The sequence below is a fragment of the Amycolatopsis samaneae genome (assembly GCF_039541975.1).
Classification (GTDB): domain Bacteria; phylum Actinomycetota; class Actinomycetes; order Mycobacteriales; family Pseudonocardiaceae; genus Amycolatopsis; species Amycolatopsis samaneae.
Genome location: NZ_BAABHG010000007.1, coordinates 1 through 57,671, shown reverse-complemented (window position 1 = coordinate 57,671; position 57,671 = coordinate 1). Strand labels below are relative to the sequence as shown.

Below are 57,671 nucleotides of genomic sequence, written 5' to 3'. Positions count from 1 at the left end.
GCGTCTCGACCGCGTTGCCCCGGCCCTCGACGCGCTCGAGGACCCACTTCAGCACGCGCGAGTTCTCGCCGAAGCCCGGCCACAGGAAACGGCCGTCGTCGCCACGGCGGAACCAGTTGACGTAGAAGATCTTCGGCAGCTTGGAGGCGTCGGCCTCCTTGCCGAGGGTCAGCCAGTGCTGGAAGTAGTCCGCGGCGTGGTAGCCGAGGAACGGCAGCATCGCCATCGGGTCGCGGCGGACCTCGCCGACCTTGCCCGCGGCGGCCGCGGTCTTCTCCGAGGACATGGTGGCGCCCATGAACACGCCGTGCTGCCAGTCGCGGGCCTCGTTCACCAGCGGCACCGTGGTCTTGCGGCGGCCGCCGAACAGGATCGCCGAGATCGGCACGCCCTTCGGGTCGTCCCACTCCGGCGCCAGGATCGGGCACTGCGACATCGGCGTGCAGTAGCGCGAGTTCGGGTGCGCGGCCTTCTCCTCGGACTCCGGCGTCCACTCCTGCTTCTTCCAGGAGGTGGCGTGGGCGGGCGTGTTCTCCATGCCCTCCCACCAGATGTCGCCGTCGTCGGTGAGCGCGACGTTGGTGAAGACCGTGTTGCCCTTTTCGATGGTGCGCATCGCGTTCGGGTTGGTGTGGTAGTCGGTGCCCGGCGCGACGCCGAAGAAGCCGAACTCGGGGTTCACCGCGTACAGGCGGCCGTCCTCGCCGAACCGCATCCACGCGATGTCGTCGCCGAGGGTCTCCGCGCGCCAGCCGGGGATGGTCGGCTGGAGCATCGCGAGGTTGGTCTTGCCGCAGGCGCTCGGGAACGCGGCCGCGACGTAGTGGACCTTGTCCTCCGGCGAGATGAGCTTGAGGATCAGCATGTGCTCGGCCAGCCAGCCCTCGTCACGGGCGAGCACCGAGCCGATGCGCAGCGAGTAGCACTTCTTGCCCAGCAAGGAGTTCCCGCCGTAGCCGGAGCCGTAGCTCCAGATCAGCCGCTCCTCGGGGAAGTGCGAGATGTACTTGATCGGGTTGCACGGCCACGGCACGTCCTGCTGGCCGGGCTCCAGCGGCGCGCCGACCGAGTGCAGCGCGGGGACGAACTCGCGCTCGGTGCCCTCGGGCGTGACGAACTTGTCCAGCGCGGCCTTGCCCGCGCGCGTCATCACGCGCATCGAGGCGACGACGTAGGCGAAGTCGGTGATTTCGATGCCCAGTTTGGGGTTTTCGTCCCCGAGCGGGCCCATGCAGAACGGGATGACGTACATCGTCCGGCCCCGCATCGAGCCGCGGAACAGCTCGGTCATCGTGGCCTTCATTTCGGCGGGCGCCATCCAGTTGTTGGTCGGCCCGGCGTCTTCCTCACGCTCGGAACAGATGAACGTGCGCTCCTCGACGCGGGCGACGTCCTCCGGGTCGGAGGCGGCCCAGAAGGAGTTCGGCTTCGCGTCCAGCTGCACGAAAGTGCCCGCTTCGACCAGTTCCGCGTTGATCCTGGCGGCTTCTTCGTCGGAACCGTCCACCCACACCACTCGGTCGGGGGTGGTCAGCTCGGCGACCTCCCTGACCCAGGACAGCACGCCACTGTGCGTCGTCGGCGCGGTGTCCAGCCCGGGGATGGCGACTGCGGTCATCTCTACTCCTGACTTCCGACGACAAAAGAGCCCACACCGGAACGACGCTGTTCAGGTGCGGGCCTCATTGCCGGCGACCGAATGGCTTCGCACACCGGCTGCGGACCGGTGTGCGGGTTTTGGGATTCCCCGAGAGTAGCCGGATGACCGGCAGGTAACCGAGAGCCGACCTGTCGGTTCTCTCACAAGAACGATAAGGGAATCGATTCAGTCGTCACCGGAACGGTCCATCCGCCGGAAAATCTTCGGTGAGCGGAGCCACATCGCCTCGGCACTGCCACCCTTTCGATACCGAATCGCACCCCGCCGGGTAAGCCAAAGGCCCGGCACGCGAACGCGCCGGGCCTGGAACGAATACCGGGAATGTGACCTGGATTACAGGAATTTGCCGTTAGTTGGGGCTGATCCACTGCCCGGTGCCGGAGTCGATCTTGGCGACGCCCTCCAGCGTTTCGGTGCCGGGGTGCCCCCACGCGGCGTCGCCCGCCGGGTCGCCGCCGGACATCGCCGCGGACGGCGTGGCCTCCGAGTCCATCAGCCCGCTGCCCGCCTGGGTCCACTGGCCCTTGCCGGTGTGCTCGAACGTGGTGGTGTGCCCGCTCGAATCGGTTTGCACCGCGATGTCCGCCTGGCCGTCGCCGTCCTTGTCGGTGAAGGCGATCGTGCCGCCGTCCTTCGTCTGCACCACGGCGGTGTCGTTGTGGCCGTCGTGGTTGGTGTCGATGGTGGCGACCCCGGCGTCGACGTCGCCGCTGGGCATGTCGGCGTGGATGTGCCCGCCGGCGCCGGCGTCCCGGCCGGAGTCGTCACCGCCGGTGTGGTGCCCGCCCGAGTGGACCCACTGGCCGCTGCGCTCGTCGTACACCGCCTGGTCGACGGCGTGGCCGGTGGAGTCGATGACAACGTACTGGTCGGCGACGCCGTCGTGGTTGGTGTCGACGAAGGCCTGCGCGGTGCCGTCGTCGTGCTGGATCAGCGCCGTGTCGTTGCTGCCGTCCTCGTTGGCGTCGTAGTTGACCTCGGCCTGGTAGTCCTGGCCGTCGACGTGGACGGTCATCGCCTCCGAACCACTGGCGTGCGGGTCGGTGCCGCCACTCTCGTCAACCCACATGGGAGATCCCCCTTATCGACCGGGTGCTTGCCCGATGTCGCTGACCTGTTTGTCGAGGATATGACTCACCGTATGCCGGTTCGGTTCCGGTCCACAACAGGGTGGGCCAAGACCCGACCGGGTGATCACGCTCCGGAACGAGGTCAGCTCTTGTCGCGCAGCGAGCGGATGCGGGCGAGCAGCGTTTCGGCGCGGTCGCGGCCGTCGCTGACGTCCTTGAGCCGCTTCGAGACGATGGCGATCTTCTTCGACCGCTCCTGCGCGCCCATCTTGATCGTCTTGTCGACTTCCTTCAGTTCCGCCTCGATCGCGTCGATCCGGCGGCCGAGCGCCTCGTCGAGCGCCATCGACAGCTGCTGTTCGGCCTCGATGAGCTGCTCGGCGACGAGCTGGTCGAGCGTGGACCGCGCGTCGGCGATGGCCTCGACGAGCCACTGCTTCATGTGCTGTTTGTCCGACGCGTGCTTGCGGGTGCGCGCCATCCACCAGCCGGCACCGAGGCCGATGACGATTGTCGCGGGCAGCACCACCGGGTTGAGGATGGCGACCCCGGCCAGCGGCAGCGCGGCGATCTTGCCCGCGCCGACCCCGCCGGAGATGCCCATGAAGACGAGCAGTTTGTCCTCGGCGGTCGGCGGCTTCTTGTCCGGCGGGCGCAGCACCACCGGCGGTCCGCCCGCCCGCAGGAACTGCGCGCGGATGACGTCCAGCTCCTCGGCCGAGAACAGCTCGGCCAGCGAGACGTTGGTGACCTGGTTCAGCCGCTGGGAAAGCTGCATCGAGATCCGCTGTGACGTCGTCTGCAGCGCGATGTCCACCTGCTGCGGGAGCGCGGCCAGCTCGTCGCGTTTGGCGCCGTCGATCAGCTGCCGGAAGTGCGACTGGGCGTCGCGCATCTCGCGGCTGCTCTCGTGCCCGATCTCGACGCGGGTGCGCTGGACCTCCGCGCGCAGTTTGAGCTGCCAGCCCCGCGTCGAGGTGCGGCGGTCGGCGGTCAGCTGGTCCCGGCGTTCCCGCAGCTGTTCGGCTTCGGCCTCACCGGAGGACAGCGCCCTGCTCTCGGCCTGCAGCTTCGCCTTCAGCTCGCCGAGCGCGCTGGACAGCGCGCGCAGCGTGTTGGCCTCGCCGAGCATCGCGGAGCGGCCCACCAGCAGTTCCTGCAGCGCGACCTGGAGCGGCGCGATGCCGGACTTCTCCCGCAGCATCGCGGCCATCTGCTCGTTCGGCGCCTTCGCCGCGGTCTCGAACATCCGCGCCGAGACGGGGTGGAACACCGCGTCGGCGAAGCGGGGGGCGTGCTCGGCGAGCAGCTGGCGATCGGCCTCCATGACCTCGCGCCAGCCGCGGAAGGCGTCGACTTTGGACAGTGCGAACACGACGGTCTCGACGCGGTCGCCGACGTCGCGCAGGAACTGGAGCTCGGTCGAGGTGAACGGCGCCGAGGCGTCCACGACGAACAGCAGCGCCGTCGCGCCGGCGGCGGCCTCCTTGGCGAGCTCGCCGTGCATCGAGTCGAGCCCGCCGACGCCGGGGGTGTCGACGATGGTGATCCGCTCCAGCAGCGGCACCGGACCGCTGACCTCGACGTACCGCGGCGGGATCTGGCCGGGCGGCAGCTCGTGCGCGGCGGACACCCAGTTGATCAGCTGGCCGAGGTCGATCGGCACCGGCGCGAGCTGACCGGGGTAGCACGCCTGGGCGCCCCACTGCGGCGCGTGCTCGAAGACCAGGTACGTCGCGGTCGCGACATCGGCGTCCACAGGGGACAGTCCCGGCATCGAGATCATGGCGTTGACCAGGGAGCTCTTTCCGCGGTTGGTCTCCCCGACGACCACCACCGACGGGTGCCCCTGCCGTGCGCCGCGAATGCCCTCGACCCACTTCGCGACCTGCGGATCGGCCTCACGGACGACGCCGAGCAGCTGTTCCTGTGCGGCCTTGACCTGCGCGGGCAGGGTCGGCGCGCCGACCGGAGCGCTCACTGGGGCTTCTTCGCGTAGACGGTGACGATCGGCGCGCGCAGCAGCTTGCCGTGGTCGGCGAACCCGGCGATCTCCGTCTCGGCGACGACGCCGTCGAGCGCGGCGTCCTCGGTCGCGACGGCTCCGCCCGCCTCGTGCAGTGCCGGATCGAACCGCTCGCCGTCCGGGCGCAGCGCCTCGACACCGATACCGGCGAGGCCGTGTTCGAGCCGCTCGACCACGCCGCCGCTACGGGCGCGGTCCAGCGCGTAGAGGCAGAGCTGGATCAGCGTCTGGCGGTCGGCGAGTGCGCGCTCCAGGTCGGCGGGACCGACGTGCGCGGCTACGGATACGGCGTCCACGTCGGGCTTCGACGTGTCATCGGCGTCCTCGGTTCCCGCCCGATCGGCGGCTTCGATGACGGCCGAGGAGATCTGTCCCGTCGGCTCGTCGGCGTCCGCGCCGCCGCCCTTGCGAAACCACGCCATCGCGCCCCCTGTCCGGAACCCCCGTCAGCTGGGGGAGATTCCACCAGTCTGGGGCATTCCACCGCCACCGGGGGCGGAAACCGCGGAATCCGGGCACAGGAACCGCGTCAGGATCAGCCTGAGCATGTCCCGCTCGGCGACGACGTCGAACTCCGGATCGAAGTTCGCCCGGCCGAGCAGCGCGTCGATCAGCACGGTGATCCAGTTCGCGGCGCCGCGGGGCGGGATCGACGCGTCGATCAGCCCCGCCCCGGCCGCCCGCCGGACGAGCACCTCGATCCCGTCGCGCAGCACGGTCTCGTTGTGCCGGATCAGCGCGGCGAACTCCTCGTCGCGCGCGGTCTGCGCGGCGACTTCGAGCAGGAGCCGGACCACGGCCGGTTCGGCGACGCCGGCGGCGAAGTGGTCAACGACGTCGAACAACGCGGTCAGCGGGTCGGGCGCCTTCACCGCCTCGGCGAGGTACTCGGCGGTCTGTTCCCCCTCGTCCGCGAAGATCGCGACGAACACCGCGCGTTTGGTGGGGAAGTAGTGGAAGAGGCTGCCCGAGGAGATCCCGGCGACGCGGCAGATGTGCGCGGTCGTCGTCTTCTCGAAACCCTTTTCGGCGAAGCATCCGGCGGCCGCGTCGAGGATCGCCCGGCGCTTCGCCGCGTGCTTGGCCGGATCGACCTTTCTCATCGCTCCGCGGGTGGCTCGTCCTGCCAGGGGAAGCCGTGTTCGGTGAAGCCCTTCGCCAGGTCGGCCTCGGCAAGATCGGCCTTCTCGCGCACCAGCTCCCTGCCTTCGACACCCAGCAGCACGAGCTCCTTGTCGTCCTTGAACACCGCGGTCACCTCGGCCTCGATGCGCCGCTTCTTCTTGCCCCGCTGGAGCCGGACGCTCCCGGGCGCGACCGTCACGATCAGCCGCTGCTCCGCCCAGACCGCGGCGAACAGCCAGCCCGCGACCAGGCCGACGGCGATCAGGCCGAGCAGCCCCCACGGCCGCGGGATCTGCACGATCAGCTTGAACGGCCCCTGCATGGGGAACCAGGCGAGCGAAACCACCCAGCCCGCGACGGCGTAGAGCCCGGCGCCGAGCAGCGCGCCGCCCAGCGGGCACCCGAACCACGAACCGCGGCGGACCCAGCGTGGTTCGTCGATGATCGTTTCCATGTCACTCATTATCAGAGTGACTGCTCGGTTTATCAAAACCGGGTCAGGCCAGGTCGTCGATCACCTCGCACAGCGCGGCCTCCAGCAGCGGCCCGTTCTCGGCGAACCGGGAGGACACCAGTACCTGGTCCTCGGCCACCCGCAGCCACACCGGCCCGGCGACGGAGATCTCGATGACCGAGAGCCGGAACGGGTAGGCGCGCCTGCCCAGCCGGACCTCCGCCTCCCGGACCAGCTGGCCGAGCCGTTCCCCGGCGACGATCTGGCGCCGGTAGAAGCCGGGCGCCCACGGGGTGCCGCCCTCGCCGGACCGATCACCGGCGCCGCGCAGCGCCGGACCGCGCGAGGAGGCGAAATGCCGGGACGCCGACGCGGTGAAGTACTCGATCGCGTGCCGCGTCGCGGTGTCCGCCTCCAGCCCGGCCCGCCGGTGGCGGCCGCGCGGGTCGGGATCGTCGCGGGCCCGCAGGGACGCGAGCAGCTCGTCCCACCAGGCGGCCCACTCACGCTGGACGGCGGCGCGGTCGAGCCCCGGTGGGATGTGCACCGGAACGTCCGGCTCCACCGGGGGCAGCACCGGGCCGTCCTCGACGGACAACGCGAGGGCGTCGCGGACATACAGCGCGACGTCGACCACGGACTCGCTGGTCCAGCCGACCCGCCAGGAAGTCGTGTTCTCTAGGCGCACGAATTCCAATGTACGCGGTGAAACCCCGGATCCCGACGGGTTCGCACCCGCTGGGCAACCGAGAACAAGGCCGGGTGCCGGTTCAGCCCTGCGGTTCGCGGATCTGTTGCCAGATCAGGAAGTACGCCCGGTGCACGACATGCGCGACGCGGCTTTGCGCCGGTGTCGCGCCGAAGGACGCGAACGAACGCCACCAGCCCGCGCGTTCCAGCGCGTGCGCGGTGAGCTCGGCGCGGCCGGCGCCGGGCATCCCGAGCTGCGCGCCGATGTCGGCGTTGCTGCCGACGCGCAGGACCTCCTCGGTCAGGTCCTCCGGCATGTCCACCGCACCCGAGGCGACCAGCGTCAGCGCCTCCAGCAGCCGCAGCTGGTGGGCCTCCGGCTTGGCGAGCAGGACCTCGATCGCGTCGTGCACACGCTGGCGTTCCGCCGGGTCGCCGGAAGCGTGCGCGAGCGCGGTGACCGAGGCGAGCGCGGCCGCCGCCTTGATCCCGTCGGCGCGGGCGGCGAACACGATCGACAGCCGCTGCCGGACGGCTTCGAGCCCGGACGCGTCGAGCAGGACGCGGCGCAGCGCGCCCGCGGTGATGGCCGGTTCCGCGCGGATCGACTCCACCGCGCGCCGGACGCCGAACAGGTCGAGCTTCTCCAGCAGCCGCAGCCGGGTCCCGGCGGCGACCTCGCAGTCCCAGCTGGTGAAGATGTCCGCCGAGATCAGCATGGTCTCGAGGATGTCGTCGTCCATCTCGGCGAGCTGCCGCAACGCCTCGGCGTCGGCGGAGGTGAAACCGCCGGACTCGGCCGACTCGGCGATCAGTCCGATCACCGGCAGGACGTCGGCGACCCGCGGTTTCAACGTGCTCGCCTGCTTTTCGGCGAGCATCGTCGCGGCCTTCCACACGTCGCCGTCCGCGCCCTCGACCGACTCGGGCGCGATGGTGTCGGCCTTGTTGAGCACCGCGATCGCGTTCACCGGGCCCGCCTCGCGGCTCGCGGTGGCCGCGGTGAACGCGGCGAGGGCCTGCTGGTCGTCGGCCCGCACGCCCTGGGTGACGACGTAGAGCACGGCCTCGGCGCCCGCGACGGCGTTGCGCGAGGTGTCGTCGAGGTCGTCCGAACCCTCTTCTTCCTCGTCGTCGTCCTTACGGTGCTTGGCCGCGCCCAGTAGTTGTTCGGTGCGGGACACCGACGCGGCGTCGAGCGAACCGAGGCCGGGTGTGTCGATCACCGTCATGCCCTGCAGGACGGCGTTGGTCAGGTAGGCCTCGATGTGCGAGACCTGCTCGATGTCGACACCGAGCTCGGCGGGGATCATGCCGTCCGCGGCGAAGGGCAGCACCTGCTTGCGCCCGTCGGTGAACACGATCTCGACGCGGTCGACCGTGCCGTACTGGAACCGGGTCACCAGCCGGGTGCACTCGCCGATGTCGGTCGGGGCGACGCGACGCCCGATCAGCGCGTTGACCAGCGTCGACTTCCCGGACTTGATCCGGCCGGCGACCGCGACCTGCAACGGCCCGCCGAGCCTGCGCAGCACCTCGGCGAACCCCGCCGCGGTGCGTGGCGAGACCTGCGCCTGGAGCCGGTGGCAGAGATTCGCCACCGACATCGACAGCGGGCCCGCGAGACGCCCCTGATCCGCCGCTGACGTCACGACCGCATCCCCCTCCAGAGTCTTGCGGGACACCCGCACCCGGTCGGCAGCGCGAGCGTGCTTCGCGATTGTGTGCTCACGCTGCCTCCGAAAGCCCTCCCGACGAATCGTGCCATGTCCCTCATCCTCGGGTCGCACCGAAGGTGCTACCGCCGACCGACGCGCCGGGCGCCGGAGTGGACCTACGGTGTCGAGGTGCGACGGTTGAGTCTCTGGCTACGTGCCCATCCGATGGTGGGCGACACGATGCTGGCCGTGATCGTCGGGCTCGTCGATCTCCTGATCCTCGTGCTGGACGAGATCGTCAACGACTTCTCCAGCCTGCCGCCGTGGTACGTGGCGCTCCCGATCGAGGCCGCGATCATCCTGGCGCTGGTCTACCGCCGACGAGCGCCGCTCTGGTCGGCGTACGTGCTGCTGGTGATCGGCATCATCCACAACACGCTCGCGCTCGGCACCGCCGGCGTGATCGGCCTGGCGATCAGCGTCTACTCGGTGGTCGTCTACGTCGGCCGCCGCCAGGGCCTGATCTACGTCCTGGTGCTGGCGCTGGCCAGCGGCGCCCTGCTGACCACCCAGCCGCTGGAGAACCGGCTCTCCTCGATGGTGTTCACGCTGTTCGGCATCGCGCTGTGCTGGGTGCTCGGGGAGTTCGTCGGCGCCCGCCGCGCCTACGACGAGGAGGTGCAGGCCCGGCTGCACCTGCTGGAGACCGAGCGCGACCAGGCCACCCGGATCGCGGTCGCCGAGGAACGCGGCCGGATCGCCCGCGAACTGCACGACGTCGTCGCGCACGCGGTGAGCGTGATGGTGGTGCAGGCCGACGGCGCCTCGTACGCGCTGAAGTCGGATCCGGAGCTGGCGGAACGGGCGCTGCGGACGATCTCCGAGACCGGCCGGGGCGCGCTGGGTGAACTGCGGCGGCTGCTGGACGTGCTGCGCAACGAGCACGGGGACGACGAGCCGAGGGTGCCGCAGCCGGACGCGCACGCGCTCGCCGACCTCGCCGAGCGGATGCGGGACGCCGGGGTCGCGGTGTCCCTCGACGTCGAAGAGGATCTGGGCGATCTGCCGGCCGGAGTGTCGCTCGGGGTGTACCGGATCGTGCAGGAGTCGCTGACCAACACGCTCAAGCACGCGGGCGCGGGGGCGAACGCCGAGGTACGGGTGTGCCGTGTCGGTGAGTCGATCGAGGTGCTCGTCCGGGACGATGGCGCCGGACGGGCGATGGAACTGGTGCCCGCGACGGCGGCGTCCTCGACGTCGAAGACCGCGAAGGCCCCGATCCGGCTGCAGGTGCCGGGCGGGAACGGACTGATCGGGATGAGGGAGCGCGCGAACGTGTACGGCGGAACGCTGGAGGTAGGGCCCGCGGACGGTGGGTGGCAGGTACGTGCCGCGCTGCCGGTCAGGCTGGCCTCGTGATCCGGGTGGTGCTGGTCGACGACCAGGAGCTCATGCGCGTCGGTTTCCGGATGGTGCTCGGCGCGCAGGAGGACATCGACGTCGTCGGCGAGGCGGGGGACGGCGCGCAGGCGGTGCGGCTCGCCGAGCAGCTGCGCCCGGACGTCGTGCTGATGGACGTGCGGATGCCGGTGCTGGACGGCGTCGAGGCGACCAAGCGGATCGTCGCGGCCGGGACCGCGCGGGTGCTCGTGATGACGACGTTCGACCTGGACGAGTACGTCTACGCGGCGTTGCAGGGCGGAGCGAGCGGGTTCCTGCTCAAGGACACCCAGCCGGATCACCTGATCTCGGCGCTGCGCTCGGTGGCGAGCGGCGACGCGGTGGTGTCCCCCTCGGTGACGCGGCGGCTGCTGGACCGGTTCGTCGGCGCGGGCGGCAGCCCGCTGCGGGACACCTCCGAGCTGGAGGCGCTGACCGAGCGGGAGCGCGAGGTGCTCGTGCTGATCGCGAAGGGCATGTCGAACCTGGAGATCGCCGAAACGCTGTTCCTGTCCGAGGCGACGGTGAAGACCCACGTCGGCCGGATCCTCGCGAAGCTGGAGCTGCGGGACCGCGTGCAGGCGGTGGTCCTCGCCTACGAGACCGGACTGGCGAAGCCGGGCGTCGGCTGATGACCAGCGGGTACGTGCTTTTCTTGGCCCCAGCACGTGCCCTGCCCAGACCGTGGGCCCCGGAGGATTCGGGAGTTCCCCGGGGCCCACGGCCTTCACCGGAACGGCGCCGGATCGGCCGTCGCGGGATCGAGGCCGGCCTGGTGGACCTCGCTCATCCAGCGGCCGAAGTCCGGGCGGGAGCCGTCGACGTCGGTGATCCCGTACTCGCGCATCAGCGTCCACGACGCCAGCGTCCGGCCGGCGAAGCGCGCGACGTCGGGGTCCGCGGCCAGCGCCGCGACACCGCGCGCCACGTACGCCGGTGACTCCGAGATCGCGAAGTCGACCGGCGCGGTCCTGCCCACCGCGTCCCGCCAGGTCTGCTCGGTGACGCCGAACAGGTCGAGCATCGCCTCGGAACGCAGGAAGCCCGGCGTGATCGAGAGCCCGGTGCAGCCGTGCTTGGCCAGCTCGGCACCCAACGCGCGGCCGAGTGCGCGGATGCCGCTCTTGGCGAGGTAGTACGGGATCCCGGCGCCGACGTAGTCTTCGTTGTCGCCGTCGGTGACCTCCAGCACCAGCCCGCCCGGCCGCCGCACCACGAGCGGGAGCAGCCGGTGCAGGGCGATGAGGTGGGTCTCGACCGCGTTGCGCACCAGCGTCAGCGCGTTGTCCAAAGAGGACTCCCAGTACGGCGAATCGAAGTCCGCGAACGGATCACCGCCCCAGACGTCGTCGACCAGCACGTCGATTCCGGACTCGACGGCGGCGATCCTGTCCCGCAGAGTGTCCACATCGGACACCGAGGTGAAGTCGCAGCGCACCGCGACACCCCGCCCGCCCGCCGCGTCCACCAGCTCGGCGGTGCCCTCGATGGTTTCCGCGCGGTTCATCGGCGACGACGTCGTCCGCGTCGTCCGCCCGGTGACGTACACCGTCGCGCCGAGGCGGCCCAGCTCCACCGCGATGGCCCGGCCGCAGCCGCGCGTCGCGCCGGTGACCACCGCGACCTTGCCCCTCAGGTTTTCCTTCACTGCCCCTCCTGTCCTCGCCACGCGGACAGCACCGCGTCGACGTCTTCGGTCAGTCGCTCGACCAGGCCGCCCTCCGGGCGGATCGACCAGTCGAGCAAGGCCCCGTTGACCACCGCCAGCAGCGTCCGCGCCGCGCGCTCCGGCTCCGGCGCGCGCGGCAGCTCCGGCGCGGCGGCGTCGGCCAAAAGGCGGAGTTCGCCCTTCACCGCGGCGTAGTGCTCGCCGAGCAGCGCCCGCAGGGCGGGATCGCCGATGTCGACACCGAGCTGGCCGAGGTGGTTCGCCGCCGTTCCGGCGTCCCCGAACCCGGCGTACGTCTCCGCCAGCGCCGCCCGGAGTCCCGCGACCGCGTCCTGCGCCGCGTCGGCGCGGGCTCGCATCCGGCCGGTCACCTCCCCGGTCGCGTGCCGGCTCAGTGCCTGCAAAAGGCCCGTTTTCGAGCCGAAACGCTGACTCGGGGTGCCGACCGCGACGTCGGCCTCGGCGGCCACCTGGGCGAGCGTGAAACCGGGGCCGACGCGGCCGATGACGGTCGCCGCCGCGGCCAGCAGCCGTTCGTCGCTGATGCTCCGTGGTCGTGCCATGCCTTTATTGAATCACGGTTCATTAATGTCGGCGACACGACCCCGGCATGAGTTCAGGGTTGACTCAGGGTCATCACCGATCGCACCAGTGCCCGGGTACGAGGAAGGTACTACTCAGGTCGGGTGACAGGTTCGATCCTCAGGATGACGCGGGCACGGGTCGCCATCGGCAACGATGGGTCCCGGCACACAGCTGGGGGTGTCGCGGCAGGGACTACGTCGCGTTGCACCACACGGGCCACGACGCATCAGCCGCTGCAGAGGGAGCAGACATGATCGAGGCAACGAGCCTCACCAAACGCTACGGCGCCACGCTGGCGGTGAACAACCTTTCGTTCAGCGTGGCGGCGGGCAAGGTGACCGGGTTCCTCGGCCCGAACGGCGCGGGCAAGTCGACCACCATGCGCATGATCCTCGGCCTGGACAACCCGACCTCCGGCCAGGCACTGATCGGCGGCAAGCGCTACCACGACCTCAAGGAGCCGCTGCGTACCGTCGGCGCGCTGCTCGACGCGAAGTGGGTGCACCCCAACCGCTCGGCGCGGGCGCACCTGAGCTGGATGGCGAAGTCCAACCGCATCCCGGCCTCGCGCGTGGACGAGGTGCTCGACATCGTCGGGCTGACCAGCGTCGCGGGCAAGCGGGCCGGCGGGTTCTCGCTCGGTATGTCGCAGCGGCTGGGGATCGGCGCGGCGCTGCTGGGCGACCCGGAGGTGCTGCTGTTCGACGAGCCGGTGAACGGGCTCGACCCCGAGGGCATCCTCTGGATCCGGAAGTTCATGCACCGGCTGGCCGACGAGGGCCGCACCGTGTTCGTCTCCTCGCACCTGCTTTCCGAGATGGCGCTGACCGCGAGCCAGCTGGTGGTGATCGGGAAGGGGCAGCTGATCTCCCAGTCGTCCACCGAGGACTTCGTGTCCCGCGCGGCGGAGAACAGCGTCAAGGTCCGTTCGCCGCAGCTCGCCGAGCTGCGCGAGGTACTCGTCAAGGCGAGCGCGAGCGTGACCGACGACGACAACGGCATCCGGGTGTCCGGAATGGACAGTGACAAGATCGGCGAGATCGCCGCGGCAAACCGGCTCGTGCTGCACGAGCTGAGCCCGCAGACCGGCTCGCTGGAACAGGCGTTCATGCAGATCACCGGTGACTCCGTGGAGTACCACACCGGCCTCGACGCCGAGGCGCAGCACGTACTCGACCCGGCCGCCCACTGACCTCCCGAGGAAACCGAAGATCATGACTCTGCTCGCGGTAGAACGCATCAAGCTCTTCACCACCCGCTCGCCGTGGTGGTGCGCACTCATCACCCTCGGCCTCACCGTCGGCCTCGCCGGTATGTTCGCGGCCGCCGCACCGGCGGGCGAATCGCTGGACGTGCCGACCACCCAGATCGGCTACCAGTTCGGGTCCGCCGTGATCATGGTGCTCGCGGCGCTTTCGGTGACCACCGAATACCGCTTCGGCACCATCCGGACGACCTTCCAGGCGGTTCCGCACCGCGGCTCGGCGCTGGTGGCGAAGACCGCCGTCGTCGCCCTGCTCTCGCTCGTCATCGGTGAGATCGCCGGGTTCGGCTCGTGGGGCATCGCGAAGCTGATCCGCCCGAAGGACAACCTCGCGCTGCACACCACGGCCGACTGGATCAACGTCGCCGGCGTCGGCGTGCTGTTCGCCTTCGCCGCGGTGATCGCGGTGGCCGTCGGCATCCTGATCCGGCACAGCGCCGGCGCCATCGCGCTGCTGCTGATCTACAGCCTGGCCGCGGAGAACCTCATCAAGCTCATCCCGAAGGCCGGCGAGAAGATCCACAAGTGGATGCCGTTCAACGTCGCGGACAAGTTCCTCAGCGGCGGGGGCAACACCGCGGGCCGGATCGTCTCGGATTCACCGCTGAGCCCCGGCTGGGCGCTGGCCTACTTCGCCGGGTTCTCGATCGTGCTGCTGGCCATCGCGATCGGGGTCGCCAAGAAGCGCGACGCGTAGGGGAAGGACCACCACAGGAAGTTCCGGACGGGAAACGGCGAATTCGGGGGCCGTACCGGCTGGACAAGGGGAAACAGGGGAAGAGCGGATCCGGGTCACCAATCGGGGGGTGACCCGGATCCGCTCGTTTCGGCACGTTTCGGCGTAAGGTCAGCCTCGTCCATTAGCAGGAGGGGGAGGGCTTCGGTGATCGAAGCGAGAGGGCTGACCAAGAGATACGGCAGGACGGTCGCGGTGAACGGGCTGACGTTCACCGCGCGGGCCGGGCGCGTCACGGGTTTTCTCGGGCCGAACGGCGCCGGGAAGTCGACGACCATGCGGATGGTGCTCGGCCTCGACACACCGGACGCGGGTGACGTCCTCGTCGACGGCGAGCCCTACCGGCGGCTGCGGGATCCACTGAGGACGGTCGGCGCGATGCTGGACGCGACCTGGCGGCATCCCGGTCGCTCGGCGCGGGAGCACCTGCGCTGGCTCGCGGCGTCGAACGGGATCCCGGACCGGCGGGCCGACGAGGTCCTCACGCTGGTCGGGCTGGACACCGTGGCGAAGAAGCGGGCGGGACAGTTCTCCCTCGGCATGCTCCAGCGGCTCGGCATCGCGACCGCGCTGCTCGGCGATCCACGCGTGCTGCTGTTCGACGAGCCGGTGAACGGGCTGGACCCGGAAGGCATCGTCTGGATCCGCCGGCTGATGCACGCGCTGGCCGCCGAGGGGCGGACGGTGTTCGTCTCCAGTCACCTGCTGCCGGAAATGGCGCAGACCGCCCAGGACCTCGTCGTGATCGGCCGGGGGAGGCTGATCTACCAGGGCACCATGGAGGAGTTCGTCGCCCGCACGAGCGAGCACGGCGTCCGGGTCCGGACGCCGCACGCCGAAGCGCTGCGTACCGCGCTGGGCGAACGCGGCGCCCAGTTCACCGAGCACGACGGCGCGCTTGTGGTGTCCGGAATGGACAGTGACGCGCTCGGCGAGCTCGCGTTCACCGCGGGCGCCACGCTGCACGAGCTGAGCCCGATCACCGGTTCACTCGAACGCGCGTACCTGGAGCTGACCAGGGAAGCCACGGAATTCACCATGGAGCAGCAGGGAGCCGCGCGATGAACGTGCTGCGCGCCGAACGGATCAAGCTGTTCAGCACCCGGGCGCCGTGGTGGTGCACCGCGATCGCCGTCGTAGCGCCGCTGGCGTTCACCGCGGTCTTCATGGGGCTCGCCGGATCGAAGGTCCCGGTCAACGTCGGCAACACGCAGCTGGCGTCGGCACAGGGCCGCACGGTGGTGCTGGTCCTCGCGGTGCTGGCGGCGACCTCGGAGATCAACTGGGGCACGCTGCGGCTGACGTTCCAGGCGGTGCCCTCCCGGGTGCCCGCGCTGCTGGCGAAGGCGACCGTGGTCGGCGCGCTGAGCACCGCGATCGGTCTCGTCGTCGGCTTCGGTTCGTGGGGTGTTTCCCTGCTGGTCCAGCCCGGCGCCGACCTCGCGCTGCACACCGGCGCGGACTGGCGGTCGGTGCTCGGGCAGTCCGTGACGTTCCTGCTGACCGGGATTCTCGGCGTCGGCGTCGGACTGCTGTTGCGCAACACGGGTCTCGCGCTGGCGCTGGTGCTGGTCTGGACGCAGTTGGTCGAGGGACTGCTGGCGCTCATTCCCCGGGTGGGTCCCCACATCTACCCGTGGATGCCGTTCTACGCGGCCGACCAGTTCGCCGGTGGCGATCTGCAGCGGACGATGTTGCGGCTCTCGCCGCCCATGGGGCCGTGGGGATATCTGGGCTATTTCGCGGCGATCAGCGTCGTCGTGTTCGCCGCCGGTGTCGCGGTGACCCGGCACCGGGACGCCTGATCTTCCGGCCACCTGGAGTAACGGGCGATCGTATACCGCAGGCAAAGGAGTTAAGACCATATTAAGAGCCTGTGGCTTCTCTCACAGGAAGCGGACATAATGCCGTGACCAGGAAATATTCATAGTGAGGAACGAACCGGAACCGTCTCAGCTCCCGTGGAGGTGATCCTTGGCGGTGGACACCGGTCAGGATGTAGGTAGCACGATTCCCCGTGCCCGCAAGGAAATGGCGGCGCCACGACTGGAACCGATGCTCGATCTCGAGTGGTCTCAGGCCATCGAACTCCCGCGGACGGCGGCGTCCGCGGCGGGGCCCGTCGAACTCCGGCGCGCGTGGGTGCATCGCGCCCCCGAAGATCGAGTAGTGGCGTTGTTCCGCACCGCGGGCGGGATGCACGGCCCGGTGCCCGCGCCGTGGTGGTTGCGCGCGGTCGCGGACGGGAAACTGGAATCGCGGGAACTCGGTTTCCGCATCGAAGATCGAATAGCACAGCTGCTCGGCAGACGGCCCGGATGGGAATTCGTGCCGTGGGCCGCCGACGGCGAATCCGGGTATTGGGAATTCATGCCGTCCGAACGTGGCAAGTCCGGGCACGCCATCCCCACCACGGTGATCAACACCGATCGCCACCCCGGCTGGATCGACGTGCTGCCCGCACACAGCGGCAGCACGCCGGAGCCGATCGCGGTCGCCGGGCTCGCCGGTCTGCGCGCCCGGCTCGGGGAGTTCGAAGCCGTCCGCTAGCGCGCCGTAGGGTTGGGCCCGTGGAGAGCGAGGACCAGCCACGACTGCGCAGCGTGGTCAGCTATGTCAAACGCGGCGGCCGGATGACCGTCGGCCAGCAACGCGCCTGGGACGAACAGTGGCCGTTGCTCGGCCGCACGGTCACCGAGCTGCCGCCCGGCCCGGTCGACTTCGACGCCTGGTTCGGCCGCCCGGCTCCGGTGCTGCTGGAGATCGGGTCGGGGATGGGCGAGACGACGTCGCAGCTGGCCGCCGCGGCGCCGGAACTGAACTACGTCGCCGTCGAGGTGTACGACCCGGGTCTCGGGCAGCTGATGCTGCGCGCGGAGAAGCTCGGCGTGACGAACCTGCGGCTCATGCACGGTGACGCGGTGATCCTGCTGAAGGAGCACGTCGCGCCGGACTCGCTGGCCGGGGTGCGGCTGTTCTTCCCCGACCCGTGGCCGAAGAAGCGCCACCACAAGCGGCGGATCGTGCAGCCGGACTTCGTGGAGCTGGTGGCCTCGCGGCTCGCGCCGGGCGGCACCTTCCACCTGGCGACCGACTGGGAGCACTACGCCGAGCAGATGCTGGAGGTGTGCTCGGCCTCGCCCGCGCTGCGCAACCGGTACGCCGACGAGCCGGGCGGCTGGGCACCGCGCCCGGACTGGCGCCCGGTGACGAAGTTCGAGCAGCGTGCCGACGTCGAAGGCCGGATCTCCCACGACCTGATCTTCGAACGCCGCTGACACCCCCGGAGGGCGCTTCCGGAGGGCTGCTTGCCCGGAACGGGGTTTACCCGACGCGCGGTTTACCCGACGCGCGGTTTACCCGACGCGCGGTTTACCCGGCACGTGGCTTACCCGGCACGTGGCTTACCCGACGCGCGGTTTACCCGGCACGTGGCTGGCCCGGCACGCCGCCTCCCCAGCACGGGGCTTGCCCCGGCACGCCGCCACCCACGCGCCCGAACGTCCACTATGGACAAACCGACCGCCCCGCCAACACCCCGGCGACTCGGCCCCACTGGGGGGTGTCCCCCACCCTCTCCGGGGGGCGTCCCCAACAACATTCTATCGCCGGGGTACGACAGGACCCCGGGAAACGGGCTGAGCGGCCGAAGTTGTCCACAACCGGTGGATGCCTGTGGACAGATCGACCCCGACGCACGTTGTGCCTGCTCGGAGGTCCGTGAATGCCACATTGAGGGACTCTGAGTCCCTCAATGTGGCATTCACGGACCACAAACACGCTGAAGGGGGCCTTCCCCGCGCCCCGAGCGAGGAAAGTCCCCTTCAGCTACCCCCGTAACTCGCCCTTCCCCCGAATCGAAGGGCGAGCACGTCCTATTCGTCGGCCAGCGGTTCCGCCTGCACCCGCTTCAGCGCGGGTGTGCAGACCGACGCCCCGAGCAGCGCCACCAGCACGCCGAGCACCACCGGCGCCGCGATCCACGGGCTGAGCACCACCCCGCCCCCGCTGACCAGGCTGAACAACCCGACCCCGACCAGCGTCCCGACCACGCCGGCGCCGATCGTGGCCACCAGCGCGGGCAGCGCGGCCTCCATCCGCAGCGCCCTCGACAGCACCCGCACCGGCGTCCCCGCCGCGATCAGCGCGCCGAAGGTGCGGCGGCGGTCCATCACCGAGCCCGCGGTCGCGACCGCGGCGCTGCATCCGGCGAGGACGGCGGCGGCGAGCAGGCCGATGACGGTGACCCGCCGCAGATCGCCGAGTTCCTGCTCCTGACCGTGCAGCCGCTGCTCACGGCTCCAGATCGTCTCCCCGCTCGACGCGCCGACGAGCGCGGTCCGCACGACCTCGCGGTTCGCGTCGGTGGTCGGTGCCACGACCGTGACCCACTTCGGCGTGACACCGGCCGGGAGCACGGACGGGTCGATGATGGACACGTCGGTGAGGTCCTTGTCCGCGTTCGTGATCCGGTGCACGGGCGTGCCCGGCGCGAACGCCACGCCGGTCTCCTTCTCCGAGCCGGGGTTGCCGGTGACCTTCCACTGCGCCAGGTCGACCGGCGTGTCGCTGTAGACGCCCGGCGCCGACTGGCACGCACCGCCGACACCGAACCGGGTCAGCTTCGCGGCCTCCGCGCAGGTCATCACCAGCGCGGACCGGTCACGGCGGCCGCGGCCCTCGCCGGACACCAGCGACACGGTCGGCACCGGCAGTGCCCGCGCCGACTGCCCGTACTCCGTCAGCTTCGCGTTGGCCTGGTCGACCACCTGTGCCGCGCGGGTGCTGTCGGTGTCGACGTAGAGCACCGAGTCCTGGTACGAGCGGCCACCGCCGGTCATCGACTCGAAGGTCGGCAGCAGCGTCAGCGCCATCGAACCGGCGAACACCGCGAGCACGATCCCGGCCGAGGACCGGTAGGCGCCCTTCGGGTCCTCCCGCAGCCGCCGCCCGGCCAGCAATGCCGCCGGACGGCGCCAGATCCGCACGAACGTACCGCCCACCGCGGAGGTCACCCACGGCCCGACCACCATCGCGGACGCGACCAGCAGGAACAGCCCGCCCATCACCATGGTCATGCCGTTCGAGCTGTTCTTCGACGTGGAAATCGCGTAGAGGAAGAACAACCCGGCGACGGGCAGTGCCAGCAGCCGCCACCACTTCAACGGCTTCGGCGTGTGCCCGCCCGCCGCGAACAGCGGCGTCCTCAGCACCCGGCGCAGGCCGAGCACCCCCGCCAGCACCACCAGCACCGGCAGCGCGAGCACCAGCGCGGCGGCCAGCGGCACCGGGAGGGCGAAGTCCGCGGCCTGCCAGGTCCCGCCGTCCCAGGACACGTACGTCGCGAGCGCGGCCAGCCCGGGGCTGACGGCGAGCCCGGCCAGCGCGCCGACCACCGCCGACAGCGTGGTCTCGGCGGCGACCATGCCGGTCACCTGGCCGGGTGTGGCGCCGGCCAGCCGGATCGCGGCCAGCCGCCGCTCCCGTCGGGCCGCGGTGAGCCTGGCCGAGGAGGCGACGAGCACCAGGCTCGGCACCAGCAGCACGATGATGCCGACCCAGGACAGCAGCGTGAGCATGCCGTCCACACTCGCCTTGCCCTGCGGGAAGGTGGTCACCGGCCGCGCGGTCTCCGGCATGGTGTCCGGGGAGTGGCCGACGAACGCGACCAGCTGTTCCGGATACTTCAGCGATTCCGGCCCCAGTTCGCCGACCACCTTGCCGTAGCGGTCACCGAGGTGGGTCGCCGTGTCGCCCTGGATGAGCTTGGCGAGCGCGGGCGACACGTAGGCCTGGCCCGGCGCGGGCAGCCCCGGCAGGCCGGGGGACGGCTTCAGCGCGGCCGCGTCGCCCTTGCCGGTCAGCGCGACGTCGACGCGGGCGATCTCCTGGCCGTTCGCGAAGTCCTGGGAGGCGAGCAGGAGCATCGGCACCGAGTTGCGCGCCGCCGCCCGGCCGGAGTCCTCCTGCAGACTGGACCTGTCCTGGCCGTAGTAGTAGCCCTCCTGCCAGATCGCGCGCTGCGCGCGGGCCTGAGTGGCGAACGGCAGCGACGCGAGCAGCAGCACCAGCGCGGTCGCGACCGCGACACCGACCGCGGTGAGGATCGCCGAGGTGCGAGTACGCCGGTCGACACGCAGCACCTGCATCGCAAGGCGAAGCGAGTTCATGCGGCGACCCTCGAAGCGATCAGCCCGTCACGGATGGAGACGGTGGTGGGCATGGACTCGGCGATGTCGCGGTCGTGGGTGACCACGACCACCGCGGCGCCGGTCTCCCGCGCGGCACCGAGCAGCGCGTCCATGGTCTCGCGGCCGGTACGGGTGTCGAGCGCGCCGGTCGGCTCGTCGGCGAAGATCACCTTCGGCTGATGGGTCAGCGCCCGCGCGATCGCGACGCGCTGGGCCTGCCCGCCGGACATCTCGCCGGGTCGCCGGGTTTCCATGCCCTTCAGCCCGAGACGTTCGAGCCAGATCCGGCCCGCGTCGACGGCCTCCTTGCGGCCCTTCCCGGCCAGCAGCGACGGAAGCGCGACGTTCTCCTCCGCGGACAACTCGGAGACGAGCATGCCGGACTGGAAGACGAACCCGAACTCGGTGCGGCGCAGTTCGCTGCGCTTCTTCTCACCGAGCTGGTCGACCCGCTGACCGGCGAGGTGGATCTCGCCGGCGTCGGCGCGGAGGATCCCGGCGAGCACGTGCAGCAGCGACGTCTTCCCGGAGCCCGACGGGCCGACGATCGCGACCGCCTCGCCCGCCCGGATGTCGATGTCGACCCCGGCCAGCGCGTACTGGGCGCCGTAGCGCTTCACCAGTCCACGGCCGGAAAGCACGGGACCGGCTGTCCACTGTGGATTGTTCGGCTGTCGCGGGTGCACTGTGGTTCTCCTCGTCGTTCACCGGGTTTGACCAACGGTGACGAGCTTCGCCGAGCCACGGGTTTGTCCACTTCGGGCAGACGGCCAGTGCTGTCCGGCCCGGCATCGGCCGATCGGCCGACCCGCTCCGGACCACACGGCCAAGGTGCGGGCCACGCGCGATCCTCTACCGTTTCGCTGTGGCCGCCGAAAACCCCGACACCTCGTTCTACGCCCGCGCCAAGGAGTTCGCGCGCCGGCTCGGCGCGCCCGCGATCGTGTTGTTCGGCGCGCTGCTGTTCGACATCCTGCTTCTCGGCAGCGCCGCGATCGACAACGCCGGCCCCAAGTGGGTCGACCTGTGGTTGTTCCCCGGCATCTTCGGGATGGCGGGCTGTGTCTGGTGGGCACGCTCGCGGGCCGCGGTGGCCGCGGTCGCCGGGGCGGGCGTGCTGGTGCTCTCCAGCGTGCTGATCCGGGCCACCCACGCGCCGGCGTATTCGAGCCTGCTGGTGAACCTGTCCATCACCGAGGTGGTGGCCGGGGTCGAGCTGGTCTACTTCGCGGCGCGGAAGACCCGGCTCGGCGTCGCGTCCGTGACGATCAGCTCGCTCGTCGTCGGCGCGCTGTGTGCCGTCTTCGGCCGCGTCCACAGCTCCCACCTCACCAGCAGCCAGGTCCTGGCCAGCCTGTTCGTCGGCCTCGGCCTGCTGGCGGGCGCCACCGTGCTCGGCCTGCTCACCCGGCCACGCAACCTGCCGAAGCCGAAGACCCGCTGGCTGGCCGACCACCAGTCACCGACGGTCCGGCTGATCGCCGAGACACTGCGCAACCAGTGGCCGCTGGTGGGCGTCCTCGCGCCGTTCCTGCTGATCGACTTCATCGGGACCTACAACAACAATCTGCACCCGCTGCCGATACTGGCCTGCTCGCTCGCCGCCGCCGGCATCGTCCTGCTCGCCCCGCGCCACCCCGAACCCGCCGCGATCGCGCTGGCGGCCGTGTTTCTCCTGACCGCGTTCGTTTCGCCCTTCATCCGGCCCAGCCTCGTCTGGGGCGGCGGGTTGACGCTGCCCGAGGTGGCCGCCGGGATGGGCATGGTCGTGCACCTCGTCCGGCTGGTCCCGGCGAGACGCGCGTGGCCGAGGATCGGGTTGCTCGGCGCGGTGGTCGCGGTCGCCGCCGTGTTCGGCGGCGACGCGAAGGGTGGCCGGGCCGACGCGAACCTGCTGGGCATGCTGTTCATCGTCGCGGTGCTGATGCTCGGGATCGCGGTGGCGACCGGGCTGTTCCTGCGGTCACGGGACCGCGAACGCAAGCAGGTCATCCGCTCGGCGGTCACCGACGCGCAGACGTCCGAGCGGATGGCGCTGGCCCGCGAACTGCACGACGTCGTCGCGCATCACGTCACCGGGATCGTGGTGCAGGCACAGGCGGCGAAGATGATGGCGGCGAAGGACCCGAGCGTCGCCGTCGAGGCGATGGACCGGATCGAGCACGCCGGGACCGAGGCGCTCGTCGCGATGCGGCGGCTGGTGCGCAGCATGCGCGGGGACGCGCCCGCCGGGTCGAGTGAACTCAGCGAGCAGGCGACCACCGACCTCGGGGCCGACCTGCGCCGGCTCGTCGAGCACTCCCAGCACGGCGTCGAGACCTCGTGCCACCTCGACCTGCCGCCGGATCTGCCGCACGAGGTCGGCCGATCGGCACTGCGGCTGATCCAGGAAGCGCTGACGAACATCGGGAAGCACGCATCGGGCGCGACGGAAGCGCTGGTCGTGGCCGAGGTCGCCGGTCCGGAGCTGCATCTGCAGGTGACCGACAACGGCCGTGAGCCGGACCGCCGTCCGGCCGGGGGATCGGGGGGATACGGTCTGGTCGGCATGCGCGAACGGGTCGCGCTGCTGCACGGCCGGATTTCCGCCGGGCGGATGCCGGACGGCGGCTGGCGGGTCGAGGCCTGGCTGCCACTCGCGGAGCAGAGGAACGAGGACGAGTGATCCGGGTACTGATCGCCGACGACCAGGAAATGGTGCGGATGGGGTTCCGCATGATCCTGGACGCGCAGGACGACATCGAAGTGGTCGCCGACGTCGCGGACGGCGTCTCGGCGGTGGCCAGGGCCAGGGAACTGCGCCCCGACGTCTGCCTGCTCGACATCCGCATGCCGGGGCTCGACGGGCTCGAGGTCACCCGGCAGCTGGCGGGCCCGGACGTCACCGATCCGCTGAAGGTCGTCGTGGTCACCACGTTCGACCTCGACGAGTACGTGCACACCGCGCTGCGCAACGGCGCCAGCGGATTCCTGCTCAAGGACGCCGGGCCCGCGCTGCTCATCGAGGCGGTCCGCGCGGCGGATCGCGGCGACGCGCTGGTGTCGCCGCAGATCACCGTCCGGCTGCTGAAGCACTTCGACGGCAGCGAAGGCAAGGTGAAACGCGATGTCGCGCCGCCGTCCGAACCGCTGACCGCGCGCGAAATGGATGTCGTGAAGGCCGCCGCGCGCGGGCTGACGAACACCGAGATCGGCGCCGAGCTGTACCTTTCGCTGTCCACGGTGAAAACGCATCTGGCCTCGGTGCAGAGCAAGGTCGGCGCACGCAACCGGGTCGAGATCGCCGCGTGGGCCTGGCGGAGCGGCGTCGTGGACTGAGTCGGCGGGCGCGTAAGATCCCGTTATGTCGCGCCGTTTCCACGCCCCCGTCGTCCTGCCCGCCGATCCCTCCTGTTCTCTGCTGCGTGACGCGGTGGTCGATGTCGACGAAAGCGGCCGCATCGTCTTCTGCGGACCTCGTGCCGGGGCACCGGAGTGGTCCGGCCCGGTCACCGAGCTGACCGGGATCCTGATGCCGGGGCTGGTCAACTCCCACGCGCACAGCCCGATGACGCTGCTGCGCGGGATGGGCGGGGACCTGCCGCTACTGCGCTGGCTGCGCGAGATCATCTGGCCGGCGGAGGCGAAGCTGCGGCCCGAGGACATCCGGGCCGGGATGCTGCTCGGCTCACTGGAGATGCTGCGCCACGGCGTCACGACGAGCGCCGAAATGTACTTCGAAGGCGAGCAGCTCGTCGACGCCGTGCTCACCACCGGCGGGCGCCTGCTCATCGCGCCGCCCGTGATGGACCTGCCGACGTTGGGGTTGACCTGGCGTTCGACGCTCGACGCGATCGACAAGTGGATCGACACCGACGGGCTGCGCTTCGGCCCCGGCGACCGGGTCGAGCTGGGCTACGGGCCGCACTCGGCGTACATGCTCTCGCCCGAGGGCCTCACCGCAGTGGCGGAATCGGCCGCGGCGCGTGGCGCGCTCGTGCAGATCCACGTGGCCGAGGCCGCGCTGGAGGACACCGCGCAGCGCGAGGAGTTCGGCTCGGTGCCGAAGCTGCTGGAGCAGGTCGGAATGTTGCAGGGCCGGATGATCGCGGCGCACGCGATCCACCTGTCCGACGAGGACATCGAACTGTTCGCGAAGTACCGGGTCGGGGTCGGGCACTGCCCCGGCTCCAACGCGAAGCTCGCCTCCGGGATCGCGCGGATCGCGGACCTGCGTACCGCGGGTGTGGATGTCGGGATCGGCACCGACGGCCCGGCCAGCAACGACGACATCGACCTGTGGGAAGAGGTCCAGCTGACCGCGATGCTCGCGCGTCTGGCCACCGGCGACTCGACCGTGCTCACCGCCGCCGACGTCTTCCTGCTCGCCACCCGGGGCGGGGCCGCGGCGCTGAGCCGCCAGGACATCGGCGCGCTGGAGCCGGGCCGCTGGGCCGATCTGGTGCACGTCGACGTGGACGGCCCGGCGTTCGCCGCCGGTCTCGACGTCCCCGACGAGCAGCTGCTGTCGAACCTGGTGTGGGCCGCGGGGTCGCGGCACGTGCGGGACGTGTGGGTCGCGGGCGAGCAGGTCGTCGCGGACGGCGAATCGACGCGGGTGGACCGGACGAAGGTCCAGGCCGCGGCGGGCGAGGCCGCGGCCCGACTGCGCTAGGTCCCGCTAACGGGTGACGCGCGGGCGGAGGACGACCTCGGTGAGGTGCGCCTCGGGGCTCGCGGTCACCGCCGTGCGAACGGCGGCGGCCACGGACTCGGGACGCAGGTAGCGGCCGGGGTCGTAGTCGTTGCCCTCGCCCGCGACGATCGCCTGCTGCATCTCGGTGTCGGTCCGGCCCGGGTACACCGAGGTCACCCGCAGCGCCTGCTCCTCCTCGCGCAGCGAATCGGCGAAGGCGCGGACGGCGAACTTGCTCGCGGCGTACGGTCCCCAGCCGGGCCGGGCGTTCTGCCCGGCACCGGAGTTGATCACCACGACGTGCCCCTTCGCGGTACGGAGCGCGGGCAGCAGCCGCCGGGTGATCTCGACGACCGCGAGAACGTTGACCTCGAAGTTGTCCCGCCAGTCCTGAGCGGTGGAGTCGGCGACGGTCGCGATCCTGGCGACGCCGGCGGAGTGCACGAGGACGTCGAGCTCGCCGATGTCGGCCGCGGCCCTGTCCAGCGCTTCCGGATCGGTGAGGTCGACCGGCCACGGGGTGCTGTTCGGGAGCTCGGCGGCGGTCTTGGCGAGCGCCTCGGCGTCGCGGCCGCCGAGGAGGACACGATGGGTCGGGGCGAGCGCGTGGGCGATCGCGGCGCCGATACCGCGGGAGGCACCGGTCACCAGTGCGAGGGGAAGCTCGGTCATGGTTCCCACGGTAAGGCGGTGATCGGCGGGGGCCGCACCGAGGGACGCCTTCGGTGCGTTGGGCGCACCGAGGGACGCCCTCGTCGCACTGAACGCACCAAGGGCGCCCCTCGGTGGCCCCGCGGCCCCGCGGCCCCGCGGCCCCGCGCTGAAAGCCTCCTTCAGTGCGCTGGGCGAGCTGAAGGACGCCTTCAGTGCACCCAACGCACTGAAAGCGTCCTTCAGCACCGGGCGCTCGACACGTCCCACTCACCCACAGTTATCAACACCACGAATGGGCCCCCGACCAGGCCTTTTCCCGACTTGTCCACAGCGGAACCCCGCATGTGGACAACTCTCACCGCCCACCCCCGTTTTCCGGGGTTCCGTCGCACCCCGGCGATAGAATGGTCATGGGGTCGCCCCCCGGAGAGGGTGGGGGACACCCTCCAGTGGGGAGCGTCGGTCAGGGGGCGAAGGCGAGCCGGAAGCCGGGGATGAGGCCGAGGTCCAGGTCCGGGTTTTCGGGGTGGGCGGGGTCGAGGGTGGTCGTCGGGGTGCAGCCGGTGGCCGGGTCGGCGTCGGAGTCGCGGGCGGGGTCGCCGAGATGCGGGCGGGTCGGCCGGTGGCCGGAGTACGCGGGCGGCAGCGCCTTCACGTCGAAGCAGACCTGATAACCACCCGGCTTCAGCTTGTCGAAGAGGTACTTGCCGTCCGCGCCGGTCGTGGTCGTGGCGACGTTCTCGCCGCCAGCGGTCTTCTGTGCGACGCGCACCCCGGGAACACCGGCCTCACCGGGATCCTGGTGACCGTCGCGGTTCCCGTCCGCCCAGACGTAGTCGCCGATCCGGCCGTTCGCGGGCGGCGGAGTGACCACAATGGACGCCGAGGCCGACTTCGCGGGCAGCGTCCCGCCCGGGTAGTCCGCGGTCACGGTGGCCGTGCTGACATGGCCGTTGTCCTGCTCGGTCACCTTCGCGTGCGCACACGTGACGTCCCGGCTTTCCCCCGGCCCGAGCGGAAAACCGCCATCGGGCACGGCACACCACGGATCCCGCACGGTGACGTTCGCCAGTGCCTGCGTGCCCTCGTTCGACACCGTGACCCGCAGCCGCGCGGTGCCGCCCGCCGGGATCGCCGCCATCGGACCCCACTCGCCGGTCACCGGGTTCTGTGCCTGCGACCGCACCGAGAACGCGGCCAGCTGGAGGTACACGCAGTCCCACATCAGCCAGGTGTGGTTGGTGGTGGCGAAGAACCTGACCGACTTCGCGTCCTCCGGCGCCACCGCCGGCGGGAAGTCCTGACGTTCCAGCCCGCCCTGTTCGACGTCGCGGCGGACGTCGAGCTTCTGCTCCCGCACCACCTTGCCGGCGCCGTCGGCGAACCGCAGGCCGGTGGCCAGCGCACGGTCGGGGGCGGCGAGGTTCGCCTTCACCGTCCCCGTCCAGTCGGTGAGTGTGTAGGCGCCGCCCGGCACGAACCGCTGCTCCTGCTCGGCACCGCTGACCATGCCGTCCGGGGTCTGGATCAGCGCGTACTTCGCCCCGTCGACGGGGTAGGTGCCGTCGGTGAACAACCGCGGCGTCTTCACCGAGGGCGTCAGCGGCGGCACCGGCGCGGCCGGAGTGAACAGGTACCCCTCCGGGGCGCCACGCTGAGTAGTTTTCTCCACGCTCGGATTCGCCGCGATCCCGCCGGTGCACCCCGGCGGAACCGGCCCCGGCCCGGTCTCCCCCGAAGCGATGGGGACGACCGGGCCGAGGACGAGTGACACGGCGGCGACCACCACAAAGCCCGCACGTGTCCTGTTCACCGGATGCTCCTGCCTGCCAGCGACCTACCGTGGAACACCTCGGCGAAGTTAGTCGCCGGAAGCCGTTCGCGGCATCGCTGAACAGGGTCGAATGATCGACACTCTCGGTTACCGGACGCCGATCTGGCCGACGAGGCCGAACCGGCCCTTCTTCCACACGGACACGATCGCCGGACGCGGCTGCGCCGATCCGCCGTCCGGCCAGTGCGAGGTCGGGTTCGCCGAGCTTTTCGCGTCCTCACCGGGGTGCTGCACGGCGACGAGCACCAGGTGGTCGGTCACCACCGGGCCGCAGGTCTCCGCGCCGATCGGTACCGAGAGGAACTGCTTGACGTGCCCGCGGTCGGGCCCGTCGACCGGCACCGAGAACAGGCCGTCGTTGGCGCCGAGCGCGTTGCCGTCGGTGGCGATCCACAGGTTCCCGTGCCGGTCGAACGCGACGTTGTCCGGGCACGAGATCGGGCTGACCTGGTCCTTCGGGAACCCGCCGAAGTAGGTGTCCGCGGTGGCCGGGTCGCCGCAGACGAGCAGCAGCCGCCAGGTGAACCGTGTCGACGCCGCGTCGCCGTGCTCCTCCGCCCATTCGAGGATGTGCCCGTTCTTGTTGCCCTTGCGCGGGTTCGCCTCGTCCGCCGCCGCCTTGCCCGCGGCGCCGCGGTCACTGTTGTTGGTGAGCGCCGCGTAGATCCGGCCGTTGACCGGGTTGGGCTCGATGTCCTCCGGACGGTCCATTTTGGTCGCTCCGGCCCGGTCCGCGGCGAGCCGGGTGAACACGTAGACCTCCTCCGCGGTCATACCGTCCACAAAGGACTTGTTGCCGCTCGCCAGCGGGATCCATTCGCCGACGCCGTCGAATTCCCCGTCCGAGGGGAGTTTCCCGCTGCCGTCAATCTCCCCGGCCGGGCTGTCACCGGTGAACCTGCCGACGTAGAGCGTGCCGTCGTCGAGCAACGCGGAGTTGTGCCGCCGCGCGTGCGCGCTGTCGCCCTTCTTGTACTTGCCCTTCGACACGTACTTGTAGATGTACTCGAAGCGCTCGTCGTCACCGGAGTACACCGCGACCCGGCCGTCCGCGGTGATCTTGACGTTCGCCGCCTCGTGCTTGAACCGGCCGAGCGCGGTGTGCTTGATCGGCGTCGAATTCGGGTCGTGCGGGTCGATCTCGACCACCCAGCCGAAGCGGTTGGGCTCGTTGGGCTCGCGCGGGACGTCCCACCGCTTGTCGAACCGCTCCCACTTCCGGGTGGACGCGCCGGTGCCGATCGCGTACCGCTTGAGCCGGGACGCGGTTTCGGCGTCGGTGACCTTGTCCGCGTTGGCGAAGTACTGGTGGAAGTTCTCCTCACCGGAAAGCACCGTGCCCCAGGGAGTCACGCCGCCGGAGCAGTTGTTCTGCGTGCCACGCACCCTGCGTCCGGTGGGATCCACCGAGGTCTTCAGGTACTTCGAACCGGCGGCGGGGCCACGGACCTCGAACTCGGTGTCGAGGGTGATCCGGCGGTTGTAGCGGCTCGGCATCGCCCGCAGGGCACCGAAAACCGGGTCACGGTAGGTCTGCACGACGGACAGGCCGTGCGCGGCCCAGGCGATCTTGACCTGTTCCTCGGTCGGGTTCGCCGGGTCGTACTGGTCGGCGGGGAACAGGTGTACCTCGGTGGTGTACTCGTGGTTGACCACCAGCAGGTTGCGGATGCCCAGCGGGTCCTGCGGGATCAGCCCGACGAAGTCGTTGTTGTAGCCGAACTGCTTCGCCTGCGCCGCGGCGGTCTGGTTGCGGAAGTCGAACTTCGGCGCGCCGGGCACCACCGCGTCGCCCCACCGGATCACGACGCTCTGGTCGTAGCTCTCCGGGACGCTGACCCGGTCGAGCCTGTTCGGCGGCACCGGGTCGAAGTCCGTCCCCCGCGCCGGCCGCGCGGGCCTGCCCGCCGCGACGGGGGCGGCACCGTCGGCGCCGCCGGCCCCGCCGGCGGGAGCGGCCGCCGCGGTGCCGGAAAGGGCGGCGAAGCCACCGGCCGTCGCGGCGAGCACCGCGCCCGCCTTCAACGCACCGCGCCGGGACACCACGTCCTTGACGACGTCACCGAAGTACTCGTTGCCGGACGGGTTCGGTGCCGGGTGCGCACAGGCGTTGCCGCAGCGGTACTCACAGGTGAGGGGAGAACGTCCGCCGGGGTGCACGGGGTACAACGGCAGCGGACGTCCACGCTCGAAGGACACGGGGCCTCCAGGGTCACTCAGTCGGGAACGAGCCGACGGTAAGTGCCCGAAACCAGCCGATTCGGACAAACAGGTGAACACCACATGTATTCCTCCTGCGTGCCCGAACGGTCACGGCTGGTCAGAACTCCTGATCACCCACCAGCGCCGCTTCCTTGGGCAGGGTGCGCGGGTCCGCCTGCCGCGTCCGGACCATCAGCAGCCCGCCCGCGACGACGCACAGCACCGCGGCGACCACGAACGGCGCGTGCGGCCAGCCGAACCAGTCCGCGACGTGCCCGACCAGGGTGGCCGCGACCGCGCCGCCGAGCCAGCGGCAGAAGTTGTAGCCCGCGCTCGCGACCGGGCGCGGCGCGTCGCTGATCGACATCGCGGTCCCGGTGAACAGCGTGTTCAGCAGCCCGGACACCAGGCCGGACACGATGATCCCGACGACCACCACCGGCTTGCTCGGCACCGCCAGCACCAGCATCAGCACCGCGTATCCGAAGACCGCGAACGCCGCCGCGTGCCGCTCCCCGAACCGGGCCGCGAGCTTCGGCGCGAACGCGACACCCGCGACCGCGACCGCGACACCCCAGCCGCAGAAGATCAGGCCGACCGCGATGGCGCTCCAGCCGAGAACGAACGGCGACCAGGCCAGCACCGCGAAGAACGCCGCGGTGTAGAGCGCGGACGCGATCGACGTGCGCAGCAGGCCAGGGTGACGCAGCGCGCGGATCGGGTCGAGCAGCTTGATCGGGTCCCGCTTCTCGTGCGCGTCGCTCTTCAGATAGGCCGCGCACAGCGCGAGTCCGAGCGCCATCAGGACCGCGGTGCCGACGAACGGACCGCGCCACGAGATGCTGCCGAGCAACGCGCCCAGCAGCGGACCGACCGCGAGACCGAGCCCGAGCGCGGCCTCGTACAGCAGGATCGCGCCCGCCTGCCCACCGGTCGCCGCGCCGACGATCACGGACAACGCGGTGGCGATGAAGAAGGCGTTGCCCAGCCCCCACACCGCGCGCAGCCCGACGAGCTGTTCGATCGACCCCGCCGCCGCGCACAGCGCGGTGGCCACCACGATCAGGCTCAGCCCGACGAGCACCGTGCGCTTGGCGCCGAACCGGGCGCTCGCCGCGCCGGTCACCAGCATCGCGATGACCTGGACGCCGAGATAGGACGAGAACAGCAGCGTCACCTGCGAAGGCGTGGCGTTCAGTCCCTTGGCGATGGACAACAGGATCGGGTCGACGAGCCCGATCCCCATGAACGCGATGACCGCGGCGCCCGCGGTGATCCATACCTGCTTCGGCTGACCTTTGACAGCGTCCAGCAGGCTCGCGTGTCCCTCAGCGCTCATCGGGGATCAGTTCCTCCTTCTTAATTCCGATCGGCTTGTTCGCGACCAATTTGGTGAGGGCGGGCAACGCGGCCTCGATGGCGGCGCGGTCGGCTTCCCCGAGCTCCATGAGCCGTTCGCGGAGGAACTCCTCCCTGGCGGCGGCCAGCTCGGCGTAGAAACGCCTGCCCTCTTCGGTGACTTCGACGAGCACGGCCCGGCGGTCCGCGGGATCGGGCGCGCGGCTCACCAGCCCCATCCGCTCCACGCGGCGCACGACGTCGGTCATCGACGGCATCCGGACACCCTCGATCTCGGCCAGCGCGCTCATCCGGCGCGGCCCGCCCTCGACCAGCTCGCGCAGCACCGACCCCTGCGTCAAAGTGAGGGTGAGCTGCGGAGTCTGCCTGCGGATGACGTAGTACAACCGGAAGAACAGGGGGCGGAGCTCGTGGGCCAGTTCGGCCACTCGGGAAGTCACTTAGCCATGCTAACAAATTTAGTTAGGGTGTCGAAGTAATTCGACTCACAGCGGGAACTAGGGTGCGAAACATGGAAGCGGTGATCTTCGACCTGGACGGCGTGCTGGTCGACTCCGAGCGGACCTGGGACGAGGTGCGGCGCGCGGTCGTCGCCGAACACGGCGGAACATGGCTGCCCGAATCGACGCGGGCGCTGCAGGGGATGAGCACCCCGGAGTGGGCGCGCTACCTCGTGGAAAAACTGGGTACCCGGCTCACTCCCGGGGAGGCCGCGACGCTGGTCGTCAAGCGGATGGCCGCGCGTTACGCGGAAAAGCCGCCGCTGATCGAGGGCGGCGTGGAGGTGGTGCGTGCCGTCGCGGACCGGTGGCCGGTGGCGATCGCCAGCTCGTCACCGCCGCTGTTGATCAAGGGGTATCTGGACGTCACCGGCTTACCGGTGGCGGTCGCGGTGTCCTCGGAGCAGGTCGGCGCCGGAAAACCCGCACCGGACGTCTACCTGCGCGCGGCCGAGCTGCTGGACGTCCCGGCGGCGGACTGCGCGGCGGTCGAGGACTCGACGAACGGCCTGAAGTCGGCGATGGCGGCGGGCATGGCGGTGTACGCGGTCCCGAACCCGCACTTCCCGCCGGATCCCGAAGTGCTCAAGGAGGTCACGGCCGTGGTCGACGGAATCACCGCGCTCCCGGCCGCGCTCGGCACCGCCTGAAAGTCCGTGGGGGCCTCCTTGAGGGACTCTAGGTCCCTCAAGGAGGCCCCCACGGACCGACGAAGCGGCGAATCAGCGTTCGATCTCGCCGCTGATGAACTTCTCGACGGCGTCGCGCGCGGTGGCGTCGTCGTACTGTTCCGGCGGCGACTTCATGAAGTAGGAGGACGCGGACAGGATCGGCCCGCCGATACCGCGGTCCAACGCGATCTTCGCGGCACGCACGGCGTCGATGATGATCCCCGCCGAGTTCGGCGAGTCCCACACCTCCAGCTTGTACTCCAGGTTCAGCGGCACATCACCGAAGGCGCGGCCCTCGAGCCGGACGTAGGCCCACTTGCGGTCGTCCAGCCACTGCACGTAGTCCGACGGTCCGATGTGGACGTTGCCCTTGCCGAGCTCGCGGTCGACCTGCGAGGTCACCGACTGCGTCTTCGAGATCTTCTTCGACTCGAGGCGCTCCAGCTCCTTCATGTTCAGGAAGTCCATGTTCCCGCCCACGTTGAGCTGCATCGTCCGGTCGAGCTGGACACCGCGGTCCTCGAACAGCTTCGCCAGCACGCGGTGCGTGATGGTCGCGCCGACCTGGGACTTGATGTCGTCACCGACGATCGGCACCCCGGCGTCGGTGAACTTCTTCGCCCACTCCGGGTCGGAGGCGATGAACACCGGCAGCGCGTTGACGAACGCCACGCCCGCGTCGATCGCGGCCTGCGCGTAGAACTTGTCGGCCTCCTCGGAGCCCACCGGCAGGTAGGACACCAGCACGTCCGCGCGGGCCTCGCGCAGCGCGGCGACCATGTCGACCGGCGTCTCGTCGGACTCGGCGATGGTCTCGCGGTAGAAGCGCCCGAGCCCGTCGTAGGTGTGCCCGCGCTGCACCGTGACACCCAGCGGCGGCACGTCGGCGATCTTGATCGTGTTGTTCTCGCTGGCGAAGATCGCCTCCGAGAGATCACGGCTGACCTTCTTGGCGTCGACGTCGAACGCGGCGACGAACTCGATGTCGCCGACGTGGTAGCCGCCGAAATCGACGTGCATCAGGCCGGGGACGCGCGTGGCGGGATCCGCGTCACGGTAATACTGGACGCCCTGGACCAGCGACGCCGCGCAGTTGCCGACGCCCACGATGGCCACCCGAACGCGGCGGTTCTCGCCCATGCCGGTTACTCCTTCATCCGTTTTTCTTCTCGTGTGGAACTTCGCCGCGACACCGCGGCGCCTGGGCGACTCGGGCTCAGGTCGACTCCCTGCCCTGCCGCTCCGCTTGTTCGTGCGCGATCAGCTCGTTGAGCCAGCGCACCTCCCGCTCACTGGTCTCCAGCCCGAGCCGGTGCAGCTCGCGGGTGTAGCGATCGATCTTCTCCTCGGCCCTGGCCAGCGCCGTGCGCAAGCCCTCGCGGCGCTCTTCGACCCGGCGGCGGCGACCTTCCAGGATCCGCATCCTGACGTCGGCCGGTGTCCGCGAGAAGAACGCCAGGTGGACTCCGAAGCCCTCGTCGTCCCAGGTCTGCGGACCCGCGTCGCCGAGCAGCTCGGCGAACCGCTCCTTCCCCTCCGCGGTCAGCTTGTACACGCGCTTGCCGCGCCGCGGCCACGCGCGATCGTCGACCGGGTCGGCCTCCTCGACCAGGTACCCGGCCCTGAGCAGGCGGCGCAGTGTCGGGTACAGCGAGCCGTAGGAGAACGTCCGGAACATCCCGAGCGTCTCGTGCAGGCGTTTGCGCAGCACGTACCCGTGCATGGGCGCCTCGTGCAACAGCCCCAGGATCGCGAGCTCCAGCACACCGCACCCCCTTCCGGGAACAAACCGCGACCGACGACGTTGCTTTCCAACGGGCCGTCAGCCACGTCAACCTACTGGGCCACTATATCGCGCCGATACATCCAAGTGGCGCAGCTAACCCTGGGCATCACGGGTCGAACCCGACGAAAGTCACCAGAGAGTTATGCAAGATTCGGCGTGTCGGGGTAGCGCGGACGCCCGGGAGACGCATGGGCCGCCGGGCACACAGCAAGAACCCGTAGGCTGTCCTCGTGCGAAACCAGCGGCAGATAGTGGACTACGCCCTGCAGCGCCGTGCGCTGCTGGCCGGCGTCCGCTCGGGACGCGTCGGTGACCTGGAGGTCTGCGACGCGAGCCCCTATCTGCTCCGCGCGGCCAGGTTCCACGGCAGGGCGGGTGAGCAGCCCTGTCCGATGTGCCGCACGCGGGAGCCGTTGACCCTGGTGTCCTGGGTCTACGGCGACGAGCTGAAGCACGTCTCGGGGTCGGCGCGTACTCCCGAAGAACTGGCCAGGATGGCCGGGGTCTTCGGCGAGTTCACCGTCTACGACGTGGAGGTGTGCCGGTCGTGCCACTGGAACCACCTGGTCCAGTCGTACGTCCTTGGCACGGGGGAGCAGCCACGGACCCGCCCGCGGAGGACTGCGGGTCAGTGATCAGAACCACAACAGCCGCAGAGGACAGAACGGTGTTGCCCGAGATGCCGGTCTGGGAGGCCCCTTCGTGAACGACGACCGCAGCGCCTGGCCGAGTCAGGAGCCCGACGCACCTCGCCGTGCCGCTTGGCCGGGGGAAGAGCCAGGACCCGCGTGGCCGGGTGAGGAACCCCCGCGCCGTCCGCAGCGCCGCGCCACCCCGCCCCGCGGGACCGCGCGGCCGAACGGCGGCCCCCAGAACGGCGGCCCCGCCTGGCCGACCGGTGACGAACCGGGGAACCAGGGTCCGCAGTGGCCCGACGATGAGCCGCCCGCGCGCCCGCAGCGCCCGCAACGTCCCCCGCAGGGCATGCCGCCGCGTCGGCAGGGCCCGCCGCCCGGTGGGCGCCCGCCCGGCCCGCCGCCGGGCAACGGCGGCTTCCGGCAGCCCCCGCCCGGTCGCCGGCCGGTGCCACCGCCCGAGCGCGAGCCCGACCTGATCACGCACCACGCGCACAACGGCACCGAGTTCGGGTACGACCCGTACGACGACCGGTACGACGACCGCCGTCACGACGGCTACGACGACGAGGACGCGCGCTTCCACGAGTTCGCCGCCGAGGCGGACGAACCGGCCGAGGACGGCAAGAAGGGCAAGAAGCAGCTCACGCCGAAGCAGCGCAAGAAGCGCCGCTGGAAGATCATCCGGCGCTGCGTCTACGCCTTCGTCGGCATCTTCTTCGTGATCCCGGCGATCGCGTTCGTGATCACGTACTTCCTGGTCGACGTGCCGACGCCGGAGAGCATCGCGGCCCTGCAGAGCCAGCCGGTGACGTTCTACTACGCCAACGGCGACGTCATGGGGAAGGACATCCCCGACGGCGGGAACCGGGAACTGCTGCAGCCGGGCCAGATCCCCGACGTGGTCAAGCACGCGGTGTACGCCGCCGAGGACGCGACGTTCGAGACCAACAGCGGCTTCGACATCCTCGGCATCCTGCGCGCCGCGGTGAACCAGGTCAGCGGTGGTCAGGGTGGCGGCTCGACGATCTCCCAGCAGTACATCAAGAAGGCCACCGAGAACGAGGCGCCGACGCTCAGTCGCAAGTGGACGGAGCTGGCGAAGTCGTTCAAGATGAACAACCAGATGTCCAAAGAGCAGATCATCACCGCCTACCTGAACACGATCTTCTTCGGCCGTAGCGCGAACGGGATCCAGGCGGCGTCGAAGTCCTACTTCAACAAGGACGTCAAGGACCTCGACGCCTCACAGGCCGCGCTGCTCGCGGGACTCATCCAGGGCCCGAGCAAGTCGGGCAACATCGAGTACGCCACCAAGCGGTGGAACTACGTGCTCGACATGATGGTGAAGTACAAGTGGCTCGACCAGGCCACGCGGGCGAACTACCAGTTCCCGACGCCGATTCCGCTCAGCCAGGCCAAGAAGGACCAGGGCGGCGAGGTCCCCTACTTCGTCAAGCAGCGGATGAAGGACGAGCTGGCGGCCAAGGGCTACGACGAAAAGAAGCTCTACGCCATCGGCGCGCGGGTCTACACCACGATCGACCCGGCCGCGCAGAAGGCCGCCGAACAGGCGATCCAGGAGGGGATGAAGGGCCAGACCGACGAGAACCTGAAGAACGCGCTGGTCGCCGTCGATCCGAAGACCGGCGGGATTCTCGCCTACTACGGCGGCCCCGAGGTCGTGAAGGACGAGAACGGCAAGGACCAGCTCGGCCAGGACAGAGCCGATCAGGCGAGAAACCCCGGCTCGTCGATGAAGCCCTTCGACCTCGTCGCGTTCCTCCAGAAGGGCGGGGGCCTCGGCGACACCTTCGACGGGACCAACAACCGTTCGCTCGGTGGTCGCGTCGTCAAGAACGCGGACCCGAGTTCCAGTTGCAGCACCCAGTGCACGGTCGCGAAGGCCATGGAGATCTCGGCCAACACGGTGTTCTTCGACATGGTGCTCAACAAGACCACGCCGGGGCCGGTGGCCGAGGCGGCCAAGGCCGCCGGGATGCGGCTGGCGCCGAACGGGCAGGCCAAGATGGGCGACGACGCCAACATCTCCCTCGGCGGTGGGTCCACCGTCGCCACCCCGGAGGACATGGCCGCCTCGTACGCGACCTTCGCCTCCGGTGGCCTGCGCCGGGACCAGCACTTCGTGGCGAAGATGCAGAACTCCGCCGGAGAAACGGAGTTCGAGGTCAACGACCCTGGCAAGCCCGCCTTCGACCCCGACGCGGGCAAGAGCACGCAGATCGCGGGCAACGTGACCACCTCGCTCAAGCCGGTCATCGACCACTCGAAGCTGCAGTGCCCGGCCGGGCACGAATGCGCGGGCAAGACGGGTACGCAGCAGTACGACCCGCAGCCGAACGACCCGCAGTCCTACGCCAACCGGAACGCGCAGACCTGGATGGTGGGCTACACGCCGTCGCTGTCCGCCGCGGTCTGGGTCGGCGGTGACGGCAACAAGCCGCTGCACGACAAGAACGGGCAGCCGCTCTACGGGTCGACGGTCGCGGGCCCGACGTGGCAGAAGTTCATGCAGACGTATCTGAAGGGCAAGCCCCCGGAGAAGTTCGGCACGACCAAGCTGCTCGGCAAGAACACCGTGACGGCGACGCCGACCCCGACCTACACGCCGACGAACACGCCGACCCCGACGACAACGCCGACGCCGACGACCACCCCGACCACCACGCCGACGGAAGAGACCACGCCCCCGACCTCGCACACCAAACCGTCCACGCCCACCGGGCGTCCGGGGCCGACCGGGATCTTCCCCGGCGGCGGTGACGGCGGGGCCTCGCACGGCGGGAACGGCAATCCGGGCGCCGGCGGCGGTCCGGCTCCACCGAACTAGTCCGAACGGACGAAAAAGGCGGGGTGTGCACTACGCACGCCCCGCCTTTTTCGTGCTTTCAAGCAAATCCGAGTAAACCCGCTCCCGGCCTCGAACGTCCTCCTTGGCAAGGAGGGCTGCGTCCGCGGCCCACCGCGCTTCCCGGAGGACCCACACGTGAACGACGACCCCACCCGCTCCTGGCCGAATCAGGATCCCGAGCCATGGCGTCGTCCCACCCCCGGCGGTCCGCCACACCCTGGTACCCCGCCCGGCGGGATGCCAGGGGGCGGAATGCCGCCCCGGCGCCCCGGGCCGCCGCCCGGCTACCGGCCGCCCCCGCAGCAGCGCCCGCCGGGCCGTCCGATGACCGGGCCGCCCACTCGTGAGCCCGAGTTGATGACCCACCACGTCCACAACGGGACCGAACCGGGCGAGTTCGAACCGCGGCAGAGACGGATGGAGGGCCCGCCACCGGAGTCCGAGGCCGGACCGGGTGCCGAGCTGACTCCCGCGCAGCGCAAGAAGCGCCGCTGGCGCCGGATCCGCCGCACCGCCTACGTCGCGTTCGGTCTCTTCGTGATAGTCCCGTCGATCGCCTTCGTGATCACCTACTTCTCCGTCGACGTCCCCTCACCGACCGACGTGGCGCGCTCGCAGAGCCAGGCCGTGACCTACCTCTACGCCGACGGTTCCGAGATGGGCAAGGACAGTCCGTCCGGCACGAACCGGCAGATCCTCGGCCCTGACCAGATCCCGGAGGTGATGAAGCACGCCGCGATCGCCACCGAGGACTCGACGTTCGAGACCAACAGCGGCTTCGACTTCACCGCCATCCTGCGCGCGGTGTACAACCAGGTCACCGGCGGCGACGGCGGTGGCTCGACGATTTCCCAGCAGTACATCAAAAAGGCCACCGACAACGACGCGCCGACCCTGACGCGCAAGTGGACCGAGCTGGCCAAGTCCTTCAAGATGAACCAGACGTTCGAGAAGAAGGACATCATCACCGCGTACCTGAACATCATCTACTTCGGACGCGGTGCGTACGGCGTCGGCGCGGCCTCGCAGGCCTTCTTCCACAAGGACGCCGCCCAGCTCAACTACTCCGAGGCGGCACTGCTCGCCGGCCTCATCCAGCAGCCGGGCCGGTCGGAGCAGGACAAGGTCGCGCGCGACCGGTGGACCACCGCGATCGACCGGATGCGGCAGAACAACTACATCACCGCGGCCGAGCGCCAGTCGGCGCAGTTCCCGGTACCGATCCCACTCTCGCAGAGCAAGCAGCAGTCCGGGGCGCCGAACCGGCTCCTCGCCGTGCAGGTCAGGGACGAACTGGCGGCACAGGGCATCACCGAGGACAAGTATTACTCGGGCGGCTACAAGGTCCAGACCACCATCGACCCGAAGGCGCAGCAGGCCGCCGAGCAGGCGGTCAAGGAGGGCATGCAGGGCCAGACCGACGACCGGCTGCTGAGCGCACTCGTCGCCGTCGACCCCAAGACCGGCGGCGTGCTGGCCTATTACGGCGGCCCGGAGACCGTGAAGGGCTCGGACGGCGAGGAGAAGGCGGCCCCCGACCGGGCGAACCAGCCCCGCAACCCCGGCTCGTCGATGAAGCCCTTCGACCTGGTCGCGTACCTCAAGATGGGCAAGGGGATCAACGACACCTTCGACGGGACCGACAACCGCGTCTTCGACAACCGGACGGTGCGCAACGCGGGGCCGGATTCGAGCTGTAGCCAGCAGTGCACCGTGGCGGAGGCGATGAAGCGGTCCGCGAACACGGTGTTCTACGACATGGTCATGAACAAGACCCACCCCGGCCCGGTCGGGACCGCCGCGAAGGAGGCGGGAATCCGGACCAAGGCCGAGGGCGGCCAGTCGGTGCTGTTCACCGACGACAACAACATCTCCCTCGGCGGCGGCAAGACCGAGGTGTCGCCCGTGGACATGGCCTCGGCCTACGCGACGTTCGCCGCGGACGGTGTCCAGCGGGACCGCCACTTCGTGGTGAAGGTGGTCAACTCGCAGAACGAGACCGCGTACGAGGCGAAGACGAGCGGCAAGGCCGCGTTCGCGAGCGACAACGAAAAGTCCAAGCAGATCGCGGGCAACGTGACGACGGCGCTGAAGCCGGTCATCCAGTTCTCCCACCTCGCCTGCCCGCCGGGGCACGAGTGCGCGGGCAAGACCGGCACCCAGCAGTACGCCCCGCAGCCGGGTGACCCGGCCTCGGCGGCCAACGCCAACGCGCAGACCTGGATGGTCGGCTACACCCCGTCGCTCTCGGCCGCGGTGTGGGTCGGCGGCGACGGGAACATCGCGTTGCACGACAAGAAGAACCAGCCGCTCTACGGCTCGACGGTGGCTGGCCCGACCTGGGCGAAGTTCATGCAGCTGTATCTGGCGGGCAAGCCGCCGGAGAAGTTCGGCACGGTCAAGCTGATCGGCGAGCAGGCCCCGCCGCCACCGTCGACTTCGGCGTCGAAGGACCCCGACGATGACGACCGGCCGACGACCACACCCACGGCGCCGACCGAGTCCTCGCCCTCGCACACCCGGCCGTCGCGACCGTCCCACTCGCGCACGCACGGCAGGCCGCCGACGTCGTTCCCCTTCCCGACGGAAGAGGGCGACGACACCTGAGCACGATCCTCGCGCTGAAGGGCGTTTCCGGGTCTCGGAAACGCCCTTCAGTGTTTTGACCACTAGTGCTATGTTCTGGCCATGCGGTCAGATTCCAGGGTGAGCGGCCCAACCTTTACCGAGCTGGCCAGACGTCGTCAGTTCGTGGACTGCGCGATCGACGTCATCGCCGAGCAGGGGTTCGCGGCGGCGTCGCTGGCCAAGATCGCCGCCCGCGCGGGGACCAGCAAGGGCGTCATCTCCTACCACTTCAGCGGTAAGGACGAGCTGCTGGAACAGATCGTCCTCGACGTCTTCACCGACACCGCCGAGTTCATCGGCCCCCGGCTGGCGGCCGCGACCACGGCGACGGAAAAGCTCACCGTCTTCCTGGAAACCAGCCTCGAGTACATGCGGCTGCACCGCGCCCAGTTGCTCGCGCTGCGCCAGATCTTCCCGAACCGGCGCGACGCGAACGGCGACCAGCGCTACGACAACGAACACGGCGAGCCCCGTGAACGCGCGATCGAGGAACTCCTCCGTGAGGGCCAGCGCACCGGCGAATTCCGCGACTTCGATCCGGCCGTGATGACGGTGACCATCCGGTCCGCGATCGACGGGGCCCTCAACCAGTGGGCGCACTCGCCCGATCTCGATCTGACCGCCTACGCCGGTGAACTCGTCACGTTGTTCATCCACGCCACCAGGGGGGAATCGTGAATGTTCTGTTCTGCGTGCCGCTCGGCATCGGGCACGTAAATCCGACACTCGGCGTCGCCGCCGAGCTCGTGCGGCGCGGGCACCGCGTCACCTACGCCGCCCCGGCGCTGTTCGCCGACCGGATCGCCGAAACCGGGGCCCGGCTCGTCGAATACGAGTCGACCTACGAGAAGAACTTCACCAAGGCGCCGAACTTCGACCGCAAGGACATCGGCCGCGCGATGGCCGGAAACCTGGCCGAAACCAGGTCGGTGTTCGCCCAGGTGGCCGCCGCGATCGGGGACGACCTGCCGGATCTCGTCGTCCAGGACGGCCCGGTCGCCTGGTGGGGGCGGCTGCTCGCGGCGCGGTGGCGCAGGCCGGTCGTGGTCAGCTGGCCCAACCTGGTGAGCAACGAGCACTGGTCGCTGAACAAGTACTTCGAGATAAACCTGCTGAGTCCACGGGTGCTGCTGACCGGGGCCAGGCTCGGGGCGTTCACGGCACGTCATGGAGTCAAAGGGCCCCACGTCCTCGACGGCACCGGGGCGAACGCGCATCTGGTGTTCCTGCCGCGCGCCTTCCAGTTCGCGGGGGACACCTTCGCGGCCGACCGTCACTTCGTCGGCCCCGCGCTGGGGGACCGGACGTTCCAGGGCGACTGGGCACCGCCCACGTCCGGACGGCGCGTCGTGCTCGTTTCGTTCGGCACCGCCTACAACGAGCGCCCGGAGTTCTACCGGACCTGCCTGCGGGCGTTCGAGGACACCGACCTGCACGTGGTGCTGGTGACCGGCGAGCAGGTCGACCACGCGGCGCTCGGCGAGGTACCCGAGCACGTCGAACTGCACAGGTCCGTGCCGCAGCTGAGCGTGCTGCGGCACGCGAAGGCCTTCGTCACGCACGCCGGGATGGGGTCGACCATGGAGGCACTGAACTTCGAGGTGCCGCTGGTCGCGATCCCGCAGATGGCCGAACAACGCGCGAACGCCGACCGGATCGCCGAACTCGGCCTCGGGAAACACCTTCCGCCCGCCGACGTGACCGCGTCGAACCTCCGCGAAGCCGTTTTGTCCATTGTGGACAACGCGGAGATCGCCACGAACCTGAAGGGCATGCGGGCGGAGATCCGCGCCGCCGGTGGCGCCCCGGCCGCGGCCGACGTCCTCGAAGGGCTACTCGCCGGGAAGTAACCGCACGACGCGGCGTTCCCGGCCCGCGAGGTGCGCCGCCTCGATGACCCGCAACGCCTCGACGGCCTCGGCCGGATCGACCGGGAACGGGGCCCCGTCACGGAGGGCGGCCAGGACCTGGGCGTAGAAGTCCTGGTAGCGCCCGTCCAGGGTGGGCACGATCTCGACATCGTCGTTCACGCCGAGGGTGCCCGCGTCGGCCTCGGGCTCGACGCCCCAGCCGTCGTCGCCCGGCCGCAGGCCCGCCTTGATCTGCGGCTCCTGCACGTCGAGGCCGTACTTGGTGAAGGTCGCCTTGTCGCCGAGCACCCGGAAGCGCGGGTTACGGGTGCCGGCCAGCGCGGAGGACCACAGGTGCGAGCGGACGCCGTTGACGTGGTGGAGCGCGACGAAGACGTCGTCGTCGACCTGGGCACCGGCGCGGTGCCGGTCGACCTCCGCGTACACCTCGGCGACCGGGCCGAACAGCCGCAGCGCCTGGTCGACGATGTGCGCGCCGAGATCGTAGAGCAGCCCACCCGCTTCGGCGGGATCGCCGAACTCGCGCCAGTTGTCCTTCGGCTTCGGCACCCACCGGTCGTACCGGGACTCGAAGCGGAAGACCTCGCCGAGCCGACCGGAGCCGAGCACCTGGCAGACGGTGCGGAAGTCGGAGTCGAAGCGGCGGTTCTGGAACACCGTGAGCCCGACACCGGCCGCCTTCGCCGCGACGACGACCCGCTCGGCCTCGGCGGCGGTCGGCGCGAACGGCTTGTCCACCACCACCGGCTTCCCGGCCTCGATCGCCCGCAGCGCGAGCGGGACGTGCGTGCGGTTCGGCGTGCTGACCACGATCAGGTCCAGTTCGCCGACGCGGGAGAACAACGCGTCCGCGTCCGGGACGACGTCCGCGCCGGGGTGATCGGCGCGTGCCCGCGCGGCCCGCTCGGGGTCGCCGGTGACGATCATCGCGGGCCTCAGCCCCGGCGTCGCCGCGACCAGCGGCGCGTGGAACACCCGTCCGCCGATGCCGTATCCCAGGATCCCGACCCGCAGCTCAGTCATGTCCCAATTAAACAACAGTGTTGCCAAATTATCCAGTCGTGCCAGGATCAGGACATGTCGGAAACCGGGGTCAATCTGCGCGGGGTACGCCAGCACAATCGCGCCCTGCTGCTCACCCACATTCTGCGCGCGGGCGGGCTGAGCCGCGTCGAGCTCGCCGAGCGCACCGGGCTGACCCAGCAGGCGGTGTCGAAGATCGTCCCCGAGCTGGTCGCCCTCGGCCTGCTCGACGAGGAACGCCAGCCCGCGTCCGGTGTCGGCAAACCCCGCACCCTCCTGCGGATCCGCGCGCACGCCCGGCACGCGATCGGGGCGCGGCTCGACCGCGACGAGTTCCACGTCCTCCGCACGGACCTGACCGGCGCCGTCGAGGCGTCGATCGGTGGCCCCCTCCCGCTGGGCTTCACGCCCGAGCAGGCCGTCACCGCGATCGCCGACGCGACCCGGCAGCTCGCCGTCGGGGCCGAAGGCGTACTCGGCCTCGGCGTCGGCGCCGTCGGACCGCTCGACCACGACGCCGGGATCGTCCGCGGCGCGACCAACATGCCCGGCTGGCACGACATCCCGCTGCGCGATCTCCTCGCCGAACGGACCGGGCTGCCGGTGACGCTGGACAAGAACACCAACACCGCCGCGTTCGCCCGGAACTGGCCGCACGCGGACAACACCGCGACGGCGGTGGTGCTGGTCGGCACCGGCATCGGCGTCGGGCTGCTCATCGACGGCAGGCTCTACCGGGGGCCACGCACGAACGCGGGCGAGTTCGGGCACACCACGCTGGCCTTCGACGGGCCGCGCTGCGGATGCGGACGCCGTGGCTGCGTCGAGGTCCTCCACAACACCGCGGCGGACACCGAGACGGCGGCGGGCCTGCTCGGCATCGGGCTCGCCGATCTGGTGCAGGTCCTCGACCTCGAACGGATCGTGCTGGCGGGCCGCGCGGTGCGGGCCGCGCCGGAGGTCTACCGCGACACCGTGCTCGCCCGCCTGGGTGAGCTGCTGCCCCTGCCGCGATGGCAGCGCATCGAGGTCGAAGTGGACGGTCTCGGCGAGAAAATCGTGTCCCGCGGCGCCGCCGCGGAAGTGCTGTCGAAGTTCTTCGTGGACCCAAGATGACATGGTCGTGACTTACCGACCGGTACCATCCGCGACGTGTCCGACCAGACCATCGCCCCCGAGCCCGAAGGCGCTCCGGCCACGCTCTCCTCCCGGGACCGGATCGTCCCGAGCCGGACCGACCCGGTGATCGCCGCGGTGACCAGACCGCTGGGCGGACCGCTCGGGGAACACGCGGCCGTCGGCAGGCACTGGTTCTGGTCGCCGCAGCGGGTCGGCCTGCTGCTGGCCGTGCTCGCGCTGGTGCTGTGCTGGTTCGGCAAGGCGTCCTGCATCCAGCAGTACACCGACGGCGCGGGCACCACCCAGCTCGACTGGCGGTCGGGCCGCCCGTTCGTCGCGATGTGCTACTCCGACGTCGTCCCGCTCTACTCCTCCGAGCACCTGAACGACCCGGACAAGTTCCCTTACACCTCGTCGTGGCTCGAAAGCACCCAAACCGCGGAGAACGGCACGCGGTACATGGAGTACCCGGTCGTCACCGGGCTCTTCCAGTGGGCGAACGCGCGGCTGGCCGACGGCTGGCTCACGCTGTCGAACGCGGGCTGGCTTCCCGGCGCGATCCCGGTGGCGGTGTACTTCAACCTCGTCGCGTTCTGGCTCGCGCTCGCCTGGCTGGTGACGGTGTGGGCGACCGGCCGCGTCGCGAAACGCCGCCCGTGGGACGCCGTACTGGTGGCGATCTCCCCGCTGGTGCTGGTCCACGCGTTCACCAACTTCGACGCCATCGCCACCGCGTTCACCGCGGCAGGCCTGCTCGCCTGGTCCCGCAAACGGCCGTGGCTGACCGGACTGCTGCTCGGCCTCGGCGCGGCCGCGAAGCTCTACCCGCTGTTCCTGCTCGGCGTGCTGTTCGTGCTGTGCCTGCGCGCGGGCAGACTCCGCGAATGGGGCCGCGCCGCCGGGGTCACGGCCGGCACCTGGCTGGTCGTCAACGTGCCGTTCCTGGTGTTCGCGACCCGCGGCTGGGAGGAGTTCTTCCGGCTCAACACCCTGCGCCCGATGGACCCGGACTCGCTCTACAACGTCTTCGCGTACTTCACCGGCTGGACCGGGTTCGACGGGATCCTCCAAAAAGGACAGAACCCGGTCTGGCTCAACGCGGTGGTCGCCGTGCTGTTCCTGGCCTGCTGCGCCGGACTCGCCTACGTGGCGCTCACCGCGCCCCGGCGCCCGCGCGTCGCGCAGCTCGCCTTCCTCGTGGTGGCCGCGTTCCTGCTGACGAACAAGGTGTGGAGCCCGCAGTACTCACTGTGGCTCGTGCCGCTGGCGGTGCTGGCGATCCCGCGCTGGCGGCTGCTGCTCGGCTGGATGGTGATCGACGCGCTGGTGTGGGCGCCGCGGATGTTCTACTACCTCGGCGTCGATCACAAGGGCCTGCCCGAGAGCTGGTTCCTCGGCACGGTGATCGTGCGGGATCTGGCCGTCGCCGGGCTGTGCGTGCTGGTGCTGCGGGAGATCTACCGGCCCGCCACCGATCCGGTGCGGCTGGCCGGTGACGACGACCCGGCGGGTGGTGTCCTGGACGGGGCGGCCGACCGGTTCCGGCCCCGCGCGAAACCCCGGCACCGCGCCGAAACCGTGCCGACGTCCTGACCGCGGCCGGGAACAGGAGTCAGTCGAGCAGATCCCGGGGGTCGAGCCGAACCGGGAACCGGTTCCCCTGGTGATCCGCGACCATGGTGGTGAACGGGCCGGTGTGGCCGCCGGGGTCCTGGTAGCCGCCGGAATCGCCGTCCAGCCGGCAGGGCATCAGCGAGACCGGGCTGCGCAGGTCGGCGATCCAGTACTGCGGGATACCGGCGGCGGCGTACTCCGCCCGCTTGGTCACGAAGTCCGTCCGTTCGGAACCCGGCGAAACCACCTCCGCCACGACCACGACCTCGGACGCGCGCAACAGCCCGTCCTCACGGTTGGCCCTTGCCAAGCCGTCCTCGGTGACGACCAGGAGGTCAGGGCGCCGAGACCAGCCCGGCTCGCCGGGGCGGGCGAATTCGAGATCCAGATCGACGTCGGGCACGACCCGCAGCGAACGCGGCAGCTGCTCCTTCACCCGCGCGCACAGCTCGTAGACCGCGATCATGTGCGTCGGCGCAGGACTCGGCGACACCAGGAGACGGCCTTCCATGAGTTCGTATCGGCCGTGCTCGATCTCACCGAGCGCCACGTAGTCCTCGATGCTGAGTAGCTCGGCGGGAGGCACCGGAACCGCGGTCATGACCCCTCCTTCACCTCAAGCGCCATCGTCCCACGCCGCAACGACACTGTCAGGAAGCGAGGGCCTTCCGCAGGTAGGCGATGTCGGCGGCCTGGCCGTCGCCCGGTGTCTCGACGACCACCGGCGCGTTCGCCTCGCGGGCCACCGCGACGAGCAGTTCGGGATCGATCGTGCCGTCGCCGCCGATGATGTTGGCGTGCCGGTCGCGGGTGGAGCCGAACTCGTCGCGGGAGTTGTTGAGGTGCACCAGGTCGATCCGGCCGGTGATGGCCTTGATCTTCGCCACCGCGTCCGCCAGGTCCCAGCCCGCGGCGAACGCGTGGCAGGTGTCGAAGCAGAACCCGGCGCCGAACTCGCCGACCTTGTCCCACAGCCGCGCGATCGTGTCCATGTCACGGGTCATCGCGTTGTCGCCGCCCGCGGTGTTCTCGATCAGGATCGGCACCGCGAACCCGCCCTTTTCGGCCTCGCGCTCGAACAGCTTGCGCCAGTTCAGCAGGCCCTCTTCGGCGTCCTCGCCGTCGCGGACGTGCCCGCCGTGCACGATCAGCCCCTTCGCGCCGATCGCGGCCGCGCCGTTCGCCTGCTGGGTGACGTTCTTCCGCGAGGGGATGCGGATCTTGTTGTTCAGCGAAGCCACGTTGATCAGGTACGGCGCGTGGATGAACACCTCGACCGGGTGATCCTTGATCGCGTCGCCGTGCGGATGCGGCTTCGGGGCCTTCCAGCCCTGCGGGTCGGAAAGGAAGAACTGGACGACGTCGGCTTCGCGTTCGGCGACCGCGGACAGGGGATCGTCGTCACGGACGTGGGCGCCAATCTGCATGTGCGGCACGCTACTCCGGGCGAACCTCGCCCCTTATGGCCCGGTTGGTGACGCTCGTGGAGTACGGTGAGCGCGTTCCGTGATCCACGTTGGCTGAAAGGCCGGAGGCGACTCTATGGGGAAGAACGCGCGCCGGATCACCGTCCTGGGGTTCGTCACGGCCATCGCGGGCACGCTCGCCCTTCCGGGGCAGGCTGCCGCGGCCGGCAAACCGGATCCGACGCTCGGCGGCGACTGCGCGGCCTCCCTGCAGAAGGGCAAGCCGGGTTCCGGGCTCACGCTGGACGCCGGCGCGCCGCTCGCCGCGCCGGGCGCGCTCACCGTGGGGCTGGACTCGACGTCGAAGGCCAAGGACGGCAAGGACCCGCTGCTGAAACTCCCCGTGGGGGACGCGGTCAAGGCGCTCGGCGTTGGCGAGGTCCCGGTCGTCGGCGACGCGGCCGCCAAGGGCGTGTGCCCGGTGGCGCAGGGGGTCGCCAACACCGTCGGGGACACCACCCAGAACCTGCTGCGCGGTGCCACCGGTCAGCCGCCACCCGGCGAGGAGCCGCCCGGGCAGCAGCCACCGCAGCAGCCGCCACCCGGTCAGGACCCGAAGCCGACGCCCCCGGTCCCGCCCGGGCCCGGCGAGCCGGGCGGACCGGGCTCGACTCCCGGCAACCACCTCGATCCGGTCGTCATCGGCCCCGGCGTGCCCGGTGGCGTCGGCGACTCGATCGCCGGATTGGGCGCCGGGCTCGTGCTGCCCGCGAACTTCACCCAGGCGCCGGTGATCACCCAGGTCGTCCCCGGCCAGGTCCCGGACACCCAGGTGCCGACGGTCGACCAGAAGCCGGGCACCGCGCAGGCGCTGCCGACCGCGATGCCACCGCAGAAGCTGCCGATGCTGCTCGCTGTGCTGGCGCTGGCCGTCGTCGCGGCCGCGCTGGTCCGGGCGTGGCTCCGCGGCAAGGCCGCTTGACCCCTCTCCGCTACGGCCCGTGACGCCCGTTTCCACTCGAATGCGCGAAAGCTTCGAGGGAGCGGGCGTCACTCGTCTTCGTTACCGTCGTTGTCCTGGGTGAGAACCGACGGCGGGGAAAGGGACCGGCCATGCAGAGTCGTGTACGGAGGGCAACCGCGGTAGGCGCGTCCGCCTTCGTTCTCGCCGGTTCGGCCGCACTGGCCATGCCCGGCGCCGCCACCGCGGCCGAAAGCAAAACCGTCCCGTGTGGCAGCTCCGTCACCGCGAAGCCGGGCGACACGATCTTCGGTTCCACCCCACTGCTCGGCATCCCGCTCAACCTGGGCATCGTCGGCCAGGTCTCCGGAGTGCTCACCGGGACGATCAACGCCCTGCTCGGCACCGTGTGCAAGGTGACCGTGACCGTGGTGGACACCGTGGTCGCGCCGGTCCCGGTCGTCGGCGCGCCCGCCGCGAGCGCGATCAACCAGGGCGTCGCCGGTGTCACGAACGGCGCGAGCCAGGCACTCACCGGCGGCGGCAAGCCCGCGCCCGAGAAGCCCGCGCCAGGGTCTCCGCCACCGCAGCAGGGCGGGCCCGGTGCTCCCGGCGCGCCCGCGCAGGGCGGCCCCCGGCAGAGCACGGTGCCCATTCCGGAGGCCAACAGCCCGGTGCTCGCGGGCGGGTACAGCCCGAGCTTCGACGGGCTGCCGTTCGCGCTGTCCACCGGTTACGCGCCGATGCGGGACTACAGCGACATCCCGATCTCGCTCGCCGGCCTGTTCTCCCCGGCCCCCGGCCTCCGCTACGGCGGCCAGATCCCGGGCTACGCCCCGCAGTACGGGCTTTCGGAGGAGCAACAGGCACCGAACGGTGGCGCGGCCGAGATCCAGAACGCGGGACAGGCGGTGGCGCTACCGGGCTCCGGTGGTCCCTCGAACGGCGCCGGTCTGCCCGTGCTCGTCGCCGTGCTGGCACTCTCCGGAGTCAGCGCGGGCCTTGTCCGTACCTGGGTTCTTCGCCGAATGGCCGCTACTCATTAGCCCGACTGCCGAGTATCTTTCCGTGGAGTCACTCGTTGACCCTGGTGCCATCGACGACGCCCACGGACCCTGGAGGACAGCGCTCGTGCGGAAACTCCCCACCTGGCAGACGACCCGCAAGGCACTGACCGCCACCGCACTCGCCGCACTCGTGACCGGCGGCGCCTTCCTGAGCTCCGGCACCGCGTCGGCCGCGACCACGCTCGCGAACGGGTGCAGCGGCACAGTCAACGGCAGCATGGGCGACACCGTCGCCGTGCAGGGTTCGTCGGTGAAGGAACTCGTCCGCACCGCGGCACGCGAGCAGGTCGGCCTCTTCAACTTCCTGACGGTCTGGCCGGACGCGCTGGCCGACACCATCGCGAACAAGGGCGCGCTCGGCGTCGGCCAGGTGCCCCAGTCCGCGGGCGGCCCGATCCAGGGCGACGCCATCGGCACGGCGGTGTCGAACGCGCTGAAGGGCTCGAACGGCCTCGGCGTCCTGCCGAGCACCCAGAACCAGGTGCTGTCGGCCATCCAGAAGAAGGTCGCGGGCAACTGCGGGCTGACCACGCTGGCCACCAACTACTCCCCGCCGAGCACGCCGCGGTCCGACCCGGCCTCGCCCGGCTCGCGGCCCGGCGGCGCGGGCGCCAGCACCTCGCCGAACGGCGGCGGGAACCTGGCCAACCTGCTCCCCGGATCCGGCACCGGCACCGCGCCGCAGCGGGACTACAGCGGCATCCCGACGGCGACCCCCGGCGTCGCGGTCGCCCCCGGCGTCCGTTACCCGGCCACCGGGCAGCTGCCCGGCGACGGCACGGCGCCGCAGTTCGGCCAGGGCCAGGACGGCAGCAGCGGACAGGGCGCGGACATCCGCAACGCGGGCAACGCCGAGTCCCTCGCCTCGTCGAACGCCGTGAACACCGTCCAGCTGCCGATGCTGCTCGCGGTGATCGTGCTGGCCGGCGTCACCGCCGGACTGGTCCGGACCTGGGTGCTGCGCCGGACGAGCTGAGCCCCGGGACCCTGCGCGCGGAACTGTCGGTACCCGTAGGTACGCTCTACCCCGACATACCCTCCTGCCATGGAACGTCCATGGCCGCGAGCCCATAGGAGGTGAGTGGTTGTGTCACGCCATTACGAGGTAATGGTCATCCTGGACCCCACGCTCGACGAGCGCACGGTGGCCCCGACCCTGGACAACTTCCTCAACGTGATCCGTACTTCGGGCGGAGCCGTGGAGAAGGTCGACGTCTGGGGACGCCGTCGCCTTTCGTACGAGATCAAGAAGCACGCCGAGGGCATCTACGCCCTGCTGGACCTGAACTCCACGGCCGACGCCGTCAAGGAGCTCGACCGCCAGCTCTCGCTGCAGGAAACCGTCCTGCGCACCAAGGTCATGCGCCGCGAGGTCAAGCGCGCCGCGGCCAAGCCCGCCGCCGCCAAGGCCTGAGCCGAAGGGAACGTCCCCCGATGGCTGGAGACACCGTCATCACGGTGATCGGCAACCTGACGTCCGACCCGGAACTCCGCTTCACCCCGTCCGGCGCGGCGGTCGCGAACTTCACGGTCGCGTCCACGCCCCGCACGCTCGACCGGCAGTCCGGCGAGTGGAAGGACGGCGAGGCGCTGTTCCTGCGCTGCAACATCTGGCGTCAGGCGGCGGAGAACGTCGCCGAGTCGCTGACCCGCGGCGCGCGGGTGGTCGTGCAGGGCCGGCTCAAGCAGCGGTCCTTCGAGACCAAGGAAGGCGAGAAGCGCACCGTCGTGGAGCTCGAGGTCGACGAGATCGGCCCGTCCCTGCGGTACGCCACGGCCAAGGTGAACAAGGTCAGCCGCGGTAGCGGCGGCGGTGGTGGCGGCGGCTTCGGCGGCGCACCCTCCGGTGGTGGCGGCGGCGCGCCCGCCGACGACCCGTGGGGCTCGGCCCCGCCCGCCAGCAGCGGTGGCGGCGGCTTCTCCGACGAGCCGCCCTTCTGATCGGCGCCGCCCGAGGGCCCGGACGGCCCCGGCGCGCGCGAGCTACGCAACCAAACGTGAAATTTCCAGGAGTACACAGTGGCCAAGCCACCCATTCGTAAGCCCAAGAAGAAGGTCTGCGTGTTCTGCAAGGCCGAGAAGAAGGGCCGTCCGGAACTGATCGACTACAAGGACACGAACCTGCTGCGGAAGTACATCTCCGACCGCGGCAAGATCCGTGCCCGCCGGGTCACCGGCAACTGCAGCCAGCACCAGCGGGACATCGCCATCGCGGTGAAGAACTCGCGCGAGATGGCGCTGCTGCCCTACACGTCGACTGCGCGCTGAGGGAGCTGAGTCATGGCGAAGATCATTCTCACCACCGACGTGGCGAACCTCGGCGGCCCCGGCGACATCGTCGAGGTCAAGGACGGGTACGCCCGTAACTACCTGCTCCCGCGTGGCTACGCGATCGTGGCCACCAAGGGTGCCGAGAAGAACGTACGGACCATCAAGCGGGCGCAGGAGAGCCGTCGCATCCGCGACCTCGACCACGCCAAGGAGATCAAGGCGGTCCTGGAGGGCCTCGGCGCCGTTCAGCTGTCCGCCAAGGCGGCCGAGGGCTCCAAGAAGCTCTTCGGCTCGATCACCTCGGGCGACATCATCGACGCGATCAAGGCCGCCGGCGGTCCGCTGCTGGACAAGCGCGTTATCGAGCTGCGTGAGCACATCAAGACCGTGGGCAAGCACTCCGCCACCGCGCGGCTGCACCCGCAGGTGAAGGTCGACGTGCGGCTCGAGGTCAAGGCCGCCAAGTAGGCCAGGCCCGCGCTTCAGGCGTAACTGAAGTGAAGGCGGGGTGCTTCCCGATCGGGAGGCACCCCGCCTTCACGCTTTTCGGGGAACCCCACGCCGCGCGGGCGCGTCGGACCCAGGACGGTTCGGCTTGACGGGGGCCCGGGGCATTATGAGACTCATTGGTGCGCATGGGGACGCAAAGGGGATGTAGCGAACGATGCCTGACGGGTACGACAGCAACGCCGAGCAGCGGCGCCAGGAAAAGGTCAGCATGGAGGCGCCGAAGACCTCGGCGACCCCGGCCGGGAACAGCGGCGGCGGAGGTGGCGGGTTCTCCTTCGACGCGGACAAGATCGACGGCGTCATCAAGAAGTGGCAGGACCTGCAGACCCAGCTCAAGAACGACGCCGCCGACGCGGACCTGATGGCGGGTATCAAGGCGCCGGGCAAGGAGTTCGCGAGCGGCGACTGGGAGAAGCTGGCGAACCCGTCCGGCAAGGCGTTCCTGGAGCAGAACAAGAAGATGCAGGAGTACGTCAAGAACTACGTCGACGCCCTGCTCGACGCGAAGAAGAAGATCACCACCAAGGAAGCCGAGACCCAGGCGGACATGTCGAAGGCGGGGAAGCAGAGTTCATGAGTACTCGACGTCCCCTGCTGCTCGCTGTCGCCGCGGCCGCGCTCACCGTCGCGGGTTGTTCGGGCACGACCGGCGGCACCGCGGCGCCCGCGCCCTCGTCGGCGGACTCCGCCACCGGGCCGGGCGGCGGTTCCGCGCCGAAGGTCCCGGCCCCGTTGAACGTGTCGTCGCTGCAGAGCAACGCGTGTGCGGCGCTGTCCCCGGCGAAGCTCAGCACGCTGAAGCTCGGCACCGGCACCCCGCGCAGCAGCTCGGGCAACCCGTCCTGCGTCTACACCTACACCGACGAGCCGGGCAACCAGATCAACCTCGCCGTCGTGACGGACAACAAGAACGGGCTGAGCGACGTCTACGACACCAAGGCGAACCAGGAGTACTTCGAGCCGACCCAGGTCGCCGGGTACCCGGGGGTTTACGCGGCGGCGAAGGACTACCGCACCAGCGGCCAGTGCGGACTCTTCGTCGGGGTCACCGACCAGCTGTCGGTGAAGATCCTCGCGCAGCTGGACCGGGGATCGGATGCCAAGACGCCGTGCCCGGTGGTGGAGAAAATCGGCGAAGCGATGATTCAGACGCTGAAAGAGGGCTGAGCCATGGTGCTGTTCCTGCTCCCGATCGTCGCCGGGTTCTCGGCCTACAACATGGCGACCACGCACTCGAACGACTACGAGTCGGCGCAGGGCGATCGCAAGATCAACTGCTACGACATCTGGGAAAAGATCTACCACGGCCCCGGCCCGGGCTCCATCGAGGAGGGTCAGGGCGCGGCCAACCGGCTCAAGGGTTCCTACCAGGACCGGCTGAACACCATCGACCAGCTGGCCAAGGAGATGGACGCCGCGTGGACCGGGCAGGGCTCCGAGGCCGCGCAGCAGGCGGGCGCGCACCCGCTGCGGGCGTGGATGGACGACTCCGGCAAGAAGCTGGCCGACAGCGACAAGTACCTCGGCGAGCAGCACACGGCGTTCACCACGGTGAAGGCCAAGGTCGTCGAGGTGCCGAAGGACCCGCCGAAGAACAACCTGCTGAACTCGATCACGCCGTGGACCACCGACACCGACCGGGCCATCCGCGACTACAACCGCAACGGCCAGGCGAACGTCGACGCGTTCAACGAGTACTTCACGGCGAGCAACACCAACGGCCAGAAGATGCCGACCTACAACGCGTTGGAGGGGCAGCAGCGCAACGTCGAGGTCGATCCCGGCAAGGACGACGGCAAGAAACCGGGCGACGACGGCAAGAAGCCCGGCGGCGGCGTTCCTCCTGGCGGCGGTGTGCCCCCCGGTGGCATGCCTCCCGGCGGTGGGATTCCGCCTGGCGGCATCCCGATTCCCGGCGGCGGGCTGCCGCCCGGCGGTTACAAACCGGGTGACCTGCCGAAGATTCCCGGCGGCGACTACCGGCCGCCGGACATCCCCGGTTACAAGCCGGACATTCCCGGCAGCGACTACCAGCGGCCGAACGTGCCGGGCTGGAACGACAACACCAACGCGTCCGGCTGGACCCCGCCGAAGATCCCCGGCAGCGGTTTCGGCGGCGGTGGCGGCGGCTTTGGCCCCGGCGGGGGCGGCGGGGTCGACATCCCCGGTGGCGGGTTCGGGCCCGGCGGCGCGGACTCCGGCTTCGGCCCCGGTGGGGCCGGGTTCGGCCCTGGCGGGAGCGGCACCGGGGCCGCGATCCCCGGCAGCGGCGCGGCGGGCGCCGGAGCCGGTGGTGCTGGCGCCGCCGGTGCGGGTGGCGCGGGCGCGGCGGGCGCCGGGCGTGCCGGAATGGGTGGCGGCATGGGCGGTATGGGCCACGGTGCCAAGGGCAAGGGCGGCGAGGACGAGGAGCGCAGCTCGAAGTTCCTGCTCGGCGACGACCCCAACGACATCTTCGGCACCGACGAGCTGACCGCACCGCCCGTCATCGGCGAGTAAGCCATCCGGTCAGGCCGGGCACGTGCCAAGATGGGCGCGCCCGGCGTGTCCGGGCGCCCGCAGACATTCACCAGGGGGGAACCAGCGGTGCTGGACAAGCAGGTCACGGTCACGACCGGCACCTTGATCAACCTGATCCGCCGTCGTGGCGGCGAGCCGCATCTGATCCTCGCCGAGGTACCGACCTGGTACAGCGACGAGGCTCAGCGCACCGAGGACGAGCGCACCAACGCCGAGCTCGCCGCGCAGGGCCTCACCGGTCCGCGCGGGGTGCATCCCGGACTGATCGCGACGCTGGAGGCGGTCGCCAGGCCGCAGCTGGAGTACTACGGCTGGGTCGACGGCGGCTACGAGGGCAGGTCGCTGAGCTATTCCCTGTACGCGGGCAGCGCGGGCGGTGAAGGGTTCGTGCTGGCCAAGCACGGCGAGTACGACCAGGTCGTGCTGGCCTCGACGCACCCGAGCGAGGTGCTGGACGGCTTCCTCGGGCAGATCCCCAAGCTCGCCCCGGGCCGGGGGCGCGCGCTGTCGGTGCCGAAGAGCGAGCTGGACTCCTCGGGCGGGTCCGCGAGCGCCCGGGACGACGGCTACTCGGTCCTGCGCGGCGACCGGCCGAGCGCGGCCGGGCAGGAGGCGGAGGAGCTTCGCCGCATCCTCGCGTTACGCCGAATGGGGAGCGGCAGCCTGTACGTCGCGGCGCGGAACCGCAGCGGGAGCAGGCAGCGGATCGAACGCCCGGTGAACTACATCGATACCTCGGAAGGCCGCTGGCTGACCGAAGAGGTACCGGGGCGTGGCGAGCCTCGGATCGCCTTCACCCCGGCCGACCAGCGGGTTCTCGGCGAACGGTTACGCAGCGCACAGGGCAGGCTCAGCGCGGGCTGAGCGCTACCACCGTTCAGCCCACCGGGTCATCGCTCTACGCTCCGTAGTATTCATCCACAGGTGACGCTGTCCACAGGGTGCGCCGACCTTCGCGACACGCCGATCAACGGACTTCCCGCGACACGCCGTACGAGTTTCGATGAAGTTCTCCACAGCTTACACACAGGGCTTGACCTGCGACTTTGCTAACTTGCCCCAAGTTTGTCCCCAAGTTACCCACAGGCTCGCGGCCACCTGTGATTGATTGCCCCCATCCATCCCCAGCTTGTCCACAACGCCGTCCCCAACCGGAATTGCATTGCTCCGTCCGGGGGTTCTACGGTTGCCCGCCGGGCCGGGCACTCAGGGTGCTCTCCGGCGACGTTCCCGGCGTTTCTCCGCCACGGGAATCCGTCGCGGGGACATGATCGGGGCAGGCACCGTGGCCGGGTGGGAAAGCAGGGGAAAGTCCGGCATAATCGAACTGTTGTTCGAGTGACGAGGAGGTGTCCGCAGCGGTGGCGCTGACCGACGACCGCGGTCCGACGTACGCGGATTCGGACCCGGGTCCGGCCGATCCCGGCCCCCGGCCCGGCGAGTTCGACCGCCAGCCGCCGCAGGACATGGCGGCCGAGCAGTCCGTGCTCGGCGGCATGCTGCTGTCCAAGGACGCGGTCGCCGACGTCATCGAGGCACTCGGGCCCGACGACTTCTACCGGCCGGCGCACCAGGCCATCTACGACTGCATTCTCGACCTCTACGGCCGCGGCGAGCCCGCCGACCCGATCACCGTGTCGGCCGAGCTGGAGCGTCGCGGCGAGCTGGGCAGGGTCGGCGGCGCGCCGTACCTGCACACGCTGATCGCGATGGTGCCGACGGCCGCCAACGCCGGGTACTACGCCGAGATCGTCTCGGAGAAGGCGGTACTGCGCCGCCTCGTCGAGGCGGGCACCCGGATCGTGCAATACGGCTACGGTGCCGCGGCGGGGGACGGGGCGAACATCGACGAGGTCGTCGACCGCGCCCAGGCCGCGATCTACGACGTCACCGAGCGGCGCACCAGTGAGGACTACGTCGCGCTGGAGGATCTGCTCCAGCCGACCATGGACGAGATCGACGCGATCGCCTCGCGCGGCGGGCAGGCCCAGGGCATCCCCACCGGTTTCGCCGACTTCGACGAGCTGACCAACGGCCTGCACCCCGGCCAGATGATCATCGTCGCGGCGCGCCCCGGTGTCGGTAAGTCGACACTCGGCCTGGACTTCGCCCGGTCGGCCTCGATCAAGCACGGCATGACCAGCGTCATCTTCTCGCTGGAAATGAGCCGGACCGAGATCGTCATGCGCATGCTCTCGGCCGAGGCGCGGATCCGCCTCGCCGACATGCGCGGCGGCAAGATGTCCGACGACGACTGGACCCGGCTGGCCCGGCGGATGAGCGAGGTGTCCGAGGCGCCGCTGTTCGTCGACGACTCGCCGAACATGACGATGATGGAGATCCGCGCGAAGGCCCGGCGGCTCAAGCAGCGGCACGACCTCAAGCTCGTCGTCCTCGACTACCTGCAGCTGATGACCTCCGGCAAGCGCGTCGAATCGCGGCAGCAGGAGGTCTCGGAGTTCTCCCGGCAGATGAAGCTGCTGGCCAAGGAGATCGAGGTCCCGGTGATCGCGATCAGCCAGCTGAACCGTGGTCCGGAGCAGCGGACGGACAAGCGCCCGATGCTGTCCGACCTGCGTGAGTCCGGCTCACTGGAGCAGGACGCCGACCTGGTCATCCTGGTCAACCGCCCGGACGCGTGGGAGCGGGACGACCCGCGCGCGGGCGAAGCCGACCTGATCATCGCGAAGCACCGCGCGGGGCCGACCGCGACGATCACCGTCGCCCATCAGCTGCACTACAGCCGCTTCGCCGACCTCGCCCACGACTGACCGCGACGCTTGTAGGGTCTGACGGCTGGCTTCATCTCTGCTTCATTTGTGAAGCGGAGATGAGACTGGGTCGTCCGCGCAGTGCCGCGGACACACCGAGGCAGGTCCGCACCGGCACGATGGTGCCCTCGCCACTGACGCTCAGGGCATTGGG

The 57,671-nt window shown here is 70.2% G+C and carries 53 protein-coding genes (1 of these 53 running past the window's edge); 31 read left to right on the top strand and 22 right to left on the bottom strand.

What is annotated here, in order from left to right:
• From ABD987_RS19220 to ABD987_RS19185, 8 genes are all read right to left on the bottom strand, one after another.
• Window positions 1-1,618: the 5' portion of a phosphoenolpyruvate carboxykinase (GTP) gene (locus tag ABD987_RS19220; protein ID WP_345394977.1), read on the bottom strand. 206 nt of this gene lie to the left of the window's left edge; 1,618 of the gene's 1,824 nt are visible here — the first part of the coding sequence; it begins with the start codon at window positions 1,616-1,618; its stop codon lies off the left edge, out of view.
• Window positions 1,619-2,009: 391 nt separating this feature from the next.
• On the bottom strand, window positions 2,010-2,729 hold the full coding sequence (locus ABD987_RS19215) for a hypothetical protein (RefSeq protein ID WP_345394975.1): 720 nt from the start codon (window positions 2,727-2,729) through the stop codon (window positions 2,010-2,012).
• A 143-nt stretch (window positions 2,730-2,872) separates the two neighbouring features.
• Entirely contained in the window at window positions 2,873-4,711 is a 1,839-nt protein-coding gene (locus tag ABD987_RS19210) for a dynamin family protein (RefSeq protein WP_345394972.1), read from the bottom strand.
• The gene (gene grpE / locus ABD987_RS19205) at window positions 4,708-5,178 is read right to left on the bottom strand and encodes a nucleotide exchange factor GrpE (RefSeq protein ID WP_345394970.1); all 471 of its coding nucleotides are present in this window, start codon (window positions 5,176-5,178) and stop codon (window positions 4,708-4,710) included. The genes ABD987_RS19210 and grpE overlap by 4 nt, the downstream gene beginning before the upstream one ends.
• A 24-nt stretch (window positions 5,179-5,202) precedes the next feature.
• A complete protein-coding gene (locus tag ABD987_RS19200; RefSeq protein WP_345394968.1) occupies window positions 5,203-5,859 on the bottom strand; it encodes a TetR/AcrR family transcriptional regulator in 657 nt (218 codons plus the stop codon).
• Complete coding sequence (locus ABD987_RS19195; protein ID WP_345394966.1) at window positions 5,856-6,335, bottom strand: YqeB family protein; 480 nt, start codon at window positions 6,333-6,335, stop codon at window positions 5,856-5,858. Before ABD987_RS19195 ends, ABD987_RS19200 begins: the two co-directional genes overlap by 4 nt.
• A 43-nt stretch (window positions 6,336-6,378) precedes the next feature.
• Entirely contained in the window at window positions 6,379-7,023 is a 645-nt protein-coding gene (locus ABD987_RS19190) for a hypothetical protein (protein ID WP_345394964.1), read from the bottom strand.
• Between the two features lie 82 nt (window positions 7,024-7,105).
• On the bottom strand, window positions 7,106-8,632 hold the full coding sequence (locus ABD987_RS19185) for a dynamin family protein (RefSeq protein ID WP_345396157.1): 1,527 nt from the start codon (window positions 8,630-8,632) through the stop codon (window positions 7,106-7,108).
• 240 nt (window positions 8,633-8,872) lie between these two features.
• Here ABD987_RS19185 and ABD987_RS19180 point away from each other — a divergent pair, with 240 nt between their 5' ends.
• Complete coding sequence (locus ABD987_RS19180; RefSeq protein WP_425551086.1) at window positions 8,873-10,102, top strand: sensor histidine kinase; 1,230 nt, start codon at window positions 8,873-8,875, stop codon at window positions 10,100-10,102.
• Complete coding sequence (locus ABD987_RS19175; protein WP_345394961.1) at window positions 10,099-10,755, top strand: response regulator; 657 nt, start codon at window positions 10,099-10,101, stop codon at window positions 10,753-10,755. The genes ABD987_RS19180 and ABD987_RS19175 overlap by 4 nt, the downstream gene beginning before the upstream one ends.
• A 95-nt stretch (window positions 10,756-10,850) precedes the next feature.
• Here the strand turns inward: ABD987_RS19175 and ABD987_RS19170 are convergent, their stop codons facing one another.
• Both ABD987_RS19170 and ABD987_RS19165 read right to left on the bottom strand, forming a co-directional pair.
• Entirely contained in the window at window positions 10,851-11,759 is a 909-nt protein-coding gene (locus tag ABD987_RS19170; protein WP_345396151.1) for an SDR family oxidoreductase, read from the bottom strand.
• 8 nt (window positions 11,760-11,767) lie between these two features.
• Window positions 11,768-12,355 carry a TetR family transcriptional regulator gene (locus ABD987_RS19165; protein WP_345394958.1) on the bottom strand — a complete coding sequence of 196 codons (588 nt, stop codon included), beginning with the start codon at window positions 12,353-12,355 and terminating at the stop codon, window positions 11,768-11,770.
• Between the two features lie 272 nt (window positions 12,356-12,627).
• Between ABD987_RS19165 and ABD987_RS19160 the strand changes: the two genes are divergently transcribed.
• The 6 genes from ABD987_RS19160 (at window position 12,628) to trmB (ending at window position 17,655) form a co-directional block, all read left to right on the top strand.
• Window positions 12,628-13,569, top strand: a complete 942-nt coding sequence (locus ABD987_RS19160; protein WP_345394955.1) for an ABC transporter ATP-binding protein — start codon at window positions 12,628-12,630, stop codon at window positions 13,567-13,569.
• A 22-nt stretch (window positions 13,570-13,591) separates the two neighbouring features.
• On the top strand, window positions 13,592-14,338 hold the full coding sequence (locus ABD987_RS19155; protein WP_345394952.1) for a hypothetical protein: 747 nt from the start codon (window positions 13,592-13,594) through the stop codon (window positions 14,336-14,338).
• A gap of 186 nt (window positions 14,339-14,524) precedes the next feature.
• Window positions 14,525-15,442: an ABC transporter ATP-binding protein gene (locus ABD987_RS19150; RefSeq protein ID WP_345394949.1), complete on the top strand. Its 918-nt coding sequence runs from the start codon at window positions 14,525-14,527 to the stop codon at window positions 15,440-15,442.
• On the top strand, window positions 15,439-16,182 hold the full coding sequence (locus tag ABD987_RS19145; RefSeq protein WP_345394946.1) for a hypothetical protein: 744 nt from the start codon (window positions 15,439-15,441) through the stop codon (window positions 16,180-16,182). Before ABD987_RS19150 ends, ABD987_RS19145 begins: the two co-directional genes overlap by 4 nt.
• Window positions 16,183-16,408: 226 nt before the next feature.
• A complete protein-coding gene (locus ABD987_RS19140; protein ID WP_345394943.1) occupies window positions 16,409-16,927 on the top strand; it encodes a hypothetical protein in 519 nt (172 codons plus the stop codon).
• 20 nt (window positions 16,928-16,947) lie between these two features.
• On the top strand, window positions 16,948-17,655 hold the full coding sequence (trmB, locus tag ABD987_RS19135; RefSeq protein ID WP_345394941.1) for a tRNA (guanosine(46)-N7)-methyltransferase TrmB: 708 nt from the start codon (window positions 16,948-16,950) through the stop codon (window positions 17,653-17,655).
• Window positions 17,656-18,252: 597 nt separating this feature from the next.
• Here trmB and ABD987_RS19130 read toward each other — a convergent pair.
• Together ABD987_RS19130 and ABD987_RS19125 are read right to left on the bottom strand one after the other, a co-directional pair.
• Window positions 18,253-20,547: an FtsX-like permease family protein gene (locus tag ABD987_RS19130; RefSeq protein WP_345394938.1), complete on the bottom strand. Its 2,295-nt coding sequence runs from the start codon at window positions 20,545-20,547 to the stop codon at window positions 18,253-18,255.
• On the bottom strand, window positions 20,544-21,209 hold the full coding sequence (locus ABD987_RS19125) for an ABC transporter ATP-binding protein (protein WP_345396148.1): 666 nt from the start codon (window positions 21,207-21,209) through the stop codon (window positions 20,544-20,546). Before ABD987_RS19125 ends, ABD987_RS19130 begins: the two co-directional genes overlap by 4 nt.
• 224 nt (window positions 21,210-21,433) lie before the next feature.
• On the opposite strand from ABD987_RS19125, the gene ABD987_RS19120 reads away from it, so the two are divergent.
• From ABD987_RS19120 to ABD987_RS19110, 3 genes are read left to right on the top strand one after another with little or no spacing between them, the layout of a single operon-like run.
• Entirely contained in the window at window positions 21,434-23,233 is a 1,800-nt protein-coding gene (locus tag ABD987_RS19120; protein ID WP_345394935.1) for a sensor histidine kinase, read from the top strand.
• Window positions 23,230-23,886, top strand: a complete 657-nt coding sequence (locus ABD987_RS19115; RefSeq protein ID WP_345394933.1) for a response regulator — start codon at window positions 23,230-23,232, stop codon at window positions 23,884-23,886. The genes ABD987_RS19120 and ABD987_RS19115 overlap by 4 nt, the downstream gene beginning before the upstream one ends.
• Window positions 23,887-23,911: 25 nt before the next feature.
• A complete protein-coding gene (locus ABD987_RS19110; protein ID WP_345394931.1) occupies window positions 23,912-25,222 on the top strand; it encodes an amidohydrolase family protein in 1,311 nt (436 codons plus the stop codon).
• Between the two features lie 6 nt (window positions 25,223-25,228).
• Here the strand turns inward: ABD987_RS19110 and ABD987_RS19105 are convergent, their stop codons facing one another.
• The 5 genes from ABD987_RS19105 to ABD987_RS19085 all read right to left on the bottom strand — a co-directional run bounded on the left by ABD987_RS19105 (window position 25,229) and on the right by ABD987_RS19085 (window position 31,732).
• Window positions 25,229-25,915, bottom strand: coding sequence for an SDR family oxidoreductase (locus ABD987_RS19105; RefSeq protein WP_345394929.1), 687 nt, complete (start codon window positions 25,913-25,915; stop codon window positions 25,229-25,231).
• A 445-nt stretch (window positions 25,916-26,360) separates the two neighbouring features.
• Window positions 26,361-27,710, bottom strand: a complete 1,350-nt coding sequence (locus ABD987_RS19100; protein WP_345394926.1) for a DUF7850 domain-containing protein — start codon at window positions 27,708-27,710, stop codon at window positions 26,361-26,363.
• A gap of 108 nt (window positions 27,711-27,818) precedes the next feature.
• On the bottom strand, window positions 27,819-29,930 hold the full coding sequence (locus ABD987_RS19095) for a PhoX family protein (protein WP_345394923.1): 2,112 nt from the start codon (window positions 29,928-29,930) through the stop codon (window positions 27,819-27,821).
• Between the two features lie 121 nt (window positions 29,931-30,051).
• Window positions 30,052-31,272 carry an MFS transporter gene (locus tag ABD987_RS19090; RefSeq protein ID WP_345394919.1) on the bottom strand — a complete coding sequence of 407 codons (1,221 nt, stop codon included), beginning with the start codon at window positions 31,270-31,272 and terminating at the stop codon, window positions 30,052-30,054.
• The gene (locus ABD987_RS19085) at window positions 31,262-31,732 is read right to left on the bottom strand and encodes a MarR family winged helix-turn-helix transcriptional regulator (RefSeq protein WP_345394916.1); all 471 of its coding nucleotides are present in this window, start codon (window positions 31,730-31,732) and stop codon (window positions 31,262-31,264) included. The genes ABD987_RS19090 and ABD987_RS19085 overlap by 11 nt, the downstream gene beginning before the upstream one ends.
• Window positions 31,733-31,803: 71 nt before the next feature.
• Here ABD987_RS19085 and ABD987_RS19080 point away from each other — a divergent pair, with 71 nt between their 5' ends.
• On the top strand, window positions 31,804-32,442 hold the full coding sequence (locus tag ABD987_RS19080; protein ID WP_345394913.1) for an HAD family hydrolase: 639 nt from the start codon (window positions 31,804-31,806) through the stop codon (window positions 32,440-32,442).
• 72 nt (window positions 32,443-32,514) lie between these two features.
• Here ABD987_RS19080 and ABD987_RS19075 read toward each other — a convergent pair whose 3' ends face one another.
• Window positions 32,515-33,603, bottom strand: coding sequence for an inositol-3-phosphate synthase (locus ABD987_RS19075; protein WP_345394910.1), 1,089 nt, complete (start codon window positions 33,601-33,603; stop codon window positions 32,515-32,517).
• 76 nt (window positions 33,604-33,679) lie between these two features.
• Window positions 33,680-34,228 carry a PadR family transcriptional regulator gene (locus tag ABD987_RS19070; protein ID WP_345394907.1) on the bottom strand — a complete coding sequence of 183 codons (549 nt, stop codon included), beginning with the start codon at window positions 34,226-34,228 and terminating at the stop codon, window positions 33,680-33,682.
• A 251-nt stretch (window positions 34,229-34,479) separates the two neighbouring features.
• Here ABD987_RS19070 and ABD987_RS19065 point away from each other — a divergent pair, with 251 nt between their 5' ends.
• The 5 genes from ABD987_RS19065 (at window position 34,480) to ABD987_RS19045 (ending at window position 42,234) form a co-directional block, all read left to right on the top strand.
• On the top strand, window positions 34,480-34,884 hold the full coding sequence (locus ABD987_RS19065; protein WP_345394905.1) for a DUF5318 domain-containing protein: 405 nt from the start codon (window positions 34,480-34,482) through the stop codon (window positions 34,882-34,884).
• A gap of 67 nt (window positions 34,885-34,951) precedes the next feature.
• Window positions 34,952-37,735 (top strand): transglycosylase domain-containing protein, encoded by a 2,784-nt coding sequence (locus ABD987_RS19060; protein WP_345394903.1) that lies wholly within the window; start codon window positions 34,952-34,954, stop codon window positions 37,733-37,735.
• A gap of 273 nt (window positions 37,736-38,008) precedes the next feature.
• Window positions 38,009-40,363, top strand: coding sequence for a transglycosylase domain-containing protein (locus ABD987_RS19055; RefSeq protein ID WP_378214191.1), 2,355 nt, complete (start codon window positions 38,009-38,011; stop codon window positions 40,361-40,363).
• Between the two features lie 99 nt (window positions 40,364-40,462).
• The gene (locus ABD987_RS19050) at window positions 40,463-41,062 is read left to right on the top strand and encodes a TetR/AcrR family transcriptional regulator (protein WP_345394897.1); all 600 of its coding nucleotides are present in this window, start codon (window positions 40,463-40,465) and stop codon (window positions 41,060-41,062) included.
• Window positions 41,059-42,234 (top strand): macrolide family glycosyltransferase, encoded by a 1,176-nt coding sequence (locus tag ABD987_RS19045; protein WP_345394894.1) that lies wholly within the window; start codon window positions 41,059-41,061, stop codon window positions 42,232-42,234. Before ABD987_RS19050 ends, ABD987_RS19045 begins: the two co-directional genes overlap by 4 nt.
• On the opposite strand, the gene ABD987_RS19040 is transcribed toward ABD987_RS19045, so the two are convergent.
• Window positions 42,217-43,278 carry a Gfo/Idh/MocA family oxidoreductase gene (locus ABD987_RS19040; RefSeq protein WP_345394891.1) on the bottom strand — a complete coding sequence of 354 codons (1,062 nt, stop codon included), beginning with the start codon at window positions 43,276-43,278 and terminating at the stop codon, window positions 42,217-42,219. The two genes, ABD987_RS19045 and ABD987_RS19040, sit on opposite strands and share 18 nt — an antisense overlap.
• Before the next feature lie 54 nt (window positions 43,279-43,332).
• On the opposite strand from ABD987_RS19040, the gene ABD987_RS19035 reads away from it, so the two are divergent.
• Together ABD987_RS19035 and ABD987_RS19030 are read left to right on the top strand one after the other, a co-directional pair.
• Window positions 43,333-44,394, top strand: a complete 1,062-nt coding sequence (locus ABD987_RS19035) for an ROK family transcriptional regulator (RefSeq protein WP_345394888.1) — start codon at window positions 43,333-43,335, stop codon at window positions 44,392-44,394.
• Window positions 44,395-44,430: 36 nt separating this feature from the next.
• Window positions 44,431-45,990, top strand: coding sequence for a glycosyltransferase family 87 protein (locus ABD987_RS19030; RefSeq protein ID WP_345394886.1), 1,560 nt, complete (start codon window positions 44,431-44,433; stop codon window positions 45,988-45,990).
• A 19-nt stretch (window positions 45,991-46,009) separates the two neighbouring features.
• Here the strand turns inward: ABD987_RS19030 and ABD987_RS19025 are convergent, their stop codons facing one another.
• Together ABD987_RS19025 and ABD987_RS19020 are read right to left on the bottom strand one after the other, a co-directional pair.
• A complete protein-coding gene (locus ABD987_RS19025; protein WP_345394883.1) occupies window positions 46,010-46,612 on the bottom strand; it encodes a Uma2 family endonuclease in 603 nt (200 codons plus the stop codon).
• A gap of 49 nt (window positions 46,613-46,661) precedes the next feature.
• Window positions 46,662-47,438 (bottom strand): deoxyribonuclease IV, encoded by a 777-nt coding sequence (locus tag ABD987_RS19020; RefSeq protein ID WP_345394880.1) that lies wholly within the window; start codon window positions 47,436-47,438, stop codon window positions 46,662-46,664.
• 115 nt (window positions 47,439-47,553) lie between these two features.
• Here ABD987_RS19020 and ABD987_RS19015 point away from each other — a divergent pair, with 115 nt between their 5' ends.
• The 12 genes from ABD987_RS19015 (at window position 47,554) to dnaB (ending at window position 57,517) form a co-directional block, all read left to right on the top strand.
• Window positions 47,554-48,399 (top strand): hypothetical protein, encoded by an 846-nt coding sequence (locus tag ABD987_RS19015; RefSeq protein WP_345394877.1) that lies wholly within the window; start codon window positions 47,554-47,556, stop codon window positions 48,397-48,399.
• Window positions 48,400-48,530: 131 nt separating this feature from the next.
• Window positions 48,531-49,424: a hypothetical protein gene (locus tag ABD987_RS19010; protein ID WP_345394874.1), complete on the top strand. Its 894-nt coding sequence runs from the start codon at window positions 48,531-48,533 to the stop codon at window positions 49,422-49,424.
• An 85-nt stretch (window positions 49,425-49,509) separates the two neighbouring features.
• A complete protein-coding gene (locus ABD987_RS19005; RefSeq protein WP_345394871.1) occupies window positions 49,510-50,421 on the top strand; it encodes a hypothetical protein in 912 nt (303 codons plus the stop codon).
• 111 nt (window positions 50,422-50,532) lie between these two features.
• A complete protein-coding gene (gene rpsF / locus ABD987_RS19000) occupies window positions 50,533-50,859 on the top strand; it encodes a 30S ribosomal protein S6 (RefSeq protein WP_345394868.1) in 327 nt (108 codons plus the stop codon).
• 20 nt (window positions 50,860-50,879) lie between these two features.
• Window positions 50,880-51,386 carry a single-stranded DNA-binding protein gene (locus ABD987_RS18995; RefSeq protein WP_345394865.1) on the top strand — a complete coding sequence of 169 codons (507 nt, stop codon included), beginning with the start codon at window positions 50,880-50,882 and terminating at the stop codon, window positions 51,384-51,386.
• Between the two features lie 78 nt (window positions 51,387-51,464).
• Complete coding sequence (gene rpsR, locus ABD987_RS18990; protein ID WP_003098744.1) at window positions 51,465-51,713, top strand: 30S ribosomal protein S18; 249 nt, start codon at window positions 51,465-51,467, stop codon at window positions 51,711-51,713.
• Window positions 51,714-51,725: 12 nt separating this feature from the next.
• Entirely contained in the window at window positions 51,726-52,184 is a 459-nt protein-coding gene (gene rplI, locus ABD987_RS18985) for a 50S ribosomal protein L9 (RefSeq protein WP_345394862.1), read from the top strand.
• Window positions 52,185-52,434: 250 nt separating this feature from the next.
• Entirely contained in the window at window positions 52,435-52,803 is a 369-nt protein-coding gene (locus ABD987_RS18980; RefSeq protein WP_345396144.1) for a hypothetical protein, read from the top strand.
• On the top strand, window positions 52,800-53,393 hold the full coding sequence (locus tag ABD987_RS18975; protein WP_345394859.1) for a DUF3558 domain-containing protein: 594 nt from the start codon (window positions 52,800-52,802) through the stop codon (window positions 53,391-53,393). Before ABD987_RS18980 ends, ABD987_RS18975 begins: the two co-directional genes overlap by 4 nt.
• A gap of 9 nt (window positions 53,394-53,402) precedes the next feature.
• On the top strand, window positions 53,403-54,725 hold the full coding sequence (locus ABD987_RS18970; RefSeq protein WP_378214203.1) for a PPE domain-containing protein: 1,323 nt from the start codon (window positions 53,403-53,405) through the stop codon (window positions 54,723-54,725).
• 87 nt (window positions 54,726-54,812) lie between these two features.
• Window positions 54,813-55,610 (top strand): ESX secretion-associated protein EspG, encoded by a 798-nt coding sequence (locus ABD987_RS18965; protein ID WP_345394853.1) that lies wholly within the window; start codon window positions 54,813-54,815, stop codon window positions 55,608-55,610.
• A 497-nt stretch (window positions 55,611-56,107) separates the two neighbouring features.
• On the top strand, window positions 56,108-57,517 hold the full coding sequence (dnaB, locus tag ABD987_RS18960; RefSeq protein WP_345396141.1) for a replicative DNA helicase: 1,410 nt from the start codon (window positions 56,108-56,110) through the stop codon (window positions 57,515-57,517).
• The last annotated feature ends 154 nt before the right edge of the window (window positions 57,518-57,671 follow it).

Bases quoted from the DNA above. Each gene is read 5' to 3' on its own strand.
- ABD987_RS19015 (WP_345394877.1), top strand. From the start codon at position 47,554: ATGGGGAAGAACGCGCGCCGGATCACCGTCCTGGGGTTCGTCACGGCC.
- ABD987_RS19165 (WP_345394958.1), bottom strand. From the start codon at position 12,355: ATGGCACGACCACGGAGCATCAGCGACGAACGGCTGCTGGCCGCGGCG.
- ABD987_RS19025 (WP_345394883.1), bottom strand. From the start codon at position 46,612: ATGACCGCGGTTCCGGTGCCTCCCGCCGAGCTACTCAGCATCGAGGAC.
- ABD987_RS19185 (WP_345396157.1), bottom strand. From the start codon at position 8,632: ATGTCGGTGGCGAATCTCTGCCACCGGCTCCAGGCGCAGGTCTCGCCA.
- ABD987_RS19140 (WP_345394943.1), top strand. From the start codon at position 16,409: ATGGCGGCGCCACGACTGGAACCGATGCTCGATCTCGAGTGGTCTCAG.
- ABD987_RS19055 (WP_378214191.1), top strand. From the start codon at position 38,009: ATGCCGCCCCGGCGCCCCGGGCCGCCGCCCGGCTACCGGCCGCCCCCG.
- ABD987_RS19080 (WP_345394913.1), top strand. From the start codon at position 31,804: ATGGAAGCGGTGATCTTCGACCTGGACGGCGTGCTGGTCGACTCCGAG.
- ABD987_RS18975 (WP_345394859.1), top strand. From the start codon at position 52,800: ATGAGTACTCGACGTCCCCTGCTGCTCGCTGTCGCCGCGGCCGCGCTC.
- ABD987_RS19200 (WP_345394968.1), bottom strand. From the start codon at position 5,859: ATGAGAAAGGTCGATCCGGCCAAGCACGCGGCGAAGCGCCGGGCGATC.
- ABD987_RS19130 (WP_345394938.1), bottom strand. From the start codon at position 20,547: ATGAACTCGCTTCGCCTTGCGATGCAGGTGCTGCGTGTCGACCGGCGT.
- ABD987_RS19105 (WP_345394929.1), bottom strand. From the start codon at position 25,915: ATGACCGAGCTTCCCCTCGCACTGGTGACCGGTGCCTCCCGCGGTATC.
- rplI (WP_345394862.1), top strand. From the start codon at position 51,726: ATGGCGAAGATCATTCTCACCACCGACGTGGCGAACCTCGGCGGCCCC.
- ABD987_RS19020 (WP_345394880.1), bottom strand. From the start codon at position 47,438: ATGCAGATTGGCGCCCACGTCCGTGACGACGATCCCCTGTCCGCGGTC.
- ABD987_RS19160 (WP_345394955.1), top strand. From the start codon at position 12,628: ATGATCGAGGCAACGAGCCTCACCAAACGCTACGGCGCCACGCTGGCG.
- ABD987_RS19195 (WP_345394966.1), bottom strand. From the start codon at position 6,335: ATGGAAACGATCATCGACGAACCACGCTGGGTCCGCCGCGGTTCGTGG.
- ABD987_RS19040 (WP_345394891.1), bottom strand. From the start codon at position 43,278: ATGACTGAGCTGCGGGTCGGGATCCTGGGATACGGCATCGGCGGACGG.
- ABD987_RS19110 (WP_345394931.1), top strand. From the start codon at position 23,912: ATGTCGCGCCGTTTCCACGCCCCCGTCGTCCTGCCCGCCGATCCCTCC.
- grpE (WP_345394970.1), bottom strand. From the start codon at position 5,178: ATGGCGTGGTTTCGCAAGGGCGGCGGCGCGGACGCCGACGAGCCGACG.
- ABD987_RS19075 (WP_345394910.1), bottom strand. From the start codon at position 33,603: ATGGGCGAGAACCGCCGCGTTCGGGTGGCCATCGTGGGCGTCGGCAAC.
- ABD987_RS19035 (WP_345394888.1), top strand. From the start codon at position 43,333: ATGTCGGAAACCGGGGTCAATCTGCGCGGGGTACGCCAGCACAATCGC.
- ABD987_RS19155 (WP_345394952.1), top strand. From the start codon at position 13,592: ATGACTCTGCTCGCGGTAGAACGCATCAAGCTCTTCACCACCCGCTCG.
- ABD987_RS19090 (WP_345394919.1), bottom strand. From the start codon at position 31,272: ATGAGCGCTGAGGGACACGCGAGCCTGCTGGACGCTGTCAAAGGTCAG.
- ABD987_RS19010 (WP_345394874.1), top strand. From the start codon at position 48,531: ATGCAGAGTCGTGTACGGAGGGCAACCGCGGTAGGCGCGTCCGCCTTC.
- ABD987_RS19145 (WP_345394946.1), top strand. From the start codon at position 15,439: ATGAACGTGCTGCGCGCCGAACGGATCAAGCTGTTCAGCACCCGGGCG.
- ABD987_RS18980 (WP_345396144.1), top strand. From the start codon at position 52,435: ATGGAGGCGCCGAAGACCTCGGCGACCCCGGCCGGGAACAGCGGCGGC.
- ABD987_RS19215 (WP_345394975.1), bottom strand. From the start codon at position 2,729: ATGTGGGTTGACGAGAGTGGCGGCACCGACCCGCACGCCAGTGGTTCG.
- ABD987_RS18995 (WP_345394865.1), top strand. From the start codon at position 50,880: ATGGCTGGAGACACCGTCATCACGGTGATCGGCAACCTGACGTCCGAC.